Annotated in this window: 39 protein-coding genes and 4 tRNA genes; 25 read left to right on the top strand and 18 right to left on the bottom strand. The window is 66.0% G+C overall.

Annotated features, from left to right (window positions below; genetic code table 11):
- Window positions 1-339: 339 nt before the first annotated feature.
- Complete coding sequence (locus tag V3B46_RS19120; RefSeq protein WP_329892644.1) at window positions 340-1764, bottom strand: sugar porter family MFS transporter; 1425 nt, start codon at window positions 1762-1764, stop codon at window positions 340-342.
- 191 nt (window positions 1765-1955) lie between these two features.
- Here V3B46_RS19120 and fdxA point away from each other — a divergent pair, with 191 nt between their 5' ends.
- On the top strand, window positions 1956-2279 hold the full coding sequence (fdxA, locus tag V3B46_RS19115; RefSeq protein ID WP_004153066.1) for a ferredoxin FdxA: 324 nt from the start codon (window positions 1956-1958) through the stop codon (window positions 2277-2279).
- 151 nt (window positions 2280-2430) lie between these two features.
- On the opposite strand, the gene V3B46_RS19110 is transcribed toward fdxA, so the two are convergent.
- Window positions 2431-2946, bottom strand: coding sequence for a hypothetical protein (locus tag V3B46_RS19110; protein WP_049410369.1), 516 nt, complete (start codon window positions 2944-2946; stop codon window positions 2431-2433).
- A gap of 32 nt (window positions 2947-2978) precedes the next feature.
- The gene (gene dapA / locus V3B46_RS19105; RefSeq protein ID WP_329892643.1) at window positions 2979-3872 is read right to left on the bottom strand and encodes a 4-hydroxy-tetrahydrodipicolinate synthase; all 894 of its coding nucleotides are present in this window, start codon (window positions 3870-3872) and stop codon (window positions 2979-2981) included.
- A 164-nt stretch (window positions 3873-4036) separates the two neighbouring features.
- On the opposite strand from dapA, the gene V3B46_RS19100 reads away from it, so the two are divergent.
- The 10 genes from V3B46_RS19100 to V3B46_RS19055 all read left to right on the top strand — a co-directional run bounded on the left by V3B46_RS19100 (window position 4037) and on the right by V3B46_RS19055 (window position 9944).
- The gene (locus V3B46_RS19100) at window positions 4037-4597 is read left to right on the top strand and encodes a glycine cleavage system transcriptional repressor (protein ID WP_005409051.1); all 561 of its coding nucleotides are present in this window, start codon (window positions 4037-4039) and stop codon (window positions 4595-4597) included.
- A 79-nt stretch (window positions 4598-4676) separates the two neighbouring features.
- Window positions 4677-5156 (top strand): peroxiredoxin, encoded by a 480-nt coding sequence (locus V3B46_RS19095; RefSeq protein WP_049445310.1) that lies wholly within the window; start codon window positions 4677-4679, stop codon window positions 5154-5156.
- 84 nt (window positions 5157-5240) lie between these two features.
- Complete coding sequence (locus V3B46_RS19090) at window positions 5241-6641, top strand: PhoH family protein (RefSeq protein WP_010484287.1); 1401 nt, start codon at window positions 5241-5243, stop codon at window positions 6639-6641.
- Window positions 6638-7144, top strand: coding sequence for a hypothetical protein (locus V3B46_RS19085; protein WP_154263115.1), 507 nt, complete (start codon window positions 6638-6640; stop codon window positions 7142-7144). The genes V3B46_RS19090 and V3B46_RS19085 overlap by 4 nt, the downstream gene beginning before the upstream one ends.
- Window positions 7145-7156: 12 nt before the next feature.
- On the top strand, window positions 7157-7825 hold the full coding sequence (locus V3B46_RS19080; RefSeq protein ID WP_049463692.1) for a YoaK family protein: 669 nt from the start codon (window positions 7157-7159) through the stop codon (window positions 7823-7825).
- A gap of 64 nt (window positions 7826-7889) precedes the next feature.
- The gene (thiD, locus tag V3B46_RS19075) at window positions 7890-8699 is read left to right on the top strand and encodes a bifunctional hydroxymethylpyrimidine kinase/phosphomethylpyrimidine kinase (RefSeq protein ID WP_329892642.1); all 810 of its coding nucleotides are present in this window, start codon (window positions 7890-7892) and stop codon (window positions 8697-8699) included.
- Window positions 8696-9622 (top strand): alpha/beta hydrolase family protein, encoded by a 927-nt coding sequence (locus V3B46_RS19070; RefSeq protein WP_329892641.1) that lies wholly within the window; start codon window positions 8696-8698, stop codon window positions 9620-9622. The genes thiD and V3B46_RS19070 overlap by 4 nt, the downstream gene beginning before the upstream one ends.
- Window positions 9613-9689 (top strand) — tRNA-Arg (locus tag V3B46_RS19065). The genes V3B46_RS19070 and V3B46_RS19065 overlap by 10 nt, the downstream gene beginning before the upstream one ends.
- A 69-nt stretch (window positions 9690-9758) precedes the next feature.
- Window positions 9759-9835: transfer RNA gene (locus V3B46_RS19060), tRNA-Arg, on the top strand.
- Between the two features lie 32 nt (window positions 9836-9867).
- A tRNA-Arg gene (locus V3B46_RS19055) sits at window positions 9868-9944 on the top strand.
- Window positions 9945-10549: 605 nt separating this feature from the next.
- Here V3B46_RS19055 and V3B46_RS19050 read toward each other — a convergent pair.
- Window positions 10550-11470: a LysR family transcriptional regulator gene (locus V3B46_RS19050; RefSeq protein WP_329892640.1), complete on the bottom strand. Its 921-nt coding sequence runs from the start codon at window positions 11468-11470 to the stop codon at window positions 10550-10552.
- A 140-nt stretch (window positions 11471-11610) separates the two neighbouring features.
- On the opposite strand from V3B46_RS19050, the gene V3B46_RS19045 reads away from it, so the two are divergent.
- Window positions 11611-12312, top strand: a complete 702-nt coding sequence (locus V3B46_RS19045) for a pirin family protein (protein WP_012510689.1) — start codon at window positions 11611-11613, stop codon at window positions 12310-12312.
- A 288-nt stretch (window positions 12313-12600) separates the two neighbouring features.
- A complete protein-coding gene (locus V3B46_RS19040) occupies window positions 12601-13740 on the top strand; it encodes an MFS transporter (protein ID WP_329892639.1) in 1140 nt (379 codons plus the stop codon).
- 81 nt (window positions 13741-13821) lie between these two features.
- On the opposite strand, the gene V3B46_RS19035 is transcribed toward V3B46_RS19040, so the two are convergent.
- Complete coding sequence (locus V3B46_RS19035) at window positions 13822-14940, bottom strand: alpha/beta fold hydrolase (RefSeq protein ID WP_329892638.1); 1119 nt, start codon at window positions 14938-14940, stop codon at window positions 13822-13824.
- Window positions 14941-15125: 185 nt separating this feature from the next.
- Between V3B46_RS19035 and V3B46_RS19030 the strand changes: the two genes are divergently transcribed.
- From V3B46_RS19030 to V3B46_RS19015, 4 genes are all read left to right on the top strand, one after another.
- The gene (locus tag V3B46_RS19030) at window positions 15126-16472 is read left to right on the top strand and encodes a c-type cytochrome (RefSeq protein WP_329892637.1); all 1347 of its coding nucleotides are present in this window, start codon (window positions 15126-15128) and stop codon (window positions 16470-16472) included.
- Window positions 16469-17395: a c-type cytochrome gene (locus V3B46_RS19025; RefSeq protein ID WP_329892636.1), complete on the top strand. Its 927-nt coding sequence runs from the start codon at window positions 16469-16471 to the stop codon at window positions 17393-17395. The genes V3B46_RS19030 and V3B46_RS19025 overlap by 4 nt, the downstream gene beginning before the upstream one ends.
- A 118-nt stretch (window positions 17396-17513) precedes the next feature.
- Window positions 17514-19892: a TonB-dependent receptor gene (locus tag V3B46_RS19020; protein ID WP_329892635.1), complete on the top strand. Its 2379-nt coding sequence runs from the start codon at window positions 17514-17516 to the stop codon at window positions 19890-19892.
- Between the two features lie 8 nt (window positions 19893-19900).
- A complete protein-coding gene (locus V3B46_RS19015) occupies window positions 19901-22015 on the top strand; it encodes a phosphocholine-specific phospholipase C (RefSeq protein ID WP_329892634.1) in 2115 nt (704 codons plus the stop codon).
- A 57-nt stretch (window positions 22016-22072) separates the two neighbouring features.
- Here V3B46_RS19015 and V3B46_RS19010 read toward each other — a convergent pair whose 3' ends face one another.
- The 4 genes from V3B46_RS19010 to V3B46_RS18995 all read right to left on the bottom strand — a co-directional run bounded on the left by V3B46_RS19010 (window position 22073) and on the right by V3B46_RS18995 (window position 28288).
- Complete coding sequence (locus tag V3B46_RS19010) at window positions 22073-23668, bottom strand: alkaline phosphatase D family protein (protein WP_329892633.1); 1596 nt, start codon at window positions 23666-23668, stop codon at window positions 22073-22075.
- A gap of 10 nt (window positions 23669-23678) precedes the next feature.
- Entirely contained in the window at window positions 23679-26612 is a 2934-nt protein-coding gene (locus tag V3B46_RS19005) for a TonB-dependent receptor (protein WP_329892632.1), read from the bottom strand.
- A 141-nt stretch (window positions 26613-26753) separates the two neighbouring features.
- On the bottom strand, window positions 26754-27776 hold the full coding sequence (locus tag V3B46_RS19000) for a FecR family protein (protein ID WP_154263097.1): 1023 nt from the start codon (window positions 27774-27776) through the stop codon (window positions 26754-26756).
- Complete coding sequence (locus V3B46_RS18995) at window positions 27773-28288, bottom strand: RNA polymerase sigma factor (RefSeq protein ID WP_329892631.1); 516 nt, start codon at window positions 28286-28288, stop codon at window positions 27773-27775. The genes V3B46_RS19000 and V3B46_RS18995 overlap by 4 nt, the downstream gene beginning before the upstream one ends.
- Before the next feature lie 138 nt (window positions 28289-28426).
- On the opposite strand from V3B46_RS18995, the gene V3B46_RS18990 reads away from it, so the two are divergent.
- Window positions 28427-28726 (top strand): hypothetical protein, encoded by a 300-nt coding sequence (locus V3B46_RS18990; protein ID WP_329892630.1) that lies wholly within the window; start codon window positions 28427-28429, stop codon window positions 28724-28726.
- A gap of 245 nt (window positions 28727-28971) precedes the next feature.
- Window positions 28972-31644, top strand: coding sequence for a pyruvate dehydrogenase (acetyl-transferring), homodimeric type (gene aceE, locus V3B46_RS18985; protein ID WP_329892629.1), 2673 nt, complete (start codon window positions 28972-28974; stop codon window positions 31642-31644).
- A 51-nt stretch (window positions 31645-31695) separates the two neighbouring features.
- Here the strand turns inward: aceE and V3B46_RS18980 are convergent, their stop codons facing one another.
- Window positions 31696-32178 (bottom strand): LuxR family transcriptional regulator, encoded by a 483-nt coding sequence (locus tag V3B46_RS18980; RefSeq protein ID WP_329892628.1) that lies wholly within the window; start codon window positions 32176-32178, stop codon window positions 31696-31698.
- A 192-nt stretch (window positions 32179-32370) separates the two neighbouring features.
- On the opposite strand from V3B46_RS18980, the gene V3B46_RS18975 reads away from it, so the two are divergent.
- The 4 genes from V3B46_RS18975 to V3B46_RS18960 all read left to right on the top strand — a co-directional run bounded on the left by V3B46_RS18975 (window position 32371) and on the right by V3B46_RS18960 (window position 38442).
- Window positions 32371-33600 carry an MFS transporter gene (locus V3B46_RS18975; protein WP_329892627.1) on the top strand — a complete coding sequence of 410 codons (1230 nt, stop codon included), beginning with the start codon at window positions 32371-32373 and terminating at the stop codon, window positions 33598-33600.
- Window positions 33597-34754 carry an ROK family protein gene (locus V3B46_RS18970; protein WP_329892626.1) on the top strand — a complete coding sequence of 386 codons (1158 nt, stop codon included), beginning with the start codon at window positions 33597-33599 and terminating at the stop codon, window positions 34752-34754. The genes V3B46_RS18975 and V3B46_RS18970 overlap by 4 nt, the downstream gene beginning before the upstream one ends.
- An 86-nt stretch (window positions 34755-34840) precedes the next feature.
- On the top strand, window positions 34841-37336 hold the full coding sequence (locus V3B46_RS18965; protein ID WP_329892625.1) for a TonB-dependent receptor: 2496 nt from the start codon (window positions 34841-34843) through the stop codon (window positions 37334-37336).
- Window positions 37336-38442, top strand: coding sequence for a YdcF family protein (locus tag V3B46_RS18960; protein WP_329892624.1), 1107 nt, complete (start codon window positions 37336-37338; stop codon window positions 38440-38442). Before V3B46_RS18965 ends, V3B46_RS18960 begins: the two co-directional genes overlap by 1 nt.
- A gap of 17 nt (window positions 38443-38459) precedes the next feature.
- On the opposite strand, the gene fauA is transcribed toward V3B46_RS18960, so the two are convergent.
- A complete protein-coding gene (fauA, locus tag V3B46_RS18955) occupies window positions 38460-40631 on the bottom strand; it encodes a TonB-dependent alcaligin siderophore receptor FauA (RefSeq protein ID WP_329892623.1) in 2172 nt (723 codons plus the stop codon).
- 111 nt (window positions 40632-40742) lie between these two features.
- Window positions 40743-41681: a helix-turn-helix transcriptional regulator gene (locus V3B46_RS18950; RefSeq protein ID WP_329892622.1), complete on the bottom strand. Its 939-nt coding sequence runs from the start codon at window positions 41679-41681 to the stop codon at window positions 40743-40745.
- 139 nt (window positions 41682-41820) lie between these two features.
- Between V3B46_RS18950 and V3B46_RS18945 the strand changes: the two genes are divergently transcribed.
- Together V3B46_RS18945 and V3B46_RS18940 are read left to right on the top strand one after the other, a co-directional pair.
- The gene (locus V3B46_RS18945; RefSeq protein ID WP_329892621.1) at window positions 41821-44151 is read left to right on the top strand and encodes a TonB-dependent receptor; all 2331 of its coding nucleotides are present in this window, start codon (window positions 41821-41823) and stop codon (window positions 44149-44151) included.
- Window positions 44152-44272: 121 nt separating this feature from the next.
- Window positions 44273-44734: a DUF4189 domain-containing protein gene (locus tag V3B46_RS18940; RefSeq protein ID WP_329892620.1), complete on the top strand. Its 462-nt coding sequence runs from the start codon at window positions 44273-44275 to the stop codon at window positions 44732-44734.
- Between the two features lie 84 nt (window positions 44735-44818).
- Here V3B46_RS18940 and V3B46_RS18935 read toward each other — a convergent pair.
- From V3B46_RS18935 to lexA, 6 genes are all read right to left on the bottom strand, one after another.
- Window positions 44819-44911: transfer RNA gene (locus V3B46_RS18935), tRNA-Ser, on the bottom strand.
- Window positions 44912-44989: 78 nt separating this feature from the next.
- Window positions 44990-45193: a carbon storage regulator CsrA gene (gene csrA / locus V3B46_RS18930; RefSeq protein ID WP_004152909.1), complete on the bottom strand. Its 204-nt coding sequence runs from the start codon at window positions 45191-45193 to the stop codon at window positions 44990-44992.
- A gap of 147 nt (window positions 45194-45340) precedes the next feature.
- Window positions 45341-47989 carry an alanine--tRNA ligase gene (gene alaS / locus V3B46_RS18925; protein ID WP_329892619.1) on the bottom strand — a complete coding sequence of 883 codons (2649 nt, stop codon included), beginning with the start codon at window positions 47987-47989 and terminating at the stop codon, window positions 45341-45343.
- A 109-nt stretch (window positions 47990-48098) separates the two neighbouring features.
- A complete protein-coding gene (recX, locus tag V3B46_RS18920; RefSeq protein WP_329892618.1) occupies window positions 48099-48590 on the bottom strand; it encodes a recombination regulator RecX in 492 nt (163 codons plus the stop codon).
- A gap of 110 nt (window positions 48591-48700) precedes the next feature.
- Window positions 48701-49738 carry a recombinase RecA gene (recA, locus tag V3B46_RS18915; protein WP_049449560.1) on the bottom strand — a complete coding sequence of 346 codons (1038 nt, stop codon included), beginning with the start codon at window positions 49736-49738 and terminating at the stop codon, window positions 48701-48703.
- A gap of 204 nt (window positions 49739-49942) precedes the next feature.
- On the bottom strand, window positions 49943-50578 hold the full coding sequence (gene lexA, locus V3B46_RS18910; RefSeq protein WP_329892617.1) for a transcriptional repressor LexA: 636 nt from the start codon (window positions 50576-50578) through the stop codon (window positions 49943-49945).
- Window positions 50579-50864 lie beyond the last annotated feature (286 nt).

The raw sequence follows: 50864 nt of genomic DNA, 5'->3' as shown, positions 1-50864 counted from the left end.
CCCCGCCCCCCCCCCCCCCCCCCCCCCCCCCCCGCCCCCGCCCCCCCCCCCCCCCCCCCCCCCCCCCCCCCCCCCCCCCCCCCCCCCCCCCCCCCCCCCCTCCTGACAGTTTCCCGCGAAGGCGGTGGCAACCGCCCGGACGGCGCGCTTCGGAAAATCCGCCGGAACCGCAATGCCTGGTGCGAAGGCGGGGCAGCTCAAGCCGGGACCGTTGGCGCCATGGATGGCGCCATCGAGCCCCCATGGAAGGGTTTACGGCGTGTCCCGGATTGGGCTGCCCCGCCTTCGCCCTCGATGACACGGAGGCGCCAGGCGGAACGTGTCCGAAGCCGAGATTTGTCAGCCTTCCATCTGCTCCAGCTCCTTGCCCTTGGTCTCGCGTACGTAGCGCACCACGAAGAAGATCGAGAGGATCGCCGCGACCGTATAGATGCCGTAGGCCCCGGCCAGGCCGATGCCGGCCAGCAGCATCGGGAAGGTCACCGTGATCGCGAAGTTCGAGGTCCACTGCGCCGCGCCGGCCACTGCCAGCGCCGGGCCGCGGATCTGGTTCGGGAACATTTCGCCCAGCATCACCCACATCACCGGGCCCCAGGACATGTTGAAGAACACCACATAGACGTTGGCCGCAACCAGCGCCAGCCGGCCCATGCCGTCGGAGAGCTGCAGCCGACCATCGGCCAGGCTGCCACTGGCGAAGGCGACCACCATCAGCACCAGCGCCACCGACATGCCAACCGAGCCGATCCACAGCAGCGGCTTGCGCCCGATGCGGTCGATCAACAGCACCGTCAGCAGGCAGGCGCCGATGCTCAGCGCGCCGGACAGCACGTTGATCAACAGTGCGTCGCTTTCCGAGAAGCCCACCGCCTGCCACAGCACCGCACCGTAGTAGAACACCACGTTGATGCCGACCAGCTGCTGGAACATGGCCAGGCCGATACCCACCCACAGGATCGGCCGCAGCTTGCCGGTGACCGTGTCGCGCAGGTCGCTGAAGCGCGGCTTGTGCTGATCCCGGGCCAGGCTGGCTTCGATCTCGGCCTGCTTGGTCGCCGCTGCCGCCTCGCCGTACAGCCGCGACAGTACCGCCCTCGCCTGCTGCTGACGCCCCTTCAGGACCAGAAAGCGCGGGCTTTCCGGAATCACCAGCAACAACAGCAGGAACAGCCCTGACGGCAGTGCCTGCATCCAGAACATCCAGCGCCAGGCCTCCTGGCCCAGCCATAGCGCCTCGGTGGACGCACCGGCGGCACGTGCCAGCAGGTAGTTGCTGAGGAAGGCGGCGAACAGGCCACAGATGATGGCCATCTGCTGCACCGTGGCCAGCCGTCCCCGATAGCGTGACGAGGCGACTTCGGCAATGTAGGCCGGCGACATCACGCTGGCCGCCCCCACCGCAAAGCCACCCAGCACGCGCGCGACGATGAACAACCAGGAGGCATGGGCGGCGCCGGCACCCAGCGCCGACACCAGGAACAGCAGTGCCGACACGATCAGCACGCCACGGCGGCCCAGCCGGTCACCCAGCCAACCGGCCAGGAACGCGCCGATCGCACAGCCCAGCAGCATCGAGGCGACTTCGAAACCGAGCGCCGCTTCGCTGGAATTGAAGGCCTGGCGCAGGCCGTCGACCGTACCGTTGATGACACCACTGTCGAAACCGAACAGGAATCCACCGAGGGTGGCCACACAGCTGATGAGGACGATGAACGCAGTGTTCTCGCCGCCCTGGGAGGCGGTGCCGGGCTGGGCTTGGGTCATGGACGATCCTGCTGGGAAGGGAAGGCGGCCACCTGCGGCGACCGGGCGCCCGCAGCGTCGCACAGGCCCCGCCCTGTCGCCAACGGGGGCGCAGCCGAGCCTGCCAGACGCCCGTTTTCCGCCCCGCGCCGACACCGGGGCCCAACCTGTTCTAGAATTGGCGGGTTCAGGAATCGATCCACCCCCAGCCCATGCCCTTTGTCGTCACCGAAAACTGCATCAAGTGCAAACACACCGATTGCGTGGAAGTATGCCCCGTGGATTGCTTCCACGAAGGCCCGAACTTCCTGGTGATCGACCCGGATGAGTGCATCGACTGCACCCTCTGCGAACCGGAATGCCCGGTCAACGCGATCTTCCCGGAAGACGATGTTCCTGCCGGCCAGGAGAGCTTCGTCGCCCTCAACGCCGAGCTGGCGAAGGAGTGGCCGGTGCTGACCGTGCGCAAGGACCCGCCCGCCGACGCCGGCGAATGGGACGGCAAGCCGGACAAGCTGAAGCTGCTGGAGCGCTGAGAAGCGCCTGCTGCGGCAACGGAAAGGGCGCCCATCGGCGCCCTTTTCTGTTCTCGGTAGGTGCCAACCTTGGTTGGCACAGAAGCGCCGACCAAGGTCGGCCTCTACCCGGGCCGGTGCAGACCTGGGCCCGCACCCACCCGACCGGCCCTTACTGGGCCAGCTTCGCCTTGAGCGCGGCGATCAGCTTCACCGGCGCTTCTGCAGTGGCCGGCAGGCCACGCGGGTCGACCGCGGAGATGTAGGCGCCGGCATCGACGGCGACCACGCGGACCAGGAAGTTGCTGCCTTCGTAGGCCACGTCATACGAGCCCAGCAGCTGCGCGCGGCTTGCGATGGTCACGCCCTCCACGCCTTCCAGCGCGGTGCCGACCTTGGCGAAAGCCTCGTCCTTGCCACCGGCGATGGTGAAACCGGTATTGCCCACGGCCGGGGCCGCAGCCACCGGGGCCGCCGGCTTGGTCGCCGATGCCAGCGTCGGCACCTTGTTGTCACCGGTGGTGGTCGGCAGGTTCAGGTCCGGCGGCACTTCCAGCGGACGCATTTCCGGGGCCAGGGCATAGTCGCCCTTGACGCCACGCTTGAAGCAGCCGGTGGTGCCGGCGGCAACGGCCACCGCAAGCAGGGCGTAGGACAGCACGCGGACGGTGGATACGGATTGACGCATGTGAATCTCCTGGGTCAGACCAAGACGGAAGGTCAGTGGCTGGAAAGGGCTTCGAGGGCGGCAATGTCGCCGGCAAGGTGGTCGGCCGCCGGATGATGCGGCGCCGACAGCGGCAGCAGCGGCAGGCGCAGGTCGTGGCCGATGCCGATACGACGCAGCAGCGCCTTGACCGGGATCGGGTTCGGTTCAACGCCGCAGAAATCATGGAACGGATGCAGGCGCGCATCCCAGGACTCGGTGGCTTCGTGGTCATGGGCGGCGGCCAGCTCGCACATCCGGCGGTAGGCGCCGGGCAGCACGTTGGAGCCGACCGATATCAGGCCGTCGATACCGGCCCGGATCGAACGCGCGGCCGTAGCGTCATCGCCGCTGAGCACGGCGAACTGCGCGCTGCGCAGCGCCAGCAGCGCCTGCACCCGGCCGATGTCACCCACGGCCTCCTTGATGCCCACGATGTTGGGATGGCTGGCCAGCTCGGCCACGGTCTCCGGCTGCATGTCGCAGCCGGTACGGCCAGGCACGTTGTACAGCACGACCGGTAACCCGCCCTGGTCGGCAACGGCACGGTAGTGCGCGATCAATCCGGCCTGGGTCGGCCGCACATACGGCGGGGTGACCACCAGCGCGTGGCTGGCACCGAGCGCGGCGGCGCGGCGGGTCTGTTCGATGGTTTTGGAGGTACCCGACAGGCCGGTACCGGCCATGACCGGAATGCGGCCGCCGATACGCTCGACCGCGCTGGCCAGCAGCTGGTCGTACTCGGCATCGGTGAGGGTTGCCGCTTCGCCGGTCGAGCCAGCTACGACAACGCCATGGACGCCACCTTCCAGTTGCAGGTGCAGCAGGCGCTGCCAACCGTCGGGATCGAGGGCGCCGTCGGCCCGGAACGGGGTCGCCAGCGCGGTGATGAGGCCGGAAAGGGACAAGGACGTGCTGCTCTTGGCTGGAAAGGGAAAACGCCCGCCACGAAAGGCCGGGGGCGACCTGAATGTTACTTGCGGCGCGAAAGCACGGGCAAGTATGCTGGACACCGGTGGATCCCCGCCTCTGGCGGGCATTCAGACTAACGCATGCATTACCCGGAATCGCCTTGACCGACACCACCCCGCGCCCCGCGCCGAGCGAAAACCACCTCCTGATCAACGCCTACACGACGCATCCGGAGTCCCCCCTGCTGTCCGTCACCCGCCGCATCGCCGACAGCGGCTGCAATCTGGTGGACGCACGCCTGGCCACGGTCGGCCGCGATGTCTCGGTCACCGCCCTGGCCACCGGCTCGTGGGACTCGGTGGCCAAGCTGGAAGCGATGCTGACCCGGTTGGAGCGCGAGGAAGGCCTGAAGCTGGTCTGGTACCGCACCGCGGCCAAGCAGGCGCAGTCCAACCTGCTGCCATATATCGTCGAGGTGATCGCCGCCGACAAGCCGGGCATCCTGTTCCAGCTGGCCGACTTCTTCGACCGCCAGGGCATCACCATCGAGAACCTGCAGAGCACGCGCTACCGCGCCATGCAGACCGGTGCGGAGATGTTCAGCGCGCAGGTCACCATCGGCGTGCCGGCCAACATGCACATCGCCGCGCTGCGCGACGACTTCCTTGAATTCTGCGACCACCTGAACCTGGACGCGATCATGGACCCGATGAAATTCTGATTCTTCGCGCGCTTCTCACGGGCGCGTGGCGTTTCATGCAATTGTCGTAGAAAGATCCCAGGCTCGACAGAAGGACCTCATGAACAACGGCGATACCCTGGACAGCACCACCCTCTCCCTGCCGCTGGCGCTGTCCGGTGGCGAACAGGCCACTCTCGGCGACTACGCCGGCCACTGGCTGGTGCTGTACTTCTATCCCAAGGACAGCACCCCCGGCTGCACCACCGAAGGCATCGACTTCAACGCACTGCTGCCGAAGTTCAAGAAGGCAGGTGCGGTGGTACTCGGCGTCTCGCGCGACTCGGTGAAGTCGCACGACAACTTCTGTGCCAAGCAGGGCTTCAACTTCCCGCTGGTCAGTGATGGCGACGAAGCGCTGTGCAGCGCCTTCGACGTAATCAAGATGAAGAACATGTACGGCAAGCAGGTACGTGGCATCGAACGCAGCACCTTCCTGATTTCCCCCGACAGCCGCATCGTGCAGTCCTGGCGCAAGGTCAAGGTTGCCGGCCATGCCGATGCCGTTCTCGCCGAACTGAAGGCCTCCCAGTCCAAGTGAGTCCCACTGCCTACTGTGTCTGCCATCACCCTGCCCCGCAGCAGGCCGTGGTGGTTTTTCCCTGTCCGTAACCAGGAATCGACGATGACCCGAGGCAAGCGCATCTACGTGCTGGATACCAACGTGCTGATGCACGATCCCACCGCGCTGTTCAAATTCGAAGAGCACGACGTCTACCTGCCCATGCAGGTGATCGAGGAGCTGGACAACGGCAAGAAGGGCACCTCCGAGGCGAGCCGCAATGCCCGCCAGGTGAGCCGCTTCCTCAATGAGCTGGTGCAGGAGTCCGGCCTGGACAACCTGGCCGACGGCATTCCGCTGCAGCGCCCCAATGGCCTGCAGCTGCGCGGCAAGCAGAGCGCCGGCAAGCTGCGCTTCCAGACCAGCCATTTCGACGCCGGCAAGAGCTTTGGCAAGGTCATTCCCGACAATGCCATCCTCGGCGCGATCCTAGCGCTGAAGGAAGAAACCCCGGACCTGCCGGTGGTGTTCGTTTCCAAGGACATCAACCTGCGGATCAAGGCCGCCATCGCCGGCATCGTGTCCGAGGACTACGAGAACGACCGCGCGCTGGACGATTTCAGCCTGCTCTACACCGGTGCCACCGAGCTGCCGGAAGACTTCTGGAAGCGCCACGGCGATGACCTGCGCAGCTGGAGCGACAAGGGCCGCACGCATTACGAAATCCTGGCGCAGGATGGCGAGGAGTGGTACCCGAACCAGTACGTCTACCTGCCTGGCGAAGATGAAGTCGAGCTGCGCGTCAGCCGCGTGGTCGGCGACGGCAAGGTGGTGCTGTCGCTGGTCGATGATTTCCGCCACGGCAGCCACGCCGTGTGGGGCATCAGCGCACGCAACCGCGAGCAGAACTTCGCGCTCAACGCACTGATGGATCCGGAGATCGACTTCGTGACGCTGCTGGGTACCGCCGGCACCGGCAAGACCCTGCTGGCGCTGGCCGCCGGCCTGGCGCAGACGATGGACCAGCAGCGCTACCGCGAGATCATCATGACCCGCGCCACGGTCAGCGTCGGCGAGGACATCGGCTTCCTGCCCGGCACCGAGGAGGAGAAGATGACGCCGTGGATGGGCGCACTGACCGACAACCTGGAAGTGCTCACGCACAACCAGGAAGGCGGCACCTGGGGGCGCCAGGCGACCAACGACCTGCTCGCCAGCCGCATCAAGATCCGCTCGATGAACTTCATGCGCGGCCGCACGTTCCTGTCGCGCTACCTGATCCTGGACGAGGCGCAGAACCTCACCCCGAAGCAGATGAAGACGCTGATCACCCGTGCCGGCCCCGGTACGAAGATCGTCTGCCTGGGCAACGTCGAGCAGATCGACACCCCGTACCTGACCGAGACCACCTCGGGCCTGACCTACGCGGTGGATCGCTTCAAGAACTGGCCGCATAGTGCGCACATCACCCTGCGCCGAGGCGAACGCTCGCGCCTGGCCGATTACGCTTCGGAGGTGTTGTGAACCGCTGCACCCGCCTGCTGCTGCCCACGGCTGCGATCGCCCTCGCAGCCGCTCTGGGTGCCTGCACCACCACGCGCGGCCCGGCCAGCGTGCCGACCGCCGAGCGTACCGGCCAGTCCTGGGTGGTCACCCGCCCGATCATCGCCGCGCAGGTGCTCGACACCTGCTCGCGCGCCAGCCCCGGCCGCGAGGCCGGGCGCGTCAGTGGTTACTGGGCGCCCAGCCGGCAGCAGGTCGAACAGCTGGAAGCGAAGCTCTCTTCGCTGGAGGCCCAGGTGCCGAAGGTGCTCGACTTCGACCGCCAGTACGTCGGCATCGAAAGCGCCGGCAAGCGGCTGATCTACATCAACGCCTTCCATCTGCCCGACGACAGCGGCATCAACCCGGCACGGGAAGCGATCCGCGTCTGTGACGGCGGCACGCAGTTCTGGGGCGCGGTGTTCGACCCGGCCAGCGACACCTTCAGCGAGCTGCAGTTCAACGGCGGCTTCGGCGGGCCCTGAGGGGCCCCGCCGATGGGAATACGCCTGCCCACCTGGGTCTGGATCGGTGCGGTCGCGCTCTCGTGCGTGGCCGGCATGGTCAACGTGGTCGGCTTCCTCGGTTTCGAACACCAGGCCGTCAGCCACATGACCGGCAGCACCAGCCAGTTGGGCATGGCGTTGGCCCAGGGCGACTGGCGCGCGGTCGGCCACCTGTGGGGATTGCTGATCGCGTTTTCGCTGGGCGCGATGCTCAGCGGCCTATTGATCCAGGACAGCGCCCTGCAGCTGGGCCGTCGCTACGGCGTGGCGCTGGCGCTGGAATCGGCACTGCTGCTGGTAGCCATTCCGCTGTTCGAACAGCACCAGATATGGGGCGCACTGGCCGCCGCCATGGCCTGCGGCCTGCAGAACGCGATGGCCACCACCTTCAGTGGCGCGGTGGTGCGCACCACCCACCTCAGCGGCATGTTCACCGACCTCGGCATCGGCCTGGGCCACCTGCTGCGTGGGCTGCCGCTGCAGGTACGACGGCTGACCCTCAGCGGCCTGATCATCAGCGGCTTCCTCGCCGGAGGCATCCTCGGCGCCTGGCTGTTCATGCGCTGGCAATACGACGCCCTGCTCGCCCCCGCCCTGCTGACCGGCCTGACCGGGCTGGGGTATGTGGTGTACCAGCAGTGGGCGCGTTGGCGGCATTGAATCAAAGCCATCCACGCATGGCGTGGATCTACCTTCCCCAGCTGGACCACGGCACAATCGCCGGATGAGCCCGACCACTCCCGTTTCCGCCCTCACCATCGCCGGCTCCGACTCCGGCGGTGGCGCTGGCGTCCCTGCCGATCTCAAGGCCTTCGCCGCGCACCGCGTGCATGGCCTGGCCGTGTTCGCCGCGCTGACTGCACAGAACACCCGTGGCGTCACCGCCGTGCATGTGCCGCCGATCGCATTCCTGCAGGCGCAGATCGAAGCCTGCTTCGATGACTTCGACATCCATGCCGTGAAACTCGGCATGCTGGCCAACGCCGAGGTGATCCATGCGGTCGCGGACGCACTGGAAAGGCATCGCCCGCCGCACGTGGTGCTGGACCCGGTGATGGTCGCCACCAGCGGCGCGCGCCTGCTGGAGGAAAGTGCGCTCAAGGCCATGCGCGAACGCCTGCTGCCGTTGGCGACGCTGGTTACGCCCAATACCCCGGAAGCAGAACTCCTGATCGGCAGGAAGATCGGCAACGGCGATGACGCCGAACAGGCTGCCTCTGCCCTGCTCGATCTCGGAGCCGGCGCAGTCCTGCTCAAGGGTGGCCACCTGCAGGAAGGCAACCGCGTGATCGATCGCTACTTCGACGGCGTCAGCAGCGAAGAATTCATCCACACCCGCCTGCCGCTGGACGCACATGGCACAGGCTGCACGCTGGCCTCGGCCATCGCCGCGCAGCTGTGCAACGGCCTGAGCCTGGCCAATGCCTGCGAAGCCGGCATCGACTACGTTGCGCGCGGCCTGCAGCAGGGCTACGCGCCTGGTCGCAGCGAGGTGCTGGTGCTCGATCACTTCGGCGCGGCACCGCACGCATGAGCCTGACGCCGAGCGTCCTCGCCGTGCAGTGCGACGACGGCCATTGCTACGAAGTGATCGCCTGCGTGCCTGCACAGCCCATCGCGCGCCTGCTGTGGCTGCCGGCACTGGGCGTGGCCGCGCGCCACTACCTGCCACTGGCATTGGCGCTGGCGGCGAAGGGCGTGGCGGTCTACCTACACGAGTGGCGCGGCAACGGCAGCAGTTCGCTGCGCCCGTCGCGCACGCAGGACTGGGGCTATCGCGAAGTACTCGAACAGGATCTGCCGGCCAGCCAGGCCGTCCTGGCCGCAGCGGATGACGACGCCGGCACCCTGCCCTGGATCATCGGTGGACACAGTCTGGGCGGGCAGCTTGCCTGCGTGCATGCCGGCCGCAACCCGCAGCACTTCAACCGGCTGTGGCTGGCCGCCAGCGGCTCACCGTTCTGGCGCGGCTTCCCGCCACCGCGTGGCTGGCTGCTGCCACTGGTCTATCGTTTCCTGCCGTGGATCGCGCAACGCCAGGGCGTGCTGCATGGTCGGCGCCTCGGCTTTGGTGGCACCGAAGCGCGCGGGCTGATCGCCGACTGGGCGCGCGTTGGCCTGAACAACCACTACGCCGCGGCCGGCATGGACGAAGACCTCGATGCGCAGATGGCGCGCGTGCATGGCAGCGCACAGGCCGTGTTGATGGAGCACGACTGGTTGGCACCGACCGGATCGATGCAGACGCTGCTGGCGAAGCTGCCGAATGTAGACGCGCAGCTGCGCGTGCTGTCCGCGCAGGAACTGGGCACGCGCGCCGATCATTTCGCGTGGCTGAAGGCGCCGGAGGCCGTAGCTGACAGCTTTTTCATTCAGTTGGATGAAAATTTTCACAAAACTGTTGACGGTACGCGCCGACATCCGCATAATTCCGCTCCTGTCGCAGGGCGCCCGTAGCTCAGTTGGATAGAGTACCTGGCTACGAACCAGGCGGTCGGGAGTTCGAATCTCTCCGGGCGCACCACTCGACAGGTTTTCAGCATCCGCCGCTGGAAATGCAGTAAAATTAAGCAGTAAGTTGATTGTGTACCGCGCGCCCGTAGCTCAGTTGGATAGAGTACCTGGCTACGAACCAGGCGGTCGGGAGTTCGAATCTCTCCGGGCGCACCATACACAGTCAGCACAACAAGTTTATGTAATTGGCGCCCGTAGCTCAGTTGGATAGAGTACCTGGCTACGAACCAGGCGGTCGGGAGTTCGAATCTCTCCGGGCGCACCATTACACCGAAACAGCAGGCCTCGGCCTGCTGTTTTTTTATGTGTGTTTTTCGGCAGGGCTGCGCCCTGCACCTGCAGATGCTTCAAGCCAAGGCAACCGCAACAGCAAAAGCTGGCATTCCGTGGGTTGGCGGGGCGGCATGGACAGGCAGGACACGCCGTAAATCCATCCATGGGGGCTCGATGGCGGCATCCATGCCGCCAACGGTCCTGCCTCCCCATGCCGCCCCACCTCTGACAGGTTTCCGCGATCTGATGGATCCACGCCATGCGTGGATGAATCTTCATCGGAATCGAATATTTCGAATCGAGATCGAAAAGCATCCACGCATGGCGTGGATCTACTGTGTCGACCAAGGTCGACACCTACCAACAGCGGTCCATGCCGTTCCGACAGATCGCGGAAATCTGTCGAAGGCGGGGTGGGTCCGGTTGCGGGGGCGTGAGCCGCATGGATGCGGCGACCGAGCTTACATGGACGTACTTGCAGCGTCCCCCGCAACCGGACCCACCCCGCCATCCCTCAGGAAACCAGCTTTTGCTTCGGCTTCGGCTGTGGCTGTGGCTGTTGCTTCGGCGGGTGCAGGGCGCAGCCCTGCCGTACCCCTAACCCCGTGCCATTGACTGCCACCACTGTGACAACAGCTCCGGCCTGCGCAGGCGCTCGCGCCACCAGCGCAGTGCGGCGCCATCCTCGCCGGTGCGCCAGGCCAGCCAGAAGGTTTCTTCCGGCTTGTGTTCCTCCACCTCACGGATCACCAGCTGGCCACGCGCCACCGCCGCGCGCGCGCACGGCTCGGGCAGGAAACCGAAGCCCACGCCTTCGCACTGCAGCTTCAGCTTGCTGGCCATGTCCGGCACGGTCAGCATCTCCTGCCCCATCAACAGGCCGACCGTGCGCGGCAGCAGCCGCCGCGCCGAATCAGAAACGGCGATCGCGCAGTGCTCGACCAACTGCTCGCGACCGAGTACGCCTGGCACGTTGGCCAACGGATGATCCGGCGCGACCGCGAACACGAACTCCACCGTGCCCAGCGGCTCGACCACGTAACCGCCGCCGCTGGGACCCTCGCCCGGCGCACCGACCAGCAGGTCGGCACGGCGGTCCAGCAAGGCCTCCCAGGTACCGGACAGGGCCTCGCCGATCAATCGCAGCCGGGTCGGTGCCTCGACCTCACGAAACGCGGCGATGTCCGGGCCGAGCAGCCAGGTCGGGAACACCGAGTCCACCGCCAGGGTCAGTTCGGTCTCCCAGCCCGACGCCACCCGGCGCACCCGCAGCTCCAGCTCGCGGGCGGCGCGCAGCAGGTGCCGGCCCTCGTCCAGCAGCGCGCGGCCAGCCTCGGTCGGCTCGGCGCGCGGGCCGACCCGGTCGAACAGCTGTACACCCAGGTCCTCCTCCAGCTTGGCCACGGTGTAGGAGATGGTCGAAGGCACTTTGTGCAGGGCCTTGCCGGCGCCGGCAAAGGAGCCGCGGCGGTCGATGGCATCCAGGATCTGCAGGGCATCGAGGCTGAGCTTGAGCATTCGAATTTTTCGATGATGGCTGTCAAAACTATCCGTTTTTCAAACCCCGGGCGCAAGCGGATACTTCTCTCCAACGGGGAAACAAAGCGGCTAGCCGCCCACCCCGCCCCATCGAAACCATCGAACAAGGAGATTCCATCATGCTGCAGATCCGCAAGAGCGCTACCCGTGGCCTGGCCGAGCATGGCTGGCTGTCCTCGCGCCATACCTTCTCCTTCGCCAACTACTACGACCCCCGCTACGTCAGCTTCGGACCGCTGCGGGTGATCAACGAAGACAAGGTGATCGGCGGCCAGGGCTTCGGCACCCACAGCCACAGCAACATGGAGATCGTTTCCTATGTGCTGGGCGGCGCGCTGGAGCACAAGGACTCGATGGGCACCGGCTCGGTGCTGCGTTATGGCGACGTGCAGCGCATGAGCGCCGGCAGCGGTGTCAGCCACAGCGAGTTCAATCACTCCGCCGACGAGACCGTGCACTTCCTGCAGATCTGGATCTTCCCGGACGCGGAGAACATCACGCCGTCCTACGAGGAGACCCACTTCGCGCCGGAGACCAAGCGCGGCCAGCTGCGCCTGATCGCCTCGCCTGACGGTGCCGACGGTTCGCTGCGCATCCACCAGGATGCCCGCATCTTCGCCACCATCCTCGATGGCGGCCAGAAGCTGCACCACGCGCTCGGCAACGGCCGTGGCGCCTATGTCCAGGTAGCCCGCGGCCAGCTGCAGGTCAATGGCATCACCCTGGAAGCCGGTGATGCGCTGCAGGTCAGCGACGAAGCGCAGCTGACCCTGGAAAACGGCAACGATGCCGAAGTGCTGGTGTTCGACCTGCCGCTGTAACCACAACGCCCGCGATGCTGCAGAACATCGCGGGCGCTTCTGTGCAGAACATCACCGGACGTACTGGCCAGCGGCCCCTTCCAGATCACCACCGTCGTGCTCATGTACAGGCCCCCGACAGCGGCCGGCGGAATGCCGACCGTGTCGCCACTGTCCGCACGGTGCGTCAATCTCGGGTGACGTGTTCGGGTCACTGCAATCGTATGCGTCGCCCGATGTCACGCATGGCACTTGCCGAGTCGTCCTGCAAACGTTTTCATGGAGGATCCTTGGAGCTTCGCATCGCGCATGACGCCTTCATCCCCACGTGCCCAACAGCACGCTACCCGTGCCGCCTTCTTCATTCCCGGATTCGCCACCGCCGCCTGGGCGCCGATGGTGCCCTACGCCAAAGCCAAGGCCGGGCTGTCCGACGCCAGCCTCGGCGCGGTGCTGCTGTGCCTCGGGCTCGGCTCACTGCTGGCGATGCCACTGGCAGGTGCGCTGACCGGGCGGCTGGGCTGCCGCCGGGTGATGGTGATCACCTGCGCGATGATGCTGTGCGCCCTGCCCTTGCTGGTGCTGGCGCCCTCTCCGGTCGCGCTGGGCGCGGCCCTGTTCGTGTTCGGCGCCGGCGTCGGTGCACTGGATTGTGCGATGAACATGCAGGCGGTCGCGGTCGAACGCGACGCCGGGCGCGCGATGATGTCCGGATTCCATGCCTTCTACAGCATCGGCGGCTTCGTCGGCGCCGGCTGCATGACCGGCATGCTGATCCTGGGTACGCCGCTGTGGCTGGCCGCGTTGGCCTCGGTGGCCGCTCTGCTGCTGGTGGCAGTGCTGTCGGCACCGCACTGGCGCCCACAACGGATCCTGCATGAAGGCCCCCTGCTGGCACTGCCGCATGGCGTGGTGCTGTTCATCGGCGTGCTGGCCTTCGTTGTGTTCCTCGCCGAGGGCTCGATGCTGGACTGGAGCGCGGTGTTCCTCGCCGAAGTGCGGCAGGTGCCACGTGACCAGGCCGGTGCCGGCTTTGCACTGTTCACCCTGGCGATGACCGCGATGCGCCTGTTCGGCGACGGCATCGTCGAGCGCCTCGGCAGGACCCGCACCCTGGTCTTCGGCGGCATCACCGCTGCTGCGGGTTTCACCCTGGCCACGCTGGTGCCATCGTTTCCGGTGGCGCTGGCCGGTTACGTACTGGTCGGGCTGGGCTGCGCCAACATCGTGCCTGCACTGTTCTCGATGGCCGGCCAGCAGCGGGTGATGCCGGAGAGCATCGCCATCACCGCGGTCACCACGCTGGGCTACGCCGGCATCCTCGCCGGTCCGGCAGCGATCGGCGCACTCGCACACGCTACCAGCCTCGGCTTCGCCTTCCTGTGCGTGGCCGCGCTGCTGCTGGGCGTCGCGGCGTCTGCGCGCTCGCTGGCAAGGCGGGTGGCCTGACAGAAAAAGGGGACGGAGGGGATTAAGTCGTTTCTGGCCCGGCTGTGCGGGAAACGACTTAATCCCCTCCGTCCCCTTTTCTCAGCTGCGTGCCAGCCACTCGGCCTGGGCCGGCAGCTGGGGGGCCGGGCAGGCACTCTGCGGATGGTGCTCGTCGCGCGCCATCCAGTCGTCGACCACTCCGGCCAGCAGATCCAGCCGCAGCGGCAGGGTGATGTGGTCCTCGCCGCGCATCTCGATGTAGTGCGCGCGCGGATTGGCCTGCGCCAGTTCGCGGCCCTGGCTGACCGGAATGTGCTGGTCGCCCTGGCCGTGCAGGAGCAGCACGCAGGCGCGGGTATCGGCCAGCGCGCGCGCCACATCCACTCGGTCCAGATCGACGTCGATGCGGCGGCTGGCGGCGGCGATCACCTGGTTGATGTCCTGGCCGCCGTAGCGCCAGCGCGCGTACGACGCCACCGCCTGCGCCTTCAGGCCTTCCGGCTGCAGTCCCATCAGGTGCGGGATCATCGTGCGGATCGCCACACCGGCATTGGCGAACGATTCCATTGCCACCACGCCTGCCACCTGGTCACCGAGCTTGTCGGCGGTGAATACCGCTGTGGCCGCGCCATAGGACACGCCGAACAGGTACAGCGGGCCGGTTACTTCACCACGTGCGCGCAGCTCACCGATTACATCGACCACATCGTCGGATTCATAGGTGCCGTATCCGGACGGACCTGCACCGGACTGCCCATGGTTGCGCAGGTCGAGCGTGATCACACGATAGCCGGATTCGGCCAGCTGCAACGACCACGGCAGCATCGAATCGCCGTTCATCATCCAACCGTGCAGCAGCACCACGGTGCCTCGCGGGGCCTGCGCGTGGAACGGTTGCGGTACTGCCAGGCTCAGGCCGGTATCCAGCGGCAGGCCGTTCTCGTGGCGCTGCGGCAGGTAGTGGTAACGCGCGCCGTAGTCGCCGGGATCGAACACACGCCAGAAGATCGGCACGCCATCGCGGCCCGGCGCGAAGCCATGGCGGTTGGGCAGTTCGGCGATGGCCGCGGCAATGCGCGGGCGATCGAGCAGGGTCGACACACCACCTGGCGCAATCAGCCGATCGGCGAGCGAGGTGGATGCGGCATTCATCGAGGAGGAGCATGCAGCCAGCCACAGGCCGGCGCACGCCAGCAACAGCAGCAGCAGGCGCTTCATATCACGTCATAGGGGTGAATCAGACAGGCTAGGACGTTAACGCCTCGATAGACCCGTCATCTATCGCGCGCGGATGACGGCTTGATGACACCGCAGGAACGATTCAGCTTGGTGTACAAGCTGTATCCGTTCAGTCATTGATCCGGATCAATGAACGCGCGCGCCGGATTGCCCACAGTGCCGCCATGCGCACCTCGCTCAAGCTCGCCATTGCCTTGGCCGCCACGTTGGCCGCCGCCTACGGCATCGCCCGCACCACGCCCTACTGGTTCGCACCGCGACAGACGGCGCAGGTCGACATCCACGATCCGACGCTGGTCGCGCAGGGACAGTACCTGTCGCGCGCCGCCGACTGCGCCGCCTGTCACACCGCGCCCGGCGGCAAGCCGTTCGCCGGTGGCCTCGGCATGCAGACGCCGATGGGCACGATCTACTCGACCAACATCACCCCTGATCCGGATACCGGCATTGGCGCCTACGACTACGCCGACTTCGAGCGCGCGGTCCGTCGCGGCATCCGTCACGATGGGCAGCCGTTGTATCCGGCAATGCCGTACGCCTCGTACGTGATCGCCAGCGATGCCGAGATCAAGGCGCTGTACGCCTACTTCATGGGCTCGGTGCAGCCGGTGAAGCAGGACAACGCCGACAGCACGATTCCGTGGCCGGCCAACATGCGCTGGCCACTGGCCTGGTGGCAGCTGCTGTTCGCACGCCCGCGTACGTTCAACCCGGATCCGTCGCTGGATGCCAGCCAGCAGCGCGGCGCCGAACTGGTGGAAGGCCTGGCCCACTGCGGCGCCTGCCACACGCCACGCGGCCTGGCGTTCCAGGAAAAGGCGATGGCCGATGATGGCAGCCGCCAGTTCCTGTCCGGCTCGGTGCTGGAAGGCTGGTACGCGAAGAACCTGCGCAATGAGTCGACCGGCCTGGCCAGCTGGAGCGAGGGCGAGATCGTCGACTTCCTGCGCACCGGACGCACCGATCGCTCGGCAGCCTTCGGCGGCATGGCCGATGTGGTCGAGCACAGCACGCAGTACCTGTCCGACGCCGACCTGCTGGCGATGGCCCGCTACCTGAAACAGCTGCCGGCGCGCGAGGGCCGCAGTGCGCAGTGGTCGCCCGGTACCGACACCACCACCGCAGCGCTGCGCAGCGGCGACTACCGTGTTGCCGGTTCGCTGGCCTATGCCGAGCACTGCCAGGCCTGCCACCGCGCCGACGGGCGCGGCATGGCCCGCGTCTATCCGGCGCTGGCCGGCAACTCGATCGTGTTCGCCGATGACCCCAGCTCGCTGGTGCAGGTGACCCTGATCGGCGGTCGCACGCCGCATACCCCGCACGACCGCATGGCATTCACCATGCCCGGCTTCGAGCAGCTGCCGAATGCGCAGCTGGCACAGATCCTGACCTTCATCCGCAGCAGCTGGGGCAACCAGGCCAGCGCGGTGAGCGAGGTCGACGTGGCGCGCATGCGCCGGGTGGTGCGTGACAAGCCGGTGCACTACGTTCCGCAGGAGGCCGCACGATGAAACGTTCGCGCAAACGCTCCCGCCTGCTGGTCGGCAGCGTGGTCACCCTCGTGCTGCTGGCCGGCGCCGGCACCCTCGCCTATCGCCATCTGTACCCGGACCTGGATGCCGCCGTGGCCAGCACGATCGATATCCTCGATGCGCAGGGCAAAGTGGTCGGCCACTACCACGCACCCAGCGCCGAAGAGATCGCCGGGCTCGGCAATGCCGAATCGGTGATGCTTGGCCGCCGCCTCCTCAACGAGACCGCACGGCTGCTGCCGGACAACGTCGGCAACGATCTGAACTGCAATTCGTGCCACATGGCCGAGGGCAAGCGGCCGTTCGGCAATCACTACTTCAACACCGGCGGCGGCGCCTATCCGCGTTACATGCCGCGCCCGGGCAAGGTGATCGGGCTGACCGAGCGCATCAATGGCTGCCTGCAGCGTTCGATGAACGGCAAACCGCTGCCGAAGGACTCGCCGCAGATGCGCGCGATGCTCGACTACATGGCGTGGCTGAGCAGTCCTGTGCCAGACGGTGCAAAGGTGGCCGCCCCCAGCGAGGGCCCCATCGACAGCACGCTGACCCCGGACCCGATCCGTGGCCAGGCGCTGTACGCCGTGCAGTGTGCCGCCTGCCATGGCGACAACGGCGAAGGACGGCGCGACGCCAGCGGTGACATCGCCTTCCCGCCGCTGTGGGGCGACCACAGCTTCAACATCGGCGCTGGCATGGCGCGCCTGTACAAGGCGGCCGGTTTCGTCAAGCACAACATGCCGCCGGCGGTGACCCGCGCGCCGCCACTGGGGCAGCAGGTGATGCCCGACCAGGATGCGGTGGACATCGCCAGCTACTTCATCAACCAGCCCCGACCGGATTTCGCCAACAAGGCAAATGACTGGCCGCGCGACCCGAAACCCAAGGACGCGCGGTACTGAGGAGGGCAGCCTCGGGTACCGGCCGTCACACAACACGGTTCCTGCATCTTCGCGTCATTCCGATGTCATTGGCGCTGCCGACACTCCGGGGCTTCCCTCCCCTCAAGGTCCGGTTTCGATGCGAACGATTGCGCGCTTTCCCCGTGTCTCCCTGCTGGCCCTGCTGATCGCCCCCGCACTGGATGCCCTGGCCGAAGCACCGCAGGGCGACGCGGCCGAACCGCGCAGCAGCGATGCGCGTACCCTCGACCAGGTACAGGTGATTGGTCAGGCCACCAGCTACGCGAAGACTTCGGTGCGCGCGGAAACACTGAACCGGCAGACGGTGATGAGCAGCGTCAACGACGCGCTCAACGAAGTGGCCGGCGTGGTGGTCAGCGAGGCCGATGCCACCGGTTCGTCGGTGTGGGGCACGCAGATCAGCATGCGCGGCTTCGTGACCAACCGTGACACCCAGCAGATCGGCACCACCATCGACGGCCTGCCCAATGGCGGCTCCGGCTACGGCGGCGGCTCGCTGGCGAACCGCTACATCGACACCCTGGACCTGGAAACGGTGGAAGTCAGCCAGGGTACCGCCGACATCTCCTCGCGTTCGAACGAGGCGCTGGGCGGCACCCTGAACTTCCTTACCAGCGATCCGCTGCAGGACAGCCGCCTGCGCTTCGTGGTCGGTGCCGGTGACAACGAAGCACGGAAGTACTACGTGCGCTACGACACCGGCCTGCTCGGCGGCCACACCCGCGCTTGGGTCAGTGCCTCGTCGGCGCGCGTGCACGATTGGATCGATGGCAGCGGCAAGACCAGCAACGACCACATCGCCGGCAAGTTCATCACCGAGCTGGATCGCTGGACACTGACCGGCCACCTGTCCTACAACGATGCCGACGAGCCGGAGTACACCAGCGTCTCGCCGAAGGGCTTCGCCACCAATCCGGACCGCGACAACCTGGTCGGCACCCTCACCGGCATCCCCTACCTGGACCAGAACTACCGTTCCGGCTCGCGTGCGCTGCGCGAGAACACCTTCGGCTACCTGCGCGCGGCCTTCGACGGCGGCAACGGCTTCAAGGCCTCGGTGGCGGCTTACGGGCACCGCATGGAAGGTCGTGGCGACTGGCTGCCACCCTACCTGGCGCAGGTCAGCGATGAGGGTGCCGGTCGCCCGGAGTCGGAGTACATCGGTGGCAAGACCGTGTACGGCGGCAGCAACCGCGGCCAGATTTTCTTCGTCAATCCCGATGGCAGCGCCGCGCAGCGCCTGGCCAGCTGCACGCCGCGCCTGGGCTTCACCGCCGAGTACGATCCGAACTGCTACGCGGGCAACGTGCTGGGCGCGCAGTCCTACCGCCACACCCACTACGACAACGACCGCATGGGCGTGACCGCCGACGTCGAATGGCGCCAGACCTTCGGTGCGGTCGACAACACGATCCGCGGCGGCCTGTGGGTGGAGAAGCTGGACCGCTCGGCGCGCCGCGACTGGCACCGCCTGCTCAACGTCGGCCAGGACATCGCCTTCGATCACCAGCCGTACTGGGTGCAGTTCGAGGACAAGTACAAGGTTGACGAGCAGATGTACTACGTCGAGGACGTGGCCCGCTTCGGGCCGTTTAGCGCGCGCCTGGGCGTAAAGCAGTTCTTCGTCGACCAGTCGCGCCGCCGCGTGATCGGTGCCAGTGAGCACGTCAAATCCGATTCCAGGTCCGATCCGCTGCTGTCCACCGGCTTCACCTGGGCGCCGGGTGTGGAAGGCATGGAGTTGTTCGCGGGCTTCTCGCAGAACTTCGCCGCCATCCCGTCGGGCGTACTCGGCGAGACCGACCCGCAGCGCTTCCGCAATGTGGAACCGGAGACCGCCGACAACATCGAGGTCGGCATGCGCATCAGCCGCTGGCCGCTGACCGCGTCGGTCACCCTGTACAACATCAAGTTCGACAACCGCATCGTCTACCTGCCGGCCGGCTTCGTCAGCGGCATCGACTACCTGGGCGAGACCGACGGTGTCTACGAGAACTTCGGTGGCGTGGAAAGCAACGGCCTGGAGGCGGCGTTCGGCTACGGCTGGGACAATGGCTGGCGACTCAACGCCGCCTATACCTACAACCGTTCCAAGTACCTGGGCAGTGGCGATGCCGCACGCGATACCCAGCTGGGCATCGTCGACGGTGCCAAGGTGATCGGCCAGCCCGAACAGACCCTGGTGCTGTCAGCCGACTGGCAGGGCGAAAACTGGAACTTCGGCCTGTCCGGTCGCTACCTGGGCACCCGCTACCTCGACGCCGCCAACGTCAACAAGCTGCCCTCGGCCACCGTGTTCAACGCCAATATCGGCTTCGATCTGCAGGGCCTGTCGCCGCGCCTGAAGGGCATGGGTGCCAACCTGGTGGTGAGCAACCTCACCGACAAGCGGTATCTTGCAGGGGTGGACGGCCGCGACAACGCCTTCATCGGCGCCCCGCGAACTGTCGGCATCTCCTTCCGTGTGGACCTGTGAGTGAGCCCGTGACTGATATCGGCCGACGCCGGTTGTTGCAGGCCGGCGTTGCCGGCGGCCTTTCCCCGCTGCTGCCCAGCATCGCCCGGGCCGCAGCGATCGCCCCCGCCGCGCAGACGCGCAGCCTCGAAGACCTGCAGCACATTGTGGTGTTCATGCAGGAGAACCGCTCGTTCGACCACTACTTCGGCACGTTGCCGGGGGTACGGGGTTTCGGCGATCGCTTCGTCGCTCCGGCGCCGGCACTACAGGCCGGCGGCCGTACCCGCAGCCTGTGGCTGCAACCCGATGCCAGCGGCACGCGCGCGATCGCACCGTTCCCGCTGGATACCGCCGCGCACTTCGGCTACATGCGCGTGGAAGGCACGCCGCATACCTGGCCTGATGCGCAGCGCGCCTGGGACCACGGGCGCATGGGGCAATGGCCGAAGGCCAAGCAGAACCACTCGATGGGCTACTTCCAACGCAGCGACCTGCCCTTCCAGTTCGCGCTGGCCGATGCCTTCACGATCTGCGACGCCTACCACTGCGCGATGCAGGCCGGAACCAACCCGAACCGGGTGTTCCTGTGGACTGGCCACAATGATGCACACGCGCATGCAGGTGGCCCGGTGATCGCAAACTCGCACGACAACTTCCCCGAGCACGGCGGGCATCCGGCGTCGTATCGCTGGACCAGCTATGTCGAACGCCTGCAGAAAGCGGGGGTGTCCTGGCAGATCTACCAGGACATGGCCGACAACTTCACCGACAACCCGCTGGCCGGCTTCGAGGCGTTCCGCCAGGCCTACCGTGCTGCGCCGGGGCATGACCCGCAGCTGCGCGCACGCGGCGTCAGCACCCGTGGCCTGGCGCAGCTGCGCCAGGACGTGGTCGATGGACGCCTGCCGCAGGTCAGCTTCATCATCGCCGACGCGGCCGGCAGCGAGCATCCCGGCCCCTCCAGCCCGGCCCAGGGCGCGGCCTATACCGCACGCGTGCTGGATGCGCTGACTGCCGATCCGGAGGTGTGGAGCCGCACCGCCCTGCTGCTGATGTTCGACGAGAACGACGGCTTCTTCGACCACATGCCGCCACCGGCACCGCCTTCACCGATAAACGGTGGCTGGGCGGGTACTTCTTCGGTCAGTACCGAAGGCGAGTACCACCGCCATCCGGCACCGGGCGACGAGAAGTACGACGCCGCCGAGCTGCGCGGCCGCCCCTATGGGCTGGGTCCGCGCGTGCCGCTGTACGTGATTTCACCATGGAGCCGCGGTGGCTGGGTCGATTCGCAGGTGTACGACCACACTTCGGTCATACGGCTGATCGAACGCCGCTTCGGCGTGGCCGCGCCCGACATCTCGCCCTGGCGCCGTGCAGTCTGCGGTGACCTGAGCAACACCTTCGACTTCGCCCAGCGCGACACCCGTCCGTTCGTACGCGGCCTGCCCGACGTCAGCGCGGTGGCCGCACGTGCCGCCGCCCTGCCGGGACGCACCGTGCCGGCGTTGCCGGACGGACTGAAGCCGGCGAAACAGGAAAGCGGCGTACGCCCGGCGCGTGCCCTGCCCTACCGGCCGCAGGCATCGATTGCTGCGATCGACACATCGGGCGTGGACCTGATGTTGTCCTGCGAAGGTGCAGCGGCGGTCCTGCACGTCTACGATCGGCTGCGGCTGGGTGCGGTGCCACGCCGCTATACACTGGCACCGGGCACGCCACTGCGGGAGCGCTGGCCGCTGGATGTACACGGTCGCTACGACCTGTGGCTGCTGGGCCCGAACGGCTTCCACCGTCACTTCCAGGGCGCTGCCAAAGGACCCGTTGTGCAGGCGTCGGTCGAGCGCGCCGACGGCCAGCTGCAGCTGCACCTGCACCTGCGCAATCTCAGCGATACCCCACAGCAGCTGCACGTGCATGCCGGAGCCTATGCCGGGCACATGCCCGAGCAGACGCTGGCACTGCCCGCGCATGCAGAGACGTCGTTGGCGTGGGATGCAACGCCTACCGCCGGCTGGTATGACCTGCAGGTCAGCGCAGGTGAGAGTGTGCTGCGCCTCGCTGGTCGTGCCGAGGATGGGCGTCCCGGTACCAGTGACCCGGCGATGGGCAGCGAACCACTGCGGTTCGAGCACGATTGAGCAACCCGGCCGTTGGAGAGTCGAGCCATGCTCGCCTCTACAAGGGGGCGTGCCTGATCAGGCGTCCTGCAAACCCGGCCGGCCGTGCTCCACCGCGTAGCGCTTCCAGCTCTGCAGCGCGCCGTTCGGCTGCATCACGGTATCCAGCGTCTTCATGTCGCCGATCCATGCATCACGGGTAACATCGCACAGCACATAGCCACGCTTGTCGGTGGTCGCCTTCAATTGCGGACTGTGCCGCAGCTGGTTCTCGGCATATGCATCCACACCCTGGCCATCAGCGCCAGAAGTAATCGAAGTGGCAAGGAACTCACTGGAGATCACGCCCGAATCACGATGGTCCTGCACCAGGTCGCTGGCGTAATGCCGGTGCGCGTCGCCACACGCCGTCACCACGTTGCCGAAGCCCACCTTCTGGATGTGGTCGAGCAGGCGCCGGCGGCTGTCCAGATAACCCGACCACTGGTCATCGGACGACTGCACCACGCCGTCCTTCTCGCGCATGTAGTTGCCCAGTGCCACCTGGTGGGCGATGGTGTGCCAGCGCGGCGCGGCATCGGCCAGGCCGTCGAACAGCCAGCGCTCCTGCTTCGCCCCCACAATGCTGCGCTCCGGCGATTCCACCTCCTCACGCAGCGCCATGTTCACCTGCTTGCTGCGGTACTGGCGGGTGTCGAGCAGGTGCAGGTCCATCAGCGTGCCGTAGCGTGCACGCCTGTACATCTGCATGTGGCCATCGCGCGGGAATGCCGATCGGCGCAGTGGCATGTTCTCGTAGTAGGCCTGGAACGCCTGTGCACGGCGCAACAGGAACACCTCGCTGGGCGTATCGTCCTGGTCCTCGGCACCGGCCCAGTTGTTGTCTACTTCGTGGTCATCGAAGGAGACGAACCACGGCGCCGAAGCATGCGCGGCCTGCAGGTCGGCATCGCTCTTGTACTGGGCGTAGCGGCGACGGTAGTCGTCCAGCGTGTAGGTCTGCGGCCCGACATGATTGCGCAGGTTGGTGAACGGCTGGCCGTTCATTTTCCGCAGGCCCGGCTGGCTCTCGCCTTCGTAGATGTAATCACCGTAGTGGAAAACGAAATCCAGCGGTTCCTCGGCAATGCGCCGCCACGCGGTGTAATGGCCTTCTTCGTAGTGCTGGCAACCGGCCACCGCAAAGCGCACGCGATCCACCGCTGCCGTGGCTGCGGGCAGGGTGCGGGTGCAACCGACCGCACTGGCGTGACCGCCTATGGTGAAGCGGTACCAGTAGGGCCGTGCGGGCGCCAACCCACCCAGCTCCACGTGCACAGCGTGGCCGAGTTCGGGATGCGCCATCGCCGAACCCTGGCGTACCACCCTGCGCATGCCCTCGTCCGCGGCCAGCTGCCACTCGACCACCATCGGCCGGGTCGGCATGCCACCGCCGAACACCAGCGGCTCGGTCGCCAGGCGCGTCCACAACACCATGCCATCGGCCGAGGGATCACCCGAGGCCACGCCCAGGGTGAAAGGCGTGCTGGCGAACCGCGGCGAGGCCAGCAGGTTGCGCGGGTTCAGCGCGGTGGCATCGGTCTGTGCGGCCAGCGCGTGCGCCGTGCCCATCCATGCGCCGGCAGCGGACAGGCCGGCCAGGGCCAGGAATCGCCTGCGATTGATCGTATCCACGGCTGTGCCCTCAGTTGTAGATGATGTGGAAATAGAAGAAGCGGCCGTAGTCGTCGATCTCGGTACGGAAGCGCCCGTTCGGGCCGGTGCTGTAGGTCGGCTGGGTGTTGAACAGGTTCTTGGCCTCGTACTTCAGCGTCACGTGCTTGCTGACCTTGTGGCTGAAGGCCATGTTGAAGGTCATGTATGGGTCGTAGTAGGAATCCAGCCATTGGGTGTCACCGAAGTCGACCAGCATCCGGCTGCGGTAGGTGCCAGACAGGCGCAGCTGTGCGCTCTTCCACGGCATGCGCCAGATCACCGAGCCATTGAGCGACCAGTCCGGCTGGTACAGCAGGCGGTCCAGGCGGCGCTCGGTGCCATCACTGATGCGGTAGTTGGTCTGACCTTCCAGCCGCGTTGCGTTGAAGTACATGTCGAAGCGCTGGCGGCCCCACTGCAGGTTGCGGTTGGCCACCGCGAACTCGACGCCGCGCAGCTTGGACTCATCGGTGTTCATCGGCTGGGTGACCCGGTAGCGCGTGTCACCCACGTTCTCGAAGGTGGTCAGGGTGTAGATGTCGTCCTTGATCACCTTGTCGAACAGCGCGACCGAGACCAGGCCGTTGTTGCCGTTGAAGTACAGGTCCCACGCGAGGTCGATGTTGGTGGAACGGCGCGGCTGCAGGTTGGCGTTGCCCTGCTTGATGGTGCAGAAGCCCCTGCCCTCCTCGTCATCGCCACAGCTGGTGCTGGTGGCCTGGGCGATGTTGCTCGGTGTCGGCCGGCCCAGCGTGCGGCTGGCGGAGAAGCGCAGGCGCTGGTCCTCGCTCAGCTTGAACGTCGCATTCAAGGAAGGCAGCAGGTTGTTGTAGCCACCGCTCGTGTTGCGGAAGGCAGACGTGTAGGTGGTGCCGCCATCGTCGCTGAACGGACTGTACGCATCGAAGCGAGTGTGGTCGTAGCGCAGGCCGCCGATCAGCAGCAGCCGGTCCCAGGCGTAGTGTGCGGACACATAGGCATTGGTGATGTCCTCCACGTATTTGTAGTCGCTGGTGAAGTTGGCATTTGGATACGCCGCATTGTTGTTGCCCAGTTTCGGCAGCAGCTCCTCGTTCCACTTGCGGTTGTCGATCAGCGGGAATCCCGGCACGCTGCCCAGCAGCGTCGAACCCGGATACAGGTAATCGTTGAGCGTGGCACTGCTCTTGAAGTAATCGAAGTCGATGTCCTGCCAGATCTTCAGGTGGCGGTACTCGGCACCGGCGGCCAGGCCGAAGCCGCGCGCATCGGCATCGATGTTGTAGCTGAAGTCGGCGCGCAGGTTGTCGATGCTCTCCTTGGCGTCGCGCGGCGAGACATAGGCCTGTGCTGGGTTGAGCTTGAACGCCGAGCTGGTCAACAGGCTGGAATCGGAAACCGCCACTGCGTTCGGGAAGCCGTGGCTGTCATTCTCGTAATCGACGAACAGATTGCTTGGGTAGGCGCGCACCCCCCAGTAGACCTGGTTGTTGTGGAAGGTCTCTTCGGTATGGCCGCCACGCAGGGTCAGCCGCGAGCGATCACCGATATCCCAGTTGAAGCTGGCGATGGCGCCACGGTTGCTGCGGTCCCAGCGGTCGTGGCGGTTCTTGATGTAGATGCTGTTGATCTGGGTGGTGCCGCTGTCTTCGGTCTGGTTGCGGATCGGAAACTTGGCATTGCCGTACAGATCGGTCTTGTTCATCGTCGAGTTCTCGTAGAACCGGTACGAGTACAGCAGCAGCGATGCGTAGAACGGATCATCCGAAGGCTTCCACTCAAGCTTGGCGGAGCCACCGAAGTTGGTGATGAAGTTGGTATAGGTGCCGGTGCTGAAGTTGCCCGGCGCACGCAGCCCATTCCAGCCCTTGGCCTCGTCCGGCCCCGTGGTACCGTCGGTGAGGTACTTGCCAGCGTCGTTGTAGTAGTAGTTCGACTCCACCCAGCGCTTGACGCTGTTGCGCGAACGCTGCTCATAGCGCGCTACCGCAACAAGGCCGAACTCCTGGTCGGCACCGAACTGGTTGGAGAACACCATCTTGGCGCTCTTGCCGAAATGGCCCAGTGTCTCGTGGTTGCCACCGGCGCTGCGCTCGACATTGGTCTCGGCCGTGGAATAGATGCCAGCCACATCGGCGAACACGTACTTGCCGGACCGGTCGAAGGCGCTGCGGCTGATGATGTCGATCACGCCGCCGATCGCGTCCGGCGCCTGCTCTGCGCTGAAGCTCTTGTAGATGTCGGTGCGGGTGCCGATGTCGCTGGGAATCAGCTGCAGGTTGTTCATGCGCTCACCCGAGCCACTGCCACCCACGCTGGCAATCGCGATGCCATCGATGGTGGTGTAGTTGAGGTTGGCCTGCACGCCACGCACCGTCACGTAACGGGGCTCACCGGCATCCTCCACGGCACTCAGGCCCGGCGCGGCCATCAGGCTCTCGGCCAGGGTCTCGTCGCCGTAGCTGTCCATCTCGTCGTAGACCACCGAATCCTTGATCACCGGCGAGGTTTTCTTCTGGTCGATCACCTCATGCGCAGCAATCACCTTCACCGTGCCCAGGGTCGGCGCCACCGCCGCTTCGGCCTCGCGCGGCTTCGGCGCAGCCGGCTTTGGTTCGTTGTGTGCCGGCGCAGGATCGATGGCGATCACGTTGCCATCCACCACGGTGTAGCCCAGGCCGGTCCCTGCCAGCAGCGCGTCCAGCGCCTGCTTGACGGTGGCACCGCGCGGCACCGCACCGGCCATGTGCGCTTCGCCACTGCCCGAATACAGGAACTGCACGCCGGAACTGCGCGACAACTGCTCCAGTGCACGTGCCAACGGCTGCGCCGCGATCGGCGCCGAAACGCGGGCCTCGAGTCCATCGGCAGTGGTCGCAGCCGCCAGCGGCACGCTGCAGGGAGACAGGGCGAGGATGATCGACAGGTAGAGCGTGTTGCGCATCACGGGTCCTTGGAAGAGAGAAAGCAGCAGGTGCCGCTGCGTGACTCGGCAGCGGCTTCTCCCAAGTAAGAGCCCGCATCCACCGAAGTGGAGAACGCGGATTTGATGAATTTTTTCTGACAGCCCACGGCCATGTCGACCTCAGCGACTGCCGACCCGCACGGTGTCGCCTTCGCGCCTCACCACGAAGCGCGGGTCGCGCTCGAGGAAGGCCTGCAGCGCACCGATGCGATGCGCGTCCAGGCTGCCGGACATGCGCGCCGACGCCGCGCCTTCATCCAGCACCCGAACCTGCACCTGGTTGTGGCGGTTGAAGGCGGCGGCCACCTCATCCAGCCGCTCGTCCAGGAAAGAGACCTTGCGTTGCTGCCAGTCCAGCAGCATCGACAACGGCACATCCAACGACTCGACCGCATGGCTGCGCGCGTCGACCTGCACCACCTGGCCTTTGCCCAGTTGTGCAAGACGTCGCGCATCGGCACCCTGGCTCCACACTTCCACCTCGCCGGAAACCACACCGATGCGGGTGCCCTGCAGCCGTCGCGACACGTCGAACACCGTGCCGATATCGCGGATCTGCAATCCGTTCACCTGCACCTCGAACGGCCGTCGGTCCTGGGCGATGTCGAACGTGGCCTCGCCCTGCAGCAGCTCCACCCTGCGGCTGAACCCGCCCATGCGCACCCGCAGGCGGCTGTCCGCGTTCAGCCGCACCTGGGTCTGGTCGGGCAGCACCAGGTCACGCAGTTCACCATGGTCGGCGCTGTACAGCTGCTCGGTGGGCATCAACTGCGGAACCAGGCCCACGCCGAGCAGGGCGAGACAGGCTGCGGCAGCCGCCACCCACCAACGCGTGCGACGGCTGTGCGGCGCACTGCGCAGCGGAGCCTGCGCGCGTCCGAACAGCGGCACGACCTTGGCAGTGGCCCGCTGTGGCGGCACCGAGGCCTCTTCTGCCAATGCCGATTGCAGCGCCTCACCAACCTGCCGGTGCAATGCGAGGGCGTGCATATAGGCGCGCACATGCTCCGGCGAGCGCTTCATCCAGTCCAGGAACGCAGCCCGCTCGGCTTCGCCCAGCACTCCCTCGCGATTGCGCTGGAACCAGTCCATCGCCTCGCTGGCGATCACGTCGTCGGCCGCACCCGATGGATTCCGTTTCATGTGAGCTCTCTGGCGCTCAGCGCCTTCCTGCAGGCGTCCAGCCCCTTGCCTATATGCTTGCGCACCATGTGCACCGACACCTGCAGCTGCTGGCTGATTGCCGGGCAGTCCAGCCCGTCGCGGTAATGCAGCTCCATCACCCGCCGCGTGGTCGCCGGCAGCCGTGCGATGGTGCTGCGGATATCGCTCCAGCGCTGCGCGCGCTCGAATTCGCCTTCGATGTCTTCTTCGCTCTTCAACACTTCGGCCAGGAGGTCGACGTCCTCCAGCGGCGGCAGCGATGAACGCGCGCGCGCGTGCTCCCGTGCAAGATTGGCGGCCACGGTGAACAGGTAGGCTTCCGGGTTCTCGACCGCGTCGGCATGCTCACCGGTGCTGCTCAGCAGCCGCAGGTAAACCTCCTGCGCCAGATCCTCGGCATCTTCGCTGGCAGAACCCCGGCGCAGGAAGAAGCCGCGCAGCAGCCGCCGCCGCAGCGCATAGCTCTTCTCCCAGATCCTCACGCTGTTCACGGCCGGCCAACCACCCCAAGGCTGGAAAGCCCCGCAGGGTGACGGCCGTCGATGACAGTGGCGTTTCAACTGCCGGCACGCGGCCGCTAGAATGCCGCCCCTGCAGTTTCCAGCAGCCGGCACAAGGAGTGCCCCGCAATGAACGCCCGCACCGCCATCAACACCCTCAGCAGCCTGCTGTTCCTGCTGCTGGTCGCCCACACCACCGCCTACCAGCAGCAGATGTGGCCGCCCAGCCGTGTCGTCCACGTGCATCCGGTGGTCGTCGCCCTCGCCTACGCGCTGGTCCTGCTCACCCTGCTGCTGTGGATCGGAGGACGCCGCTTGCCGGAACGCTGCCAGCAGCTCTCAGGCTGGCTGCCGATCGTGGCCTGGTGCCTGCTGGGCATCGGCGTGGCGGTCATCCCGATGTTCTTCCCGGGCCTGTCCCCGGCCTGATCAGCGGCCGCACCCAGCGCGCCCGCCCATGATACGGCGTGCCGTGCCAACCCTTGCTTGCCAGAGACCCAAGCCCTGCCCGCCTATCGAAGCCGGGGGAGCCAGGCCTACGCTTGTCTTCTCGGTGGCCGCCACGGTCGCCCTTCGCGTCACGGCCCCGCCGTTGCGACCCCGCTCCAGTGCTGTGCGCCCTGCCGGTGTTGTCGCCCAGGCAGAAGTCCGACCGGCGCCCTCTGGAGACAGTCATGAACCAAGCGCTCATTCCCTTCGATACCGATCCGCTGGAAACCCGCGAGTGGCGTGAATCACTGGAAGCGGTGATGCATGCCGGTGGCCGGCCGCGCGCGCACTACCTGATCGACCAGCTCAGCGAGCTGGATGCACAGCAGCACGGCGATCTGCATACCCGTGCCTGGACCGCCTACGTCAACACCATCCCGCCCGAGTGCCAGCCGGCCTACCCGGGTGACCTGGCCATCGAGCGCCGCCTGAACGCGATGATCCGTTGGAACGCGATGGTGATGGTGCTGCGTGCCGGCAAGCATTCCAACGTCGGTGGCCACATCGCCACCTACCAGTCGGCGGCCGTACTGTACGACGTGGGCTTCGATCATTTCTTCCGTGGCCGTACCGACACCTTCGACGGTGACATGATCTACATCCAGGGCCACTCCGCGCCAGGCATCTACGGACGCGCCTATGTAGAAGGCCGCATCGATCCGGCGCGCATGGACAACTTCCGCCGCGAAGCCGGGCGCGAAGGCCTGTCCTCGTATCCACACCCGCGATTGATGCCGGAGTTCTGGCAGTTCCCCACCGTGTCGATGGGGCTGGGCCCGCTGACCGCCGCCTACCAGGCGCGCTACATGCGTTACCTGGAATACCGCGCCCTGAAAGAACACCAGGGCCGCAAGGTCTGGGCCTTCCTCGGCGACGGTGAGATGGACCAGCCCGAATCGCTGGCAGCGATCTCGCTGGCCGGCCGCGAGCGGCTGGACAACATCGTGTTCGTGGTCAACTGCAACCTGCAGCGCCTGGACGGTCCGGTGCGCGGCAACGCCAAGGTCATCCAGGAACTGGAAGGCACCTTCCGTGCGGCCGGCTGGAACGTGATCAAGCTGATCTGGGGCAGCGGCTGGGACGACCTGCTGGCCCGCGACCCCAGCGGCCTGCTGCGCCAGCGCATGATGGAATGCGTGGACGGCGACTACCAGACCTTCAAGTCGCAGAACGGTGCCTACGTGCGCGAGCACTTCTTCGGCCGTTACCCCGAGCTGCTGGAGCTGGTCGCGCACATGAGCGACGACGACATCTGGGCGCTGGCGCGTGGTGGCCATGATCCGCAGAAGGTGTTCGCTGCGTATCAGCAGGCAGTGAACACCAGCGGCCGGCCGACTGTGATCCTGGCCAAGACGGTCAAGGGTTTCGGCATGGGTGAAGCCGGCGAAGGCCAGAACATCAACCACCAGCTGAAGAAGATGAGTGCCGATGCGGTGCGCGCCTTCCGCGACCGTTTCAACCTGCCGGTCAGCGACGAACAGCTGGAGGACATGCCGTACCTGCGCCCGGAACCGGGCAGCGCCGAGGCGGCCTACTTCGCCGAGCGCCGCCGCATCCAGGGCGGGCAACTGCCCGCGCGCCTGGCCAAGGTCGATCCACTGCCGCTTCCGCCGCTGTCGATCTTCAACACCCAGCTGCAGGGCAGCGGCGATCGCGGCCAGTCCACCACCATGGGCTTCGTGCGCATCCTCACCAGCCTGCTGAAGGACCAGGAACTGGGCAGGCTGGTGATTCCGATCGTGCCCGATGAATCGCGCACCTTCGGCATGGAAGGCCTGTTCCGCCAGATCGGCATCCATTCGTACCTGGGCCAGCTGTACACCCCGCAGGATGCCGGCCAGCTGAGTTACTACAAGGAAGCCAAGGACGGCCAGATCCTGCAGGAAGGCATCAACGAATCCGGTGCGATCTGTTCGTGGATCGCCGCCGGTACCGCCTACAGCAACCACGGGCTGGCCACGATTCCGTTCTACATCTTCTACTCGATGTTCGGCCTGCAGCGCGTCGGCGACCTGGCCTGGGCCGCTGCCGATGCACGTACCCGCGGCTTCCTGCTCGGTGCCACCTCCGGCCGCACCACGCTGATGGGCGAAGGCCTGCAGCACGATGACGGCCACAGCCACGTGCTGTCGTCGGTGATTCCCAGCTGCGTGTCCTACGACCCGACCTACAACTACGAGCTGGCGGTGATCATCCACGACGGCCTGCGCCGCATGTACGTCGACCAGGAAGACATCTACTACTACATCACCGTACTCAACGAGAACTACCCGCAGCCGGCACTGCCCGAAGGCGTCGAGGCCGGCATCCTGAAGGGCCTGTACCTGCTGCATCCGGCAACCGCCGATGCCGCCTCGCAGCCACGCGTGCAGCTGATGGGCAGCGGCTCGATCCTGCGCGAAGTGGAAGCCGCGGCAGAACTGCTGCTGCAGGACTTCGGCGTCGCCAGCGATGTGTGGAGCGCCACCAGCCTGACCGAACTGCGCCGCGACGGCCTTGCCGCCGAGCGCTGGAACCTGCTGCATCCGGCCGAGGAGCCGCGTGTGCCGTACGTGCAGCAGTGCCTGCAGGGCCACGAAGGGCCCGTGGTGGTGGCCACCGACTACATGAAGATCGTCGGCGACCAGATCCGTCCCTTCATCAACGACCGCCGCCTCACCGCGCTCGGCACCGATGGCTTCGGCCGGTCCGACACGCGTGAGTCGCTGCGCACGTTCTTCGAAGTGGACCGCCACTTCATCGTGCTGGCCGCCTTGAAGTCGCTGGCCGACGAAGGCCGCATCGAGCGCTCGCGGATGCAGCACGCCATCGACAGGTACGGCATCGACACCGGCAAGCGCGATCCGGCGGCCGTGTAAGGCCGCTGCGTTCACCGCGCCCGTTCGGCGGGCGTGGTGAACGCAGCATCGCTACGGCATGCGCTTGAACAGGTTGGTCTGCAGGATCGGCGTACCGTCGTGACCGTAGAACGCCTTGGTCTCGGTCATCGTCGCCTGGTCATCCGCCACCGTGTAGATGCGGGTGGAGGCCGGCGTGCCATGGTCCACCAGCTGCATCACCAGCGTGTTCGGTGCAGGCAGTTTCAGGTTGGCCTTGTCCGCGCCATAGGTGCCGGACAGGGCGCCCGGCGTGCCATCCAGGGCCAGAGTGCCGTCGGACTTCATGGTCTTGCCGTCGTGCAGGACGATGTCCACGTGTGAACTCCAGCGCCCGGCACCGGCGTCCTTGAACTCCAGCACCACGTGCTTCGGGCGCTGCGCTTCGGGTAGCGCGGACGTGGCGATATCCAGCGACCAGCGCCCCAACAGCGGCGAAGGAGATGCCTCCATTGCCAGCGCCGGAACGGCGGGGAGTGAAAGCGCAGACAACAACACAGCGGACAACAGCTTCATACGTTGCTCCATTCGGCGAAGAAGGCTCTGCGTGAGGCGTTGTGGGGCGCAGCACGGTCAATGCTGCTCGCCCACGGCGTGCGCTGCAAGCCACTCGCTGAATGGCCGACCTCGCACCATGTCAGACCGCTGTCACACAGGGGTAGTAGAACGATCCCGGATCTCCGGCCTCCTCCCCCCCCCAAAACAGCGTTGAACGCGCAGCCATCGCTGCGGCAGCTCTATGCCGCCGGCCACTTCGCCCGCACTCTGGTCTGGTCGTTCGTGGACCTGGCACTCGGCTACTACCTGCATGCGCGGCTGGGGTTGTCGGCTGCCCACACCGGCCAACTGCTGGCGATCTCCCTGGCCTACAGCAGCGTGCTCGACCTGCTGCTGGCCGCCGTGTTCACCCGACTGCACGACCAGCGTCGCCTCGCCTTGCGCCTGCAGTTGATCGGCGGGCTCGGCACCGCCGCCAGCGCCTGCCTGCTGTTCAGTCCGAGCACCGCGACCGAGCCCGCCTTCCTGCCGCTGTTGGCCGCCTCGCTCTTGTTCCGTACCTGCTACGCGGTTTACGACGTGGCCCAGAATGCACTGACTTCGCTGTTGCCCCGCGACGAGAACGAGGCCATGCGCTACGTTTCCGCTCGCGCGGTAGTGGTACCGATCTCCAAGCTGTGCATCGCTGCAGCACTGTTCGGCGTGGTCGGTGCACCTGAATCTGCAGGCAGTGGCAGCGCGCTGCTGATCTGCATGATCATCGGCATCCTGATCGCGGCCGCCGCGCTTCCCCTGGCCTGCGTCGCCACGCCCGCACAGCCCGCCACAACCAGCAGGCCCGTTGCCGGCGCCCTGCCGCTGCCGGCACTGCTGCCGGTTCTGCTGGCCGCAGCGGTAGAGACGGCGCTGGTGGGCCTGGCCGGGCGTCTGTTTCCCTTTGCCGACCAGGGCGCAGCGCTGACCTTCGCCATGGTCGCGGGCATGGTGGTCGCGCCTTGGCTCCATCTGCGCCTGCGCCCCCCGCTGTGCAGCGAGACAGGCCTGATCGCGCTGATGTCGGTGCTGGTCATCGCTGCCGTCTGCGTTTACCAGGCCAAGCCCTCCCTGCCTGTAGCGATTGCGTGTGCCGCTGTCCATGGGGCGGCGGTAGCCAGTGTCGGCCTGGTGCTGTGGCGGCGCACCGCGCTGATCGCCCGTCGGCATGCCGCCCGCAGCGGGCGCGAGGATGACCTTAGCTGTTTTGCGCTGCTCACTGGAACCATGAAACTGTCCATTGCCGCCTCCTCATTGCTGCTGGGCCAGCTGCTGCCCGGCGTACAGGCCGGTGATCCGGGCACCTCTGCCGTACTGGTCTCGCTGGTTGCCGTCGGCAGTCTGCTGTCGCTGGCCGCATTGGCCTGGCCGGTCGCGCTTCCGCATACCGAGGGCCTGCACCCATGAACCTGGCTCCTACATCGCGGCTGCGCCGCAAGCCGCTGATCGCGCTGGATGCCGACCACAAGCGCATCATCTGGCTGTTGCGCACGATGGGCGCCGTTCCCCGCATCACCATTGCCCACCAGTTGGGCATGCACAACGGTGCGTTGACCCGCCTGGCGCGTGAACTGCTGATGCTGGAGGTGATCGAGGAGCAGGGACAACTGTCCGATGGCCAGCGCGGCCGACCCTCGGTGCCACTGGCGCTGTCCGGGCGGGGCGGCTATGCCGCCGGTGCCACGGTACATCCCGGTTGGCTGGAGATCGCGCTGGTGGATTTTGCTGGCCAGGTCATCGCCCGCGATGCAACCGCATTCGACAGCGCAGATCCCTACGACTTCGTGCACGCGGTGGACCAGCGCCTGCGCAGCCTCACCAGCCGCACCGGGCTCATGCGCGCGCGCTTCCTGGGCCTCGGCGTGGCGGTTCCCGGGCCCGTGGTCGAAACCGGTCCGGCACGCCGGCACGCGGTGGACTGGCTGCATGGCTGGCGCGATATCGACAACGACCAGTTCTTCGAAGACTACTTCGGCTTCCCGGTATGGGTGGAGAACGATGCAACCCTGGCGGCGCTGGCGGAATACTACGACAGCGGACTGATCCGCGACTGCGCGTCGGCGCTGTTGCTATATGTCGGCCACGGCGTGGGCGGTGGCGTGATCCATCGACGTGATGTGATGCGCGGTGAGTTCGGCAATGCCGGGGATATCGGTCGCCTGTTCCGCATGGACGCACCGCGTCCCTCGGGCATCGACCTGCTGGCCACGTTGCGCGACGCCGGCGCCGGCATTCCTTCACTGTTCGAACTTGAGTCCTGCCTGGAAACCCATGCCGGCATCATCAATGCCTGGGCAGAACGTGCGGGCAACCAGCTGGGCGTGGCGGCCAATACCGGTGTGGCATGGCTCGATCCTGGCGCCCTGATCCTGTCCGGCTCACTGCCGAGGCAGGTACTGGAAGTGTTGGGGCAGCACCTGCAGCAACCGGCACGCTGGAGCAGTGCGCTGGACAGCCTGCGCCTGCCGCAGGTGCATGTGTCACGGCTGGGAGGATCCGCGGTATCGGTGGGCGCGGCCCTGCTGCCGATCCATCAGCTGGGCGCCGACGCCATCGCTTAATTGTTTATTTCCGCCGAAGTAAACAATTCCGTCATCGCCCGGACCTACCGTGCAGCGGTCCCCCTTCCCTGCATGGCCGCCCTCCGATGAACATCAGCCCTCTGGTCCTGGGCATCTCCCTGGCCCTGATCACCCTGCACGGCAGTGCGTCTGCGCAGGACGCCCCTGTCCAGAACAAGGACAGTGCCGACGCTGCAACGCTGGATGCGGTGGTGGTCACCGGTGCGGCACGCACCCAGCGTCGCTTCGATGCGTCCTTCGCGGTCAATTCACTCAGCCGCGAAGACGTGCAGAAACTCGCACCGAAAAGCTATGCCGACCTGCTCGGCTCAGTACCCGGTATCCATGTCGAGGCCACCGGTGGCGAAGTACAGAACATCACCCGGCTGCGCGGCATTCCCACCGATCGTGGCTTCATCGCCTTCCAGCAGGATGGCCTGCCGCTCTACCAGGAGCTGGATGGTCACTTCTTCAATTCCGGCGACGGCATGAACCGGTTCGATGTGATGAACCAGCGGGTAGAGATCGTACGTGGGGGCCCGGCGCCGATCTATGCCAGCAGCGGCGGCGCCATCGTCAACAACATCCTGGCCGAGGGCTCGGAAGAGACCCACGGCAAGGCGCAGCTGACCATCGGCGATACCGGCCTGTACCGCGGCGAGATGTACCAGTCCGGCGCGCTGGGCAAGGACACCTTCTACGCCGTCGGTGGCTTCCTGCGCCAGCACGACGGCTACCGCGACAACGGCTTCCCGAACGACAAGGGCGGCCAGATCCGCGGCAACATCAAGCACTACTTCGACGACACCAGCTGGTTCAAGGTCAGCGGAACCTTCGTTGACGACCACAATACGTTCTACCTGCCGATCCCGGTCGCCGACCCTCGCAATCCCAGCGTCCCGCTGGATCCCTACATCGACTACTTCGACGGCACCCTGAACTCGCCCTCGCTGCGCAGTGTCAACCTGAAGTACCTCGATGGCGGCGGTGTCCTGCAGGGCATGAACCGCGATCTGGCCGGTGGCCGCCACATGCGCTTCGGCAACATCGGCTTCCAGTACGAGAACACCGCCAGCGATTGGACGATCTCGCTGAAAACCGGCTACACCAAGGGCCGCAATACCTTCGACGCGCTGTACTCGACCACCAATCCGGTCGACGCACGCAGCTTCGCCAACGGCTATCTGGGCGCGGCCCGTACCGCCTTCGGTGCCGGCGTCACGCGGATGGGCTACGCGCTGGCCAGCAGCAACGGCGCCACTGCCTACGATCCCTACGCCGACTCCGGCCTGGTGATCTCGGCCCAGTACCGTGCTGCTGATTCTGACTTCTACTCCGGTCAGGCCGACTTCAGTGCGACGCGGCTGTTTGAAACGGCCTGGGGCAACCACGATCTGAACATCGGCGCGTACACCGCCTTCTTCGGCACCACGTCCTTCAGCCTGTACCAGGACATGCTGATGGAGATGCGCGGCAAGCCACGCCTGCTTGATCTGGTGGCCTACGGTAACGATGGCGCCCCACTGGGCTATGTCACCGACAAGGGCACGCTGCGTTACACCACCACCCTCAATCGCGGCAAGGTCGATGCCCGCATGTTCGCGGTGTATGCCAATGACACCTGGGCACTGACGGACCGCTTCAAGCTTGATGCCGGCATCCGCCATGAGCGCTACCGCTACGAGGGCTATGCCGAGCAGACCGCCCAGGTCGACCTCGGCGATCGCAACACATTGGCCGACAATACCGCGCGGCGTTTCACCGGCATCATCCAGGACCATCGCCTGAATCCGTCCGCCACCAACTGGACGGTCGGTGCGAACTTCGACTTCACCCCTGTGGTGGGCGCCTACGCCCGCGTGTCGCACATGGAGATCGTTCCCAACTCATCGGTGGCACGCTCGATCGATCCGACCATCGTGCAGACCCAGCTGGACCAGTACGAGCTGGGCCTGAAGGCGGCTTTTGGCCGGTCCTATCTGTACCTGACCGCGTTCTACACCAAGTTCGATCCACTCAATGCGTCCTTCGTCGCCTTCAATCCGACGACCGGCCGCAATGACCAGTCGGTGCCCTTCATCGGCACCGCCGTCTCCAAGGGCATCGAGCTGGATGGCCTGTTCCGACCGCTGGACTGGTTCAGCATCGCCGGTTCGATCACGGTCAGCGATCCGCAGTACGACAGCCTGCAGAACGATTCCGGCGCCGATCCGGCCGCGGTCAACGGCAAGCAGATCGTCCGCGAACCCAAGCTCTACGGCAACCTGCGACCGACCTTCAGTTTCCAGTACGGCCAGGACCAGTTCGAGACCTGGCTGCGCTATGACGTGGTCGGCAAGTCCTATGTCGATCTGTTCAACCAGACCGCGTTGCCTGCCTACCAGACCCTGGGTCTGGGCGTTTCATGGAAGCGCGGCAATTGGGGCGCACAGCTGGTGGGCGACAACCTGACCAATGAAAAGGGGCTCACCGAGGGCAACACCCGCACCGACGCGCTGGCCGGACAGGGTTCGGCCGAGGCAATCTATGGGCGGCCGCTGTTCGGCCGCAACGTCCGCCTGATGGTCAGCAGGAGCTGGTGATGCACCGACGATTGAGCTTGTCCCTCACCCTGCTGGCCACGGCTGTGCTGCCGCTTGCGGCAGCCGCCGATGACCGCGACAGCGCCGCCCTCGCCTCGCGCTTGTTTCCGACCCTCGTGCAGCTGAAGCACGATACGTTGCCCGATCGTGCGCGCGCCGCCCTGGCCGAACGCATGCAGCAGCTGGCGGCCTGCCGGACCACTGCCTGCACACTCGATGCCGCACGCTGGACGCCCGCGCAGGCGGGCCTGTTGAGCGCCGCGGTTCCGGCGCGCGCTGCAGCCATCGAAAGGGAGCTGGCGGGCCTCAACAACATCCTCTCCATCTACGGCCACGGCCAGCCGCCCCGCTACGACGCCATCGACGGCCCGGTCGGCGCGGCAGGCAGCACGCGACTGGCCGGCGATGTTGCCATTGCCATGCAGATGAGCGAAGTGGACGCCGGCGCGGCCTACACCGCATTCGATCGCAGCATCGCCGTGGCGGTGGGCCTGCTTGATGCCAATGACCGCCTCGATGCGATCCGCTTCGAGCCCATCAACGCGGGAATCAACGCCGCGCCATTCGCGCGCGCGCGACAGTTCGATTGGAATGCGCATCCGTACACAGCGATCATCGTGCTGGGCCAGGGACCGGACGAGCTGACCACCCCACTCAGCGCTGGCAGCAAGCTGCGCCTGAAAGCCGCTGCGCAGCGCTATGCGGCGGGCGATGCACCTTTCATCATCGTCTCCGGTGGCGCCGTGCATCCACGCGGCACCCGAAGCGTCGAAGCGGTGCAGATGCGCGAAGCGCTGATCGCGCGCTTCGGCATTCCCGCAGATGCGATCATCATCGAACCGTATGCCCGCCACACCACCACCAACCTGCGCAATGCAGCCCGGCTGCTGGCGGCCCTGCAGGCACCGCCGCGGCAACCGGCACTGGTGGTCAGCAGTCCGTCGCATATCGATTCGGTCGCCAGCAGCGGGTTCAGTGACCGCAACCGCCGTGAGCTGGGCTACGTTCCCGGCAAGGTCGGTTCACGCATTTCACCGTACGCGATCACCTTCGTGCCAGCGCCCGAATCACTTCGCATCGACCCGATGGATCCACTGGATCCCTGAACCTCGCCACTGCCGCCTCAATAGCCGACCTTCAGCGTGAACATCACGTTTCGCGGCGCGCCGTACCAGCCCTGGTTGTAGAAGCCGATCTGCGAGTAGTAGTGGCGGTCAAACAGGTTGTTGATGTTGACCGCCGCCGACACATTGGAACTGAACTGATAGCGCGCCATCAGGTTCACCAGCGCGTAGCTGGGCTGCTCCACCGGCACACGGCGATTCCCTGGCGCGGTAGCGGTCTGGTACATGCGGTTCTGCCAGTCCACGCCACCGCCGATCGTCAGCCGGTCCCAGGTACCCGGCAGGCGCCAGGTGGTGAACAGCTTGAACAGGCTGCGCGGCTTGGCGGTATTGATCGCCCGGCCCTGCGCGTCCTGCGCGATGAAGGTGGTGAAGCTGGTGCCCAGGCTCCAGCCCGGCAGCGGCTCGCCGGCCAGTTCCAGTTCCAGGCCGTCCACGGTTGCGCCCTTCACCGCGCGATAGGCCGCCTGCGTGCTGCCTTCGACCAGCCCGCCGGTGGCCTCGGCCAGGTTGTCCTGCTGGGTGCGGAACAACGCCGCTGATGCGTTCAAACGCTCTTGCAGCCAGCTGCCCTTGAGGCCCAGCTCATAGCTGCGGCCAATGACCGGATCGAGGATCTGCCCGGATTCGTTGCGGTTGTTCTGCGGCTTGAAGATGCCGGTGTAGCTGGCGTACACGCTGCTGTAGCCGTTGAGGTCCCAGACCACGCCGGCATACGGTACGAACTCGTTGCGGTAGCGGTACTTCCGCTTGGTGCCAAAGTAGACCTGGTCGGTCTCCCAGTTGCTCATGCGGCCACCGACGATCACGTGCAGCGGATCGGCCAGCGACAGCCGCGCCACCGCGTAGGCACCGCTCTGATGGTTGTCCAGGTCATCGGCCTGGGTCTTGCTGCTGGCCCACGTCGGCTCCGGCGTGCCCGGCCCGTGCCAGTCCAGATAGCTGGCCAACGGCGGCAGCGGCGCCAGCGCGCGGTACTGCCCCAGCGCGATTTCATCGCGTGAGCGCGACCAGCCGATGGACGCAGTGTGCTGGCGGCCGAACAGCTGGAACGGACCGGTCAGGCTGGCGCTGATCGCTTCGCGGCGCACCGGACCGTCGTAGCGGGTGAAGCTGTTGCCATTGGGCATGGCACCAGTGACCGGGTCAGGATAGCCACCGCGATAGAGATGCTTCATCTCCATGTCGGTATGCGATCGGCTGTAGGAGACGCGCGCCTGCCAGTCGTTGCTGAAACGATGGTTGAAATCGAAGAAGCCGTTGCGGGTATCGGTGCTCATCCGTGCCCACGGCGCGGTGGCTGATACCGAGCGGTCGAAGCGGGTACGCGTGCCATCGGCGTTGAACAGCGCGAAGCCGCTGCCGAAGCCGCGGTTGTCGTTGCTCTGGTAGGAGATGCCGGCGATCAACCCGGTGTCCTCGCCCAGGTCCACGCTGACCACGCCGTAGAGCGTCTTCGCCGTACTGTCCAGGCCAGCGGTGTAGCTGTCGCCCTCTGCCTGCGCAGCGACCACGCGACCACGCACACGCCCTTCCCGGCTCAGCGGGCTGGACACATCCGCCCACGCGCGCCGTGCGTCCCAGCTGCCGAGGCTGATGCCACCACTGGCAGCGAACTCGCGCAGCGGGCGCTTGCGCACGTAGTTCACTGCCGCCGAGGGATTGCCGGCGCCGGTCATCAGGCCGTTGGCGCCGCGCACGATCTCGATGCGGTCATACACCACCATGTCCAGGTTGTTCTCGCCGAAATTCCACGGCGACAGCACCGGCATCACCACGCCATCGAACTGGTAGTTGTCGATGTCGAAGCCGCGTGCGGAGAACGAGTAGCGGTTGGCGTCGCTGCGCGTGACCGAGATGCCAGGTGCGGTCGCCAAGGCATCGGCGGTGCTGAGCAGGCCACGGTCCTCGATCTGCTGGCGGGTGACCACGCTGACGGATTGCGGGGTCTGCCGCGAGGTCAGCGACAGTCCGGTCGCCGTGCCCATCGAGTCGGTGGTGTAGGAACGCGACGTTTCGGTGCTGCCATCGAGGTCGGCCGTGACCTGCACGGTTGGAAGCTGGGAAGGCGTTACGGACGGAGTGCGTTCGGCGGCGTGGGCAGCGTTGAACAGCGCCAGGGTCGTGCCGATGGCGCTAGCCAGGGCACACGGGCGGAAACAGGCAGGCATGGGAGATCCAGCGGGAAGGAAAGGCTGGATGAGAATTATTGTCATTTGAGCGTGAGCGCACGTATGCGCGGACGCAGCAGGCGTATGCGCACTGCCGACGGTGGTCCGGACTCAGCGAAGCTCGCTGGGCGCGATGCCGTAGCGCGCGCGGAATGCGGTCGCGAAATTGGTGGCGTGCCGGTAGCCGACGAAGTGTGCGGCCTGCTGCACGCTGCAGCCCTGCCGCAGCTGCTCGCAGGCCAACTGCAGGCGCCGCTCGCGCAGCCAGGCGAACACCGAACACCGGTGCACCTGCTGGAACTTCAGCCGTAGGCTGCTCGGGCTCATGCAGGCCAGGCGCGCCAGATCCTCCAGGCTGTGGTCAGCCGCAGGTGATGCCTGCAGGCAGTCGATCACCCGTTGCAGCATGCGGCGATCACGTGCTGAAACACGCTGGTCCGGCGATGCCTCCTGGGCAGGCGCACCCAGCGCCATCGCCAGCATCTGCAGGCCCACACCCTCGCACAGCAGCGCATGCATTGCGCCCTGCCAGGTCCCCGACAGCAACTGTTCGGCGGCATGTTCAACATGCGCGGGTACCTGCCAGCTGTGCAGCCGCCGGCGACCATGGCGATGAGCCTGCAACAGCAGTTCGCTGATCACCGGATCATCCATCTCGGCCGGTGCATCCAGCGAGACATTCAGACTGCGCATCCGTTGACCGGCCGGATGAATCGCAGTCATCGGCGTGGCATCGGCCAACACCATCGCGCCGGCGCCGCGGTTCATGCCGATCACAGCCTGCCCTTCCAGGCGTGCTCCGGCACGACCTTCCAGCATCACGATCGCAGCGAACGGCGGGGGTGCCTCCGAAGTCGCCTCGAACGGCTGATGCGCGACCACGTCCGACAGCGCCAGGCTGATGCCAGGGCGCAGGCAGCGCTGTTCCACCCTGCCCTCGACCACGCACAGCGCGCCCGAATCGGCAGCGGACGCGAGTGCTGGCAGCCGATAGCGGAAACCACTGCTGCGGCCCAAGCGGTCCAGGTCGGCAAGGGTGAGGGTGTGCATGGGGCGCCTGAGGGAAATCCAGTGCCATTGTCATATGAGAACCGCTCTCATCTCCAGCCTTCGTGGCAAGGCCCGATCTGCCCTTGCCGATACAAATAGTTACGTTATAACATTTCACACCTTTTTCACGGAGCGTTCCATGCGTCGCCACCTGCTTGCTGCCGCCATTCTGTTCGTCGTTCACAACGCCCAGGCTGGGGACGAACCTACCCTTCCCACCCTCCAGGTGCAGGCCTCGCAGCCCTCCCGCATCGACAGCCGGGTCACCGTGGACAACCCGCAGGCGCAGAACCGCACCCTCGGCGGCCTGCTCGAACACGTCTCCGGTGTGCAGAGCAGCGCCTTCGGGCCGAATGCGGGCGCCCCGGTCATCCGCAGCCTCAGCGGCAACCGCGTGCAGATCCTGCAGGACGGCCAATCGATTCTGGGCATGAACGCGATCAGCGGTGACATCAACATCCCGTTCGATCCGCTGTTCGTACGCAGCGTCACCGTCAACAAGTCCTCCGATACCGTGCGCTATGGCGGCAATGCGATCGGTGGCAGCGTGGAGATCGACTCCGGCCTGATCTCGCGCAGCATGGAAGACAAGGACCAGTCGATGGAACTGGTCCTGCGCAAGGGCTTCAACGCCGCCAACGCGCAGGGCTTCCGCATGAACTTCAACAACCAGCGCAACGTCTCCACCAACCTGCAGGTCTCGCGACAGCGGATCTCGCACTACGACATCCCCGGCAACAGCAAGGCCAGCGTCTGCAATACCGGACTGTTCCCGGCCGGCGGGGGCGTCAACTCGGCACTGGCCGATGCCTGCCAGAAAGAGGCGCGCGTCCAGCAGCTCTACAACAAGGCCTCGCAGCCGTACATCGACCAGTTCATGACCGAGAACCCGGACTGGGCCGATGGTGACTTCTCGTTCTACACCAACAATCCGACCTCGGTCTGGCAGCGCCGCACCTACATCAATCCGGTCAACCCGGCCTACGTGCCCGGCACACCGTCGTATGTGCAGAAGCAGATCAACAACGATGTGACGCCCGACTACCATCATCGGCTGGGCAACAGCTATGCGCGCAACAGTCAGGTGGCCTTCGGCTCGACCCTGTTCTTCGACCGTGGCTACGTGGGTGTCAGCATTGATGCCAAGGACAGTGAGTACGGCGTTCCAGGCTTCTCGATGCAGAACCTGTCGTTCGGTTCCAACTATGCCGATGGCCTGCCGGTGGGCGTGGTGATCAAGCAGCAGCGCTATGCGCTGGAAGCGCTGCTGCGTGATCCACTGCCGTGGTTTGAGCGCGCGGAACTCCGCGTTTCCAAGCTGGACAACACCTCAGGCGAGCGGCTGGGCGCCACCAAGGCCAACGACTACGATTTCGAGAGCACCCAGGCCGAGCTGCTGCTCAGCCATCAACGCATCGGCCCGCTCAGCGGCCTGCTCGGTTTCAGCCATCAGTCGCGTGATGTCACCGGCAGCGGTTCTCTGCGCTACCTGCCGGACGTGGACACCCGCAGCAATGCGGTGTTCCTGAAGGAAACGCTGGATTTCGGCTGGGCCACCTTCGATGCCGGCGTGCGTCACGAGCGCATCGACCACAAGCTGCAGCCCAGCCGCTTCAAGACCGCGCGCAATGCCGCCAACACGAAACTGCAGGACCGTGACTACCGGCTCAACAGCTACAGCTTGGGTTCGTATATCGAGCTGGGGCCGATGTTCGCGGCCAAGGTGCGCTATTCGACTTCGCAACGTGCCCCGGAGATCAACGAGCTGTATGCCAGCAACGCACACTACTCGGTGATGACCCAGGAAGAAGGCAACCAGAACCTCGAGCCGGAGCGGGCTAAGAACCTGGAACTGACCGGCCTGTTCCACCTCGGTGGTTTCGAACTGTCGGCCACCGCGTACCGGATGCGGTACGAAAACTACCTCTACCTCGGCTACTCCGGCCTGCAGACCGCCAACCGCCTGCCACTGAAGTACTGGAAGCAGACCGACACCACGGTGAAGGGCTTCGAGATCGATGCCTCGCATGCACTGGAGCTGGGCCGCTATGGCACGTTGAACGTCTCCGCCTTCGCCGACCTGGTCAAGAACAAGGCCGACCGCCCCGATTCGCTGCGTGCCCACAATGATGGCGAGTACCTGCCGAACATGCCGACCAACCGCTATGGTGCCAACCTGCAGTGGCAGCGCGAGGGCTGGAAGGCGCAGCTGTCCAGCACCTACTACGACACGCAGAAGTACCTCGGCCGCAACGTCAGCGAGGAAGTGCCGCTGGATGCGTTCAACCTGGTCGACCTGCAGGTCAGCCGTGAGCTGCCGGTACGCAACAGCTACATCGCTGGCATGGAGGTGTTCGTCAACGGCAGCAACCTGCTCAATGAAGAAGCACGCCCGCACAACTCGCCGCTGAAGTACATCGCGCCGCTGCCCGGGCGTGGTTTCCAGGTGGGTGTAACGGTACGGCTCTGACAACCGGATGCATCGGTACACGCCTGCAGGCGGACGGCCTGCAGGCATCGTCCATCGCCCCCCCTGCGTGGTTGCGCCACGCTCCCCGGTTGATTCACCATCGGGAGAAAAGGAGAGCGTGATGAACTGGAAGCATGCGGTTTCACTGGCGCTTTTGTTGTCCGTTTCATCAGGCGCAAGTGCTGCGTCTGCGATCACCTACGACAAGGATGGCCGCTACGGCTATTCGATGAACCAATCTTCCCTCACCACTGCGATGCAGCAGTCGCTGCACTACTGCGCAGCGCGATCGCGCAATTGCGGTCAGTCCGCCAGCACCAGCAGCGAAGGCTATTCGGCCATAGCGACCGGCACGATTGCGTTGGGCTTTGCACTGGGTGAGAAAACCGCGGACGCCGCGCAGCGGAAGGCCGAAAGAATGTGCAGGGAACGTGCCAACGACTGCACGCTTGCCTTGCTGTGGCGGGAAACCCCACCTCGCCATCTTGAACCGCCACATCTGCCCGGTGCGCCCGCTGCGGCACCAGCGGCGACGCCCGCGCCCATGCCAACGCCTGCCACCCGCACCGATCAGCCAGGATAGTCAGCTCCACGCCGGCTGTACTTTCGAGTGTCGGATAAAGAAAAACGCCTGCAGATCGAGGATCTGCAGGCGCATCTTTGTATCTGGCGGAGTGAGAGGGATTCGAACCCTCGATAGAGCTTTTGACCCTATACTCCCTTAGCAGGGGAGCCCCTTCGGCCACTCGGGCATCACTCCGGGGTTTTCTCCGCGTCTGGTGCGTTGCACCTCAGCGGGGCGTGAATCATAACGTTAATCGAGTGCGAAGGTAAAGCGTTATTCGGCAGAATTTTCGCTACCGGTGCCACCGGCTTCGTCACCGCGCTGGATGCGCTGATAGATCTCTTCGCGATGCACAGCGACGTCCTTCGGCGCGGTGATGCCGATACGCACCTGGTTACCCTTGACGCCAAGCACGGTGACGCTCACCGAGTCTCCGATCATCAGGGTTTCGCCGACGCGGCGAGTCAGGATCAACATTTTTGTAAGTCTCCATGGAACCGTGTGGAAGGGTATCCCCCACCGGCTTGACGCTCCGTCAAGAAGCGCTACCACGACAAAGGGAAAAGATTCGCAATGGTACCGTCAGCCGTCCCGCTCCTACAAGGAGGGGGACGGCCAGGTTCATCACAGGCGGGGGCTGACCCATTCGACGACTGCAGCCAGCGCAGTGGCAAGGGCGGGCCCGTCCTCGCCACCACCCTGGGCGAGGTCCGGGCGTCCGCCGCCCTTGCCCCCGATCTGACTGGCGATATGGGACAACAGTTCCCCGGCCTTGACCTTGCCCGTTGCACTGCCGTTCACACCCGCGACCAGGGCGGCCTTGCCGTCCTGGGCGCCGGCCAGCACGATCACCGCGTCGCCCAGCTGCTGCTTGAGGCGGTCCATGGCGTCACGCAGGGCCTTGGCATCGAAGCCCTCCAGGCGGGCGGCCAGCACCTTCACGCCGGCAACCTCGACGGCCTGGCCGGACAGGTCGGCCGTGGCACCTGCGGCGACCTTGGCCTTCACGGCGTCCAGTTCGCGCTCCAGCTGCTTCTGTCGCTGGCCAAGGGCACGGATCTTCTCGACCACGTCGGCAGCGCTGCCGCCGAGCAGGTCTGCGGCTTCGGCCAGGCGGGCCTCTTCGGCGTCCACGTAGTCCAGGGCGCCCTGGCCAGTGACCGCTTCGATACGGCGCACGCCAGCGGAGACACCGCCCTCGGAGGTGATCTTGAACAGGCCGATGTCGCCGGTGCGGTTGACGTGGGTACCGCCGCACAGCTCGGTGGAGTAGTCACCCATCTTCAGCACGCGCACGTGCTCGCCGTACTTTTCGCCAAACAGGGCCATCGCGCCGAAGTCCAGCGCTTCCTGCATGCCCATGTTGTGCACTTCGGCGGCGTTGTTGGCGCGCACCTGCTGATTGACCTTGCGCTCGATCACGGCCAGCTCTTCCGCACTGATCGGCTGGAAGTGCGAGAAGTCGAAACGCAGGCGGTCCGGAGCGACCAGCGAGCCCTTCTGCTGCACGTGGGTGCCGAGCACTTCGCGCAGTGCGGCATGCAGCAGGTGGGTGGCGGAGTGGTTGAGGATGGTGGCGCCTCGGCGCTCACCGTCGACCTGGCCGGAAAGCACATCACCGACCTTCAGGCCGCCTTCGGACAGGGTGCCGACGTGGCCATGGAACTGGCCGGCGAACTTCTGGGTGTCTTCCACCACCAGGCGCACGCCATTGCCTGTGAGCACGCCGGTGTCGCCGACCTGGCCGCCGGACTCGGCGTAGAACGGGGTCTGGTTGGTGATCACGATGACCGCATCACCGGCATCGGCCGACTGCACCGGACGACCATCCTTGAGCAGGGCCAGCACGGTCAGGCCGTCGGCCTGCAGGCGGTCGTAGCCAAGGAACTGGGTCGGGCTCAGGGTCGCCACCAGCTCGGCCGGCAGCGTCACGCCCCCCCCGAACTTGCCGGCCGCGCGCGCGGTCTCGCGCTGCTGCTCCATCGCGGCGTCGAAGCCGGCGATGTCGACGGTCAGGTCGCGCTCGCGGGCAATGTCCTGGGTCAGGTCGAGCGGGAAGCCATAGGTGTCGTACAGGCGGAACGCGTCAACGCCCGGGATCACGCCATTGCTGGCCTTGCCGGCCACGTCCTCGAAGATCTTCATGCCGGCATCAAGGGTTTCAGCGAAACGCTCTTCCTCGGCCTGCAGCGCACGGGTGACGGTATCCACCGCCGCCGGCAGCTCCGGGTAGGCCTCGCCCATCTGCTCGACCAGGGTCGGCACCAGCTTGCTGAAGAACGGCTGGCGCACGCCCAGCATCCAGCCGTGGCGCAGGGCGCGGCGGATGATACGGCGCAGCACGTAGCCGCGGCCTTCGTTGGACGGCAGCACGCCGTCGACGATCAGGAACGAGCAGGCACGGATGTGGTCGGCGATCACGCGCAGCGACTTGTTTTCCAGGTCGGCGGTGCCGGTCAGTTCGCTGGCCTTGCGGATCAGCGCCTGGAACAGGTCGATCTCGTAGTTGGTGTGCACATGCTGCAGGATCGCCGCCAGGCGCTCCAGGCCCATGCCGGTATCCACGCACGGCGCCGGCAACGGCACCAGGGTGCCATCCGGCTGGCGGTCGAACTGCATGAACACCAGGTTCCAGATTTCGATGAAGCGGTCGCCGTCCTCATCCGGGGAGCCCGGGGGGCCGCCGGCGATATGGTCACCGTGGTCGTAGAAGATCTCGGTGCACGGGCCGCACGGACCGGTGTCGGCCATCTGCCAGAAGTTGTCCGAAGCGAACGGTGCGCCCTTGTTGTCGCCAATGCGCACGATGCGCTCTTCCGGCACGCCGACCATGTCGCGCCACAGTGCGTACGCTTCGTCATCGGTCTGGTAGACGGTGACCAGCAGGCGCTCGGCCGGCAGCTTCCAGACCTGGGTCAGCAGTTCCCAGGCCCAGGCGATCGCATCCTTCTTGAAGTAGTCGCCGAACGACCAGTTGCCCAGCATTTCGAAGAAGGTGTGGTGGCGTGCGGTGTAGCCGACCTGGTCGAGGTCGTTGTGCTTGCCGCCCGCGCGCAGGCAGCGCTGCACGTCGGCCGCGCGCACGTAGCTGCGCTTCTCCGCGCCAAGGAACACGTCCTTGAACTGCACCATGCCGGAGTTGGTGAACAGCAGGGTCGGATCATTGCCCGGCACCAGCGGCGCCGACGGCACGATGGTGTGGCCTTTGCCCTTGAAGAATTCAAGGAAGTCGCTGCGGATCTGGGAAGTCGTGAATTTGGCGGATGCGTTCATTGGGGGCTGGCAGTCTGCGGGCCGGCGGGCCCGGACCACCGGCCGTGTTGGCCAGGGTCGCGAGGGACCGCCGAAAACCTAAAGGGTATCAGGCCCGGCGCCGCCAGTCTCAGTCATCCGGGTCGTAGCGGGTCGCACGGCGGATGCTGTCGCCGTCGAAGCCCCGTCGGGCCAGCAGATCAGCGGCCTTGCGCCGCTGCGTCAGGTCCTGCGGGCCGGCCTCGCCAAAGCGCCTGCGGACCAGATCACGGGCGTTTTCCTGCCAGTCGCCTTCGTAGCTGTCCATCGCCGCGGCAATCGCGGCACTGTCCAGGCCGTGGGTGCTCAGTTCGGCGCGGACATGGATCGGCCCATAACCGGTGTTGGCGCGCATCCGCACCAGGTTCTCGGCAAATCGGGTGTCGTCCTGCCAGCCGGCCTCGGTCAGCTTGGCGACAGCGGCCTGCGCGGCTTCGTCTTCGATGCCGCGAGCGGTCAGCTTGCGAGTGAGTTCCTTGCGCGAGTGCTCGCGGCGGACCAGCAGGCCAAGCGCTCGTTGCACGGGCGTCTGCTCGCGCGGCCGGCGTTTGCGGCCGGTGGGAATGTCGTCAGCGTCGGACATCGGTGCTCCAAGGGTGGCGCCATCCGTGGCGCCCAGCCCATCCCTGGGCGATTCGAACCTGCGGGACAGGGCGACGTCACTGACGGCGCCGCCCTGCCCCACAGCAAGCCTTATTCGTCGTCGCCTTCGTCGTCGCCTTCCTCACGGGTGGCTTCGGTCGGCTGGAACTTCTCGCGCAGCTCGGCTTCAAGCTTGGCAGCGACCGTCGGGTTGTCGCGCAGGTAGCCACGGGCGTTGTCCTTGCCCTGGCCGATACGCTCTTCACCGTAGCTGTACCAGGCGCCGGCCTTCTCGACCAGCTTGGCATCCACACCCATATCGATCAGCTCGCCCTCGCGGCTGATGCCTTCGCCGTACAGGATCTCGGTGATGACCTGCTTGAACGGAGGCGCCAGCTTGTTCTTGACGACCTTGATCTTGGTCTGGTTGCCGATGATCTCATCGCCCTTCTTGATCGCGCCGATACGGCGGATGTCCAGGCGCACCGAGGCGTAGAACTTCAGCGCGTTGCCGCCGGTGGTGGTTTCCGGGCTCTGGCCCGGCATCATCACGCCGATCTTCATGCGCAGCTGGTTGATGAAGACCACCAGGGTGTTGGAGCGCTTGATGTTGCCGGTCAGCTTGCGCAGCGCCTGGCTCATCAGGCGGGCCTGCAGGCCCGGCAGCTGGTCGCCCATCTCGCCTTCGATTTCGGCCTTCGGGGTCAGCGCGGCGACCGAGTCGATCACCAGGATGTCCACCGAACCCGAACGGACCAGCATGTCGGCGATTTCCAGCGCCTGCTCACCGGTGTCCGGCTGCGACAGCAGCAGGTCGTCCACGTTCACGCCCAGCTTGGCGGCGTAGATCGGGTCCAGCGCGTGCTCGGCGTCGATGAAGGCCGCGGTGCCGCCCATCTTCTGGCATTCGGCGATGGCCTGCAGGGTCAAGGTGGTCTTGCCCGAGGATTCCGGCCCGTAGATTTCAACGACACGGCCCTTCGGCAGACCACCAATGCCCAGCGCGATGTCGAGCATCAGCGAACCGGTCGGGATGGCTTCGACGGGTTCGACCACGCGGTCGCCCATGCGCATCACCGAGCCCTTGCCGAACTGCTTTTCGATCTGGCCCAGAGCTGCAGCGAGGGCGCGCTTCTTGTTCTCGTCCATCGGATTGGTCCTTGCAGAGGTCGTGTCGTTGGAGGTGCTGTCTTTGGGGGTCTTCTTTGCCATGGGTTCACTTTAAGTCGGACGTATCGCACAGGCTGAGATTCTGCCCGGCGCTCTGAAAAGAATTATCGGACATCCGTACCAACCTCAGTGGAACCAGAGAATCGCCACAAAAGACCGCGGGGTAATGTGCTATGGAACGGGTCAACGGTTGGGTCGCAACAGGCCGCAATAGAGACCCTCGATCGCGAAGTCCTGATCCGGCAGCACCTCGATCGGCTTGTAGTCGGGATTGCGCGGCAGCAGGCGGATACGATCCTTGGCGATCTTCAGCAGCTTGACGGTGATCTCGTCATCGACGCGGGCCACGACGATCTGTCCGGAATGGGCGTCGCGGGTGCGGTGCACGCCGATCAGGTCACCGTCGAAGATGCCCTCGTCGATCATCGAATCGCCCTGCACCTTCAGCAGGTAGTCCGGCGCCGGGGAGAAGAACACCCGGTCCAGCACCACGAAATCGTCCGAGCCGATATCAGCACCGATCGGCAGGCCGGCTGCAACCCGGCCGAGCACCGGCAGGCGCAGCACGCTGTCGGGCAGGCCCGGCTCGGCCAGCTTCTCGACCGGTGGCGCCTGTACCAGGCGGATACCGCGGGCCTGGCCCGGGATGCGACGGATCGCACCGGCCTGCTCCAGGGCCTCCAGGTGGTACTGGGCCGCGCGCACGCCCTTGAAGCCGAACGCACGTGCGATTTCAGTCTGCGACGGCGGTGCGCCTTCGCTCTCGATACGCTCGGCGATCAACTGCAGGATCGCCTGCTGGGTGTCGGTCAGGTCCATGGTTAGTAGTATTACTACTAATATCCGGAACTGCAAGTGCCGGGGGCGACACGGGGTGATGCGGACCTGTTGGGCCGGGGCATGCTCGGCAGGCGCGCCCCCGGCCAGCCGGCCGGTCGGCGAAGGCAAAGGCAAAAGCAAGGGCAATAGCAGATGCAGCCGACTAACAGTCGGCTCTACAGGAATCGCTGCGCGATTCCTCGGTTCCCGCTGGGAACCGCCGCGGGGCGCCCCCACCAAGTGGTTTGGCGCGCTGGCAACAGGAAAAACGAGAAAGACCCCCCCC

The organism is Stenotrophomonas sp. SMYL11, assembly GCF_036320005.1.
Taxonomy (GTDB): Bacteria; Pseudomonadota; Gammaproteobacteria; order Xanthomonadales; family Xanthomonadaceae; genus Stenotrophomonas; species Stenotrophomonas maltophilia_A.
Note: the sequence above shows the minus strand (reverse complement) of the source record. Positions and strands in the feature narration are given on the sequence as shown.

Bases quoted from the DNA above. Each gene is read 5' to 3' on its own strand.
- V3B46_RS19120 (WP_329892644.1), bottom strand. From the start codon at position 1,764: ATGACCCAAGCCCAGCCCGGCACCGCCTCCCAGGGCGGCGAGAACACT.
- fdxA (WP_004153066.1), top strand. From the start codon at position 1,956: ATGCCCTTTGTCGTCACCGAAAACTGCATCAAGTGCAAACACACCGAT.
- V3B46_RS19110 (WP_049410369.1), bottom strand. From the start codon at position 2,946: ATGCGTCAATCCGTATCCACCGTCCGCGTGCTGTCCTACGCCCTGCTT.
- V3B46_RS19095 (WP_049445310.1), top strand. From the start codon at position 4,677: ATGAACAACGGCGATACCCTGGACAGCACCACCCTCTCCCTGCCGCTG.
- V3B46_RS19090 (WP_010484287.1), top strand. From the start codon at position 5,241: ATGACCCGAGGCAAGCGCATCTACGTGCTGGATACCAACGTGCTGATG.
- V3B46_RS19080 (WP_049463692.1), top strand. From the start codon at position 7,157: ATGGGAATACGCCTGCCCACCTGGGTCTGGATCGGTGCGGTCGCGCTC.
- thiD (WP_329892642.1), top strand. From the start codon at position 7,890: ATGAGCCCGACCACTCCCGTTTCCGCCCTCACCATCGCCGGCTCCGAC.
- V3B46_RS19070 (WP_329892641.1), top strand. From the start codon at position 8,696: ATGAGCCTGACGCCGAGCGTCCTCGCCGTGCAGTGCGACGACGGCCAT.
- V3B46_RS19050 (WP_329892640.1), bottom strand. From the start codon at position 11,470: ATGCTCAAGCTCAGCCTCGATGCCCTGCAGATCCTGGATGCCATCGAC.
- V3B46_RS19045 (WP_012510689.1), top strand. From the start codon at position 11,611: ATGCTGCAGATCCGCAAGAGCGCTACCCGTGGCCTGGCCGAGCATGGC.
- V3B46_RS19040 (WP_329892639.1), top strand. From the start codon at position 12,601: ATGACGCCTTCATCCCCACGTGCCCAACAGCACGCTACCCGTGCCGCC.
- V3B46_RS19035 (WP_329892638.1), bottom strand. From the start codon at position 14,940: ATGAAGCGCCTGCTGCTGCTGTTGCTGGCGTGCGCCGGCCTGTGGCTG.
- V3B46_RS19030 (WP_329892637.1), top strand. From the start codon at position 15,126: ATGCGCACCTCGCTCAAGCTCGCCATTGCCTTGGCCGCCACGTTGGCC.
- V3B46_RS19025 (WP_329892636.1), top strand. From the start codon at position 16,469: ATGAAACGTTCGCGCAAACGCTCCCGCCTGCTGGTCGGCAGCGTGGTC.
- V3B46_RS19020 (WP_329892635.1), top strand. From the start codon at position 17,514: ATGCGAACGATTGCGCGCTTTCCCCGTGTCTCCCTGCTGGCCCTGCTG.
- V3B46_RS19005 (WP_329892632.1), bottom strand. From the start codon at position 26,612: ATGCGCAACACGCTCTACCTGTCGATCATCCTCGCCCTGTCTCCCTGC.
- V3B46_RS19000 (WP_154263097.1), bottom strand. From the start codon at position 27,776: ATGAAACGGAATCCATCGGGTGCGGCCGACGACGTGATCGCCAGCGAG.
- V3B46_RS18990 (WP_329892630.1), top strand. From the start codon at position 28,427: ATGAACGCCCGCACCGCCATCAACACCCTCAGCAGCCTGCTGTTCCTG.
- aceE (WP_329892629.1), top strand. From the start codon at position 28,972: ATGAACCAAGCGCTCATTCCCTTCGATACCGATCCGCTGGAAACCCGC.
- V3B46_RS18980 (WP_329892628.1), bottom strand. From the start codon at position 32,178: ATGAAGCTGTTGTCCGCTGTGTTGTTGTCTGCGCTTTCACTCCCCGCC.
- V3B46_RS18970 (WP_329892626.1), top strand. From the start codon at position 33,597: ATGAACCTGGCTCCTACATCGCGGCTGCGCCGCAAGCCGCTGATCGCG.
- V3B46_RS18965 (WP_329892625.1), top strand. From the start codon at position 34,841: ATGAACATCAGCCCTCTGGTCCTGGGCATCTCCCTGGCCCTGATCACC.
- V3B46_RS18960 (WP_329892624.1), top strand. From the start codon at position 37,336: ATGCACCGACGATTGAGCTTGTCCCTCACCCTGCTGGCCACGGCTGTG.
- fauA (WP_329892623.1), bottom strand. From the start codon at position 40,631: ATGCCTGCCTGTTTCCGCCCGTGTGCCCTGGCTAGCGCCATCGGCACG.
- V3B46_RS18950 (WP_329892622.1), bottom strand. From the start codon at position 41,681: ATGCACACCCTCACCCTTGCCGACCTGGACCGCTTGGGCCGCAGCAGT.
- V3B46_RS18945 (WP_329892621.1), top strand. From the start codon at position 41,821: ATGCGTCGCCACCTGCTTGCTGCCGCCATTCTGTTCGTCGTTCACAAC.
- V3B46_RS18940 (WP_329892620.1), top strand. From the start codon at position 44,273: ATGAACTGGAAGCATGCGGTTTCACTGGCGCTTTTGTTGTCCGTTTCA.
- csrA (WP_004152909.1), bottom strand. From the start codon at position 45,193: ATGTTGATCCTGACTCGCCGCGTCGGCGAAACCCTGATGATCGGAGAC.
- alaS (WP_329892619.1), bottom strand. From the start codon at position 47,989: ATGAACGCATCCGCCAAATTCACGACTTCCCAGATCCGCAGCGACTTC.
- recX (WP_329892618.1), bottom strand. From the start codon at position 48,590: ATGTCCGACGCTGACGACATTCCCACCGGCCGCAAACGCCGGCCGCGC.
- recA (WP_049449560.1), bottom strand. From the start codon at position 49,738: ATGGACGAGAACAAGAAGCGCGCCCTCGCTGCAGCTCTGGGCCAGATC.
- lexA (WP_329892617.1), bottom strand. From the start codon at position 50,578: ATGGACCTGACCGACACCCAGCAGGCGATCCTGCAGTTGATCGCCGAG.